A 57,671-nucleotide genomic window follows, 5' to 3' on the forward strand; every position below is an offset into this window, starting at 1 on the left:
CTTGATGATGCCCATGACGTGGGAGATGAGCATCAAAAAGCTCTACCACCCCCATTCGTTTGAGAAGGCCAATCAGCAGGACAAAATCATCAATTCTTTCGGTTAAAACTTTTGGTATAGTAGTCATCTCGGCAGTTAATCAAAAAAAGGAATAAATTGAAATAATTTTACGCGAATGGTGAGTATATGCTTATCCACTTGTTGTGAACATTCAGTTTTGGCGCTGGCAGCAGCAGGATTGATTTTTTATTCTTAACACCTTATTATTCTGCTCTTAAATCCTTCAGGCACCGATGAAAATTCCCCACCCTTATTGATTTTCAGATATCCATGCACCTGGTGGTTTTTTTTGACGGCTGCACGGGGGGACTCTTGAAGAATTGTTCTCTGCCCGCTTCTTTGCTCTGCTCCAGAAATGATAGAGTTGTGTGAACATTCTGCCCCCCTCTCACTTTCAGAGTACCTTGAAGAGCCTTGTATTTCGTTTATATTCGAGGTACAGAAGGAAATTTACCGCAGGTACTTATACCGGCTTACCGTTCATCACCGGTATAACTTTGATCACGGAGTCTGGCGCTTACCTGGAGTCTGGCGCTTACCTGGAGTCTGCCGTTCACCTCGACGTCTCGTTCCTCGCTTTGTCGGAGGATAATTTTTTGACTATAACGGAGAAGATGAACGAAAAACTGATTAGGTTCCCATTATTCGATGTTCCTCCCAGTTAGAATTTCTTCACTCCCCCACACAGGCAACCACAGTTCTCCCACAGGAGAATCCCGCACTCTGCTTGAAGGAAGGTATAAAATTGACAACAGATAAAACAGCAGTAGAAAAAGAGCTCGAGCGACGTATTCTCATTCTTGATGGTGCCATGGGCACCATGATTCAACGATATAAACTCACTGAAGAAGATTTCCGTGGTGATCGCTTTGCAGATTCCGAGATTGACCTCAAGGGAGACAATGATCTTCTCTCAATAACCCGTCCGGAGGTGATCACTGAAATCCACGAAGCGTATCTCGCCGCCGGAGCGGATATAATAGAAACAAACACGTTCAATGCAACCACCACCGCACAGCAGGATTACGCATTGGACTCTCTCGCTGAAGAACTGAATCGGGCCAGTGCCGCTCTGGCACGCGCCGCCGCCGATCGCTGGACAACAGCGGAGAAACCCCGTTTTGTCGCCGGAATTGTCGGTCCGACAAACCGAACCTGTTCCATCTCCCCGGATGTCAACGACCCTGCATTCCGCAACATCACCTTCGCAGAGATGGTAGAGGCATACAGCCTCTCCGTAACCGGTCTCATGGATGGAGGTGCTGATATTATTCTCGTTGAGACGATCTTTGATACCCTCAACGCCAAAGCGGCCCTTTATGCTATCGACGAAGTTTTTGAAACGCGCGGAGAAAGGCTCCCCGTGATGATCTCCGGGACCATTACCGATGCTTCCGGCCGGACACTTTCCGGCCAGACGGTGGAAGCCTTTTATAACTCCCTGCGTCATGCAAAACCCATGAGTTTCGGGTTGAACTGTTCCCTCGGCCCGGCAGAGCTCCGTCAATACGTCTCAGAACTCTCCCGGATCTGTGAGTGTCCTGTCTCTTCCCACCCGAACGCCGGTCTGCCTAATGCCTATGGCGAATATGACATGACCCCTGAAGATATGGTCAAGCACGTCAAAGAGTGGGCTGAAAGTGGTTTCCTCAATATTATTGGCGGCTGTTGCGGAACAAACCCCGACCACATAAAGGCAGTCGCGGAAGCAATGACAGACATTCCCCCGCGGCCTCTGCCAAAAATTGCCCCGGCCTGCCGACTCTCCGGTCTGGAACCATTGACTATTACAAAAGAGAGTCTGTTTATCAACGTCGGAGAACGAACAAATGTAACCGGGTCGGCGAAATTCAAACGTCTGATCAAGGAAGAGAAATACGACGAGGCCCTGCAGGTCGCAACCGACCAGGTGGAAAACGGTGCCCAGATTATTGATGTCAATATGGACGAGGCCATGCTCGACTCAGAGCAGTGCATGGTCCATTTCCTCAACCTGATCGCCGCTGAACCTGATGTGGCACGGGTCCCGATCATGATCGATTCCTCGAAATGGTCTGTCATACAAGCCGGATTGCAGACCCTTCAGGGAAAAGGAGTGGTTAACTCCATCTCCCTGAAAGAGGGGGAGGAGATCTTCCTTGACCGCGCCCGGACAATTCGTCGCTTTGGTGCCGCAGTCATCGTCATGGCTTTCGATGAAAAAGGACAGGCCGACACGGAAAACCGCAAGGTAGAAATCTGTGGCCGTGCCTGGCACCTCCTGGTGGATAAGGCGGGATTTTCCCCCGAAGATATCATTTTTGACCCCAACATCTTCGCCATCGCCACCGGTATTGAAGAACACAATAACTACGGGGTCGATTTTATTCAGGCGACCGCACGCATCAAAAAAGATTTTCCAGGTTCGCTCATCTCCGGAGGTGTTTCCAATATATCGTTCTCCTTTAGAGGTAATAATCCCGTGCGGGAAGCCATTCATGCCGTTTTTCTTTATCATGCAGTGCAGGCCGGAATGGATATGGGGATAGTCAATGCCGGACAGCTCGCCATCTACGATGATCTGGACCCGGAACTGCGTGCCGCCGTTGAAGACGCCGTCCTCAATCGCCGCCCGGATGCAACGGAACGCCTGCTTGATATCGCCGAAAAATACCGCGACCAGGATAAGGAAGAAGACATTAAAGTCGCGGAATGGAGGGAGTGGCCGGTCGCTGAACGCCTCGCCCATGCCCTCGTAAAAGGGATCACCACCTTTATCAATGAAGATACCGAAGAGGCTCGACTGCAGTATGACAAACCTCTCGATGTAATCGAAGGCCCCCTCATGGCCGGGATGGACAGGGTTGGCGATCTCTTTGGCGCGGGAAAGATGTTTCTGCCCCAGGTGGTGAAGTCGGCACGGGTCATGAAGCAGGCGGTGACCTATCTTGATCCCTTTATCAATTCAGCAAAAAAAGAGGGGACATCTCAGGGAAAAATGGTTATCGCGACCGTCAAGGGAGATGTCCACGACATTGGCAAGAATATTGTTTCTGTTATTCTGCAGTGCAATAATTTTGAAGTCATAGATCTCGGTGTCATGGTGTCGTGTGAGACCATTATAGAAACTGCTCTTCGAGAAAAAGCTGACATCATCGGCCTGAGCGGCCTGATTACGCCCTCCCTGGAGGAGATGGAGCATATTCTCTCTGAACTTTCCCGTCAGAAAGTAACTCTCCCCGTCCTCATCAGCGGAGCAACTACATCAAAAGAACACACAGCCGTTAAACTGACCCGGCATTATGACTCTCCGGTCGTCTATGTTACCAATGCCTCCCGCGCAGTGGGAATTTGCCGCGCCCTTCTCAACGAGACCGGCAAATCAGAATTCTGGGCAGAGACACAACAGCAGTATGCCAGAATACGAGAAGCATTTGCAAACCGAAAAAGGAAACCCGCCCTCACCCTGGAACAGGCCCGGGCCAGATCCTTTGACGCCTTTTCCGGAGAGTGGGCCGAGTATCGTCCTGTCAAACCACTGCAACCGGGTGTCCATCTCTACACATCTGTTCCATTCAAAATATTACGTAAATTCATTAACTGGTATCCGTTCTTCAGGGTGTGGTCTCTCCCCGGAATGTATCCTGATTTTGACGATACCGTAAAGGGAGTGGAAGCACGTAAAGTCTGGGAAGATGCCAATGCCCTGCTGGACGTCATCGCTGAAAACGACTCGCTTCATCCTGGTGGAATTCTCGGGATTTTTCCTGCTCAGACCTCAGGAGATGATATTCAGATATTTACGGATGAGTCGCGCACCGGGTTACGAGGAACTGCACATTGTCTGCGTCAGCAGAAGATACGCGAAGACAGCCCGGGCTGTCGGGCATTGAGCGATTTTATCGCCCCGGCGGAAAAGTATCCTGACTGGCTGGGAGTCTTTGCTGCCACTGCGGGGATTGAAGAAACAGCCATGGTGAATGCCTGTAAGGAAGCCGGAGATGATTATAATGCGATCCTCCTGCAGGCGACATGCGATCGCCTCGCTGAAGCGATGGTGGAATATATGCATCTGGAGCTGCGAACACGCCTCTGGGGATATGCACCGGACGAGAATCTGGACCTCAGCACCTTACTTCAAGAGAGATTTGTTGGAATTCGCCCGGCCCCCGGCTATCCCTCCTGTCCGGACCACTCCGAAAAAAGAGTAATATGGGATCTCCTCGATGTGGAGAAAAAACTTGGCATGAAATTGACAGAAAACTGCGCCATGTTGCCCGCTTCCTCTGTGTCAGGGTGGTATTTCAGCCACCCTGCAGGCAAATATTTTGTCCTGGGAAAGATTCAGCCTGATCAGGCGAAAGATTATGCACAACGGAAGGGATGGAATGCCGCGCAGATGCGTAAATGGCTTGCTGTTTCCATGGAAGAGTGATATTTCCAAACCTGAAAAATAGAGAAAGGAGACAGGAGACAGGAGACAGGAAAAAGCAAAAGCAAAAGGAACCACGAATGGACACGAATAAACACGAATAAGTATTCATTCGTAATCGCCAAAAAAGGCAAAAAAGGAAACGGGAGGCAGGGAAAAGCGAAAGGCGGAACAGCGAAAAACTCTTTGCCAACGAATAACTGCTCTAATCATGCGAATAAAAGCGAAAAAGATTTAAGAACAAAGATTTTGTTTAATTAAAGCGGGCAGGACGGGAGGCAGGAGACAGGAGAAAAACAAAAGACGGAACAGCGAAAAGATTTTAAAACTAAACAGGGCTGGCTTTGCTGTTGTTGTTCTATCTTTACTCTTCGCGTTCTTCGCGGTGAAATTCTTTGTCTTTATATATAAAATGCCTTTATTCGTGTGATTCGAGCTTTCCTTTGGCAAAAAAATCTTTTCGCTGTTCCGCCTGAATGTTTCTGCTTTTCTTCGTGTCCTTCGCGGTAAAAATTGTTTTTCGCTTTTTGCCTTTTTAAATGATTAATAATTCGTGTTTATTCGTGTCCATTCGTGGTTCCTTTTGTTTCTGCCTTTCCTTTTTTCCTGTCTCTCTTTTTGTCTTTGCCTTTATTCGCATTATTAGAGCCTTTATTCGTTGGCAAAAAAAATCTTTTCGCTGTTCCGTTTTTCTTCGCGTTCTTCGTGTCCTTCGCGGTGAAAGCCTTTGTTCTCATCTTTTATGAATTTTTGTGGCCTTCGCGGTAAAATTCTTTGTCTTGTTTCATAACTTTTTGAGAAGTGACGTTATATATATATAAGCCACCCTTTTTCGTGTGACCTGCGTATTTTCGCGTAGTTAACCTGAACCTGCAATCTATTATGAACCCACGCTCCCTCTCCGTCGTTATCCTTGCCGCCGGCAAGGGTACCCGTATGAAATCCACCAGAGCCAAAGTGCTGCATGAAGTTTTCTACCAGCCCATGGCCGCCCATATCATCGCCGTCGCGCAGAGCTTGAACCCTCTGCAGGTCCTCACCGTCACCGGCCACCAGAGGGAAGCCGTGGAAGCGGCTCTTGCTCCCTGGAATTGCGATTTTATCGAGCAAAAGGAACAACTCGGAACAGGACATGCCGTCCTCATCAGCGAAACCTCCATTCCTGCCGCCGCCGAAACCGTTCTCATCCTCTGTGGCGATACACCGCTGATTCTCCCTGAAACCCTCAAAGAACTTTGTGACTTCCACTGCACATCCTCCAGCGACGTCACCCTGCTCACGACCACACTTGCCAACCCCTTTGGCTATGGCCGGATTTTGTCCGATGCCGAGGGTAATCTGCAGGCCATTGTCGAGGAGAAGGATGCCAGTGACGTGCAGCGCCAAATCACTGAAGTCAATGCAGGTATTTACTGTGTGCAGAAGTCTTTCCTTTTTGAGGCGCTGAAAAAAATCGGCACTGACAACACCCAGAAAGAGATGTATCTTACCGATATCATTGACATTGGCACAAAAGAGGGACGACGCGTGAAACGCTTTAACGTCTCCAATCCGGTTGAAGTCCTGGGTGTAAACTCACGCCGCCAACTTTCCGAGGCGGAGAGGGAACTGCAGATGCGTCACAACTTTACCCTCATGGCCGCCGGCGTTTCCATGATCATGCCGGAAACTATCCGCATCCAGCCCACTACCACCATCGCCTTCGACACAGTGATCGAGCCCTCTGTTCATATCTGCGGCAGCACCACCATAGAGTCAGATTGTCATATCGAACAGGGCTGCGTTCTGAAAGACTGCACCATCGCTTCCGGCTGTGTTATCGGCGCAGGTTCGCATCTCGACGGCATCACCTGTCCTGAAAACAGCATCATCCAACCTCACACCTGCAAGGTTCATGCCTGCAAATAATGATTAAGGAGCTCCCATGAGTGATTTAAAGAAGATGTATTCCACTATCCTCGGCGATAATTTTCCGCCCGAAATGACTATCACCTTTGGTGACCAGAAACTGGTGTACCACAAGAGAACCTGGGGCATTCCAAAGGAGGACGGCACCGTGGATGAACGCGGTTTGCGCTACGGTGAAAACCCTGATCAACAGGCAGCGCTCTATGAACTGATCAACGGCAACCTCACCCTCGGCGATTGTCACTTCATTGAGCCGGGTAACGGCCTGGTCTCCGCCATCGGGATTGAAGACATGCTGCGAGTGGGTAAACATCCCGGCAAGATCAACCTCACCGATGTGGATAACGGCCTCAACATCATCAAATACCTGATGAAGCGCCCCGCCGCAGTCATCCTCAAACACAACAACCCCTGCGGTGCAGCCTGGGACAACGACCTCGCCACCGCCTTCACCCGCGCTCTTCGCTGTGACCGCATTGCCGCCTTCGGTGGCGCAGTGATACTCAATCGTCCCTGTGATAAAGAGACAGCCACTCTGCTGGCAACTAATTATCTCGAAGTCGTCTGCGCACCGGATTTTGAGGAGGGAGCCGTTGAGATTCTCGCCGCCCGGAAAAACCTGCGCATCATCCGCATTGCCGGCATCAACCGCCTCGCCGATTTTGAGAAATACCGCTTTGTCGATTTCAAAAGCCTTGTTGACGGCGGGCTCATTGTACAGCAGTCAGCAGTCAACTCGATTCGCTCTATCAACGACATGAAACCGGCCGTCACCACAAGAAAAGGTGTGGAATACAGATGCGAACGCCAACCCACGGCACAAGAGATTGACGATATGATCTTTGGCTGGGCCATTGAACACGGCGTGACCTCCAATTCTGTTCTCTATGTGAAAAACGGCTGCACTACAGGTGTGGGCACCGGCGAACAGGATCGCGTCGGCGTCGCGGAGAGTGCCGTGCACAAGGCATATATCAAATATGCCGACATCCTGGCATGGGACAAATATGGTATTGGTTACGCTGAACTGGCCATGGCCATTGAACGGGGCGAACACACCCTTGCTGAAAAGAATGCCATTGATGAACAAACCCGCGCCGACCGCGCTGGCCTGCCTGGATCAGTGATGATCTCCGACGCCTTCTTCCCCTTCCGGGACGGCGCTGATGTGGGAATCACCCAGGGAATCTCCGCTATTCTTCAGGCGGGCGGCTCTTTGCGGGACTTTGAAACGATTGAGGCCTGCAATGAGGCCGATCCACAGGTGGCGATGATGTTCACCGGCCAGCGTTCTTTCAAGCACTGATCCCAGGAGAAAAGAAGGAGACAGGAGACGGGAGAAGGGAAAAGCAAAAGACGGAACAGCGAAAGACTTTTTGCCAACGAATAAAAGCTCTAATCATGCGAATAAAGGCGAAAAAGATTTAGGGACAAAGATTTTTTGAATTAAAGCGGGAAGGACGGGAGGCAGGAGAAAGGGAAAGGCGACAAGCATTTGAGAATAAGATTGGCTACCACGGAAAACACGGAAGGACACGGAAAACATCAATTATTTTAAAGTAACAAATTTAAAACCAGGAGTATTAATCAACTTTGGGAGTTATCCAAAAGTCGGGGGTGAGCGTTTTGCTCTCTAATATTCCGTGCTTTCCGTGTCTTCCGTGGTTCCTTTCCTTTTTGCCTTTATCTTTTTTTTATAGTTTATTTAAGAAGTTACGCTTTTATAAAAAATGCCTTTATTCGCGTGATTCGAGCAGTTATTCGTTGGCAAAAATCTTTTTGCTTTTCGTTTTTCTTCGCGTTCCTTAGCGTTCTTCGCGGTAAAAATTGCCTTTCCGTTGTTTGCTTTTTCCCGTCTCCCGTCTCCCGTCTCCCTTTATCCTTCCGTCTTTCACCCCTGCAAAAACACCACATAGCCAAGGGAAAAGAGCGTAATTCCAAGCAAAAAGAGAAGGCTCACGCTCAGCAGTAACACGCCGAGGTGAGCCTTTATCCACCCTGTAACCACACCTTTCTTTCCCGCTTTCCCGCTTCGTTTTTTTCCCTGCGCAGTTTTTTTACTTTTGCCTGTTGATCTGCTGCGGGAGGGGCTTTTTTTCGCAACGGCCACCCTACTTCTCCCGATGAAGTACAAACTGCCCCAGCGCCGCCAGCCGAGCCCGCGCATCTGACACCTCAGGTGCAGAGAAGAGATCCAGCGCGGAAATCCCCCGTGACATGGTTTTCTCCGCCTCCTCGCGGGCGGCGGTAAAACCACCACACTTCTCAATCAAGTCCTTTACTTCCACGAAACTCCCCGCCTGCTGCCGCAATTCCACATTGCTGATAATCTCCAGCAAACGCTCCCGTACAGCACCGGTTCCCTGCTGCACGGCGAGAAGCAGGGGCAGAGTCATCTTCCCTTCCTGCAGATCATTCCCTACGGCCTTGCCGGTTTTGCTGGTATCTCCAAGGTAATCAAGCTGATCATCAACAATCTGAAAAGCACGTCCCAGATTCTCTCCATAGCAACGCAGAGCGGCAACCTCCTCTTCACTGCCTCCGGCAAACAGGCCTCCCACTTCACAGGCTCCGGCAATGAGAAGGCTGGTCTTGCGCATCACGGCCTCATCGTAATCCCCTGTCTCCAGACTGATGGTATCGGCATTACGCTGCTGGTAGAACTCACCGTCCACCATACCCTTCGTTGCCAGATTAAAGGACTTCAACCCTCTCTGCCCGGTATACTCCCCAACAATCTCCATGGAATGGGTCAGGAGGAAATCTCCGGCGAGAATCGCCGCCACCATGCCAAATTTTGAGTGTACAGCAGGTTGCCCCCGACGAAGTGCAGACTGGTCAATAATATCGTCGTGAAAGAGCGTTGCTGCATGCAGATATTCAAAAGCAATGGCCAGCGCATCACACTCCGACCCTCTGCGGCCGCAGAGGGTCGCTGCGGTGAGCAGCAGAAATGGCCGAACACGCTTGCCACCTCCCAGCAATCCGTAACGCAACACCTCTATAAGCAGCGGCTCATGGCGTTTACTCAGTTGGAAAAGGTCTTCCTCAATGACCGCATTGATACGTGCGGCCTCCGTTGTCAACAGCGTGCGCAGGTCCATATTATTTATTGTCTGCCGCAAAGAAATCATCAACATCATCAAGCGAGCTGCAGCGGGGGGACGGTGGCAGACTCCGTAGAAATGTTTTGCCGTACCCCTTCGTCAACAGTCGCACATCCAAAATTGCCACCACACCACGATCTCCCGCAGTGCGCATTAACCGACCAACACCCTGGCGCAGAGTAAGCACCGCACGCGGCACCAGAAAACCAAAAAAAGCATTTCCTCCCTCCTCTTCCACTCGATGGCTGCGAGCCTCAATAACCGGGTCGTTGGGTACCTCAAAGGGGAGTTTGTCGATGACCACACAGCTCAGGGCCTCACCGGCCACGTCCACTCCCTCCCAGAAACTGGCTACCGCCACCAGCACAGAGTGGGTCTCCTCTCGAAAGCGGGCAAGCAGTGCAGCCTTCGACTCCATTCCCTGCACCAGCACAGGATAATCAAGCTGCTCCTCCAGCACATCGGCCAGCATTTCCATCCCGCGATAACTGGTGCAGAGCACCAGAGCCCGCCCCCGGCTGGAGTAGAGCAGCTCTACCACCCGGGCACTCACGGCACTGCGAAAATCCTTTGCCCCGGGATCAGGAAAGGTTCGTTCCGGCAGATAGAGCAGGGTACGTTCCTTATAGTCAAAGGGAGAAGCATATTTAAGATACTGCACCTCATCGCCAAGACCGAGCCGTTTCTGCAGATAGGAAAAAGATCCGCCCGTAGAAAGTGTCGCAGAAGTCATTACACAGGCAGAGACCCCGGTGTACAGGCTCTTTGCCAGTTCGGGCGCAATATCCACGGGAGTGGCCGAAAGCAGCAGCGAACGTTCCCCCCGGTCATACCAGCGGACAAAAGCTCCCTCTGTTTCACCCTTCGCCTCCCCGGCCACGCCACGCAGAGAATCGCGAAGCCCCTCCGCCCGTTTGGCATACCCCCTCCACATCTCCCCCAGCGGTGCCCAGCGGGTGAGACGGTCGGCAAGGCGACCGAGGCCGAACGCGAGCAGTTCCACCTCCTGGTGCCACTCCTCCTCACCGAAATTCTTCACAAACTGTACAAGGGGAAAGTGTCCTGGTTTCACCGGAAAAATTGCGGAAAAATTGTCGGTACGTTTTCGCAGCGCAGTGATATCACTTTTGAGAAGTTCAAGATGATCTGGAGGCAGCTCAAGGGCACCCTGTTTTTCCAGGTCTCCCAGCAGATCAACCACCTGATACTGACTCCAGCTCTCACCAAAAAAAAGGCTGGCCACGTTCTCAATATGATGCGCCTCGTCAAAAATCACCGCCTCACAGCGTGGCAACAACTCTCCATGACCACTCTGCCGCAGGGCAAGGTCAGAAAAGAAGAGATAGTGATTAACCACAAGAATCTGCGCACTGCCCGCCTGTTTTCGCAACCGGGTAATAAAGCATTCGTTATACTCCGGGCAGTCTCCACCCAGACACTGAGAGGAATTTGCCGAGAGCTTCGACCACAGCGGGGTGCGATCCCCCAGCCAGGTCAATTCGGCCCGGTCGCCCAGTGTAGTGGTTTTGACCCAGGCATCAATTTTCGCCAGATGCGGATCATCAACCAGTCGTCTCTGCGGATTGGCGCGATATTGAAACCAGCGGTAGAGACAGAGATAATTTTCCCGTCCCTTCAGAATCAAAGCCTCAATCGGCCGTCCGAGAATCGTCTCCACCAGCGGGATATCTTTATCACGAATCTGGTCCTGCAGATTGAGCGTCGCGGTGGAAATCACCACCCGTTTCCCGGAAAGCACAGCGGGGATGAGGTATGCAAGGGTCTTCCCGATTCCCGTCTCTGCCTCCACGACCAGCACCCGCGCCTGCACCGCCTCTTCTTCGAGAAATTCCGTGACCTCTTCCTCGGGCGGACCAGCCAGCACAGCGGCTACAGCCGCAGCCATCTCCTCCTGCCCCTGCCGTCGCTCAAAGCGTGGAAAACGGGCAGCAAGAAGGCCGTTTTCTCCAAAAATTTCATCTATTTCCATCGTATTCAGGTCATTTCTCAAAAAGTTGTGGAAAAAGAGAAAAAGAAAAAGGGAGACAGGAGACAGGAGACGGGAGACGGGAGAAAGGAAAAAGCAGGACAACAGAACCGCAACGTCCTGGTTAATTAAAAAAATCTTTTCGCTGTTCCCTCTAAATGTTTCTGCCTTTCTTCGTGTCCTTCGCGTTCTTCGCGGTGAAAAATGCCGTACCGCCTTTCGCTGTTCCCTTTCTCCCGTCTCCCTTTTTGCCTTTGCTTTTATTCGCCTTATTCGAGCTTTTATTCGTTGGCAAAAAGTTTTTCGCTGTTCGGCTGTTTGCTTTTCCCTGCCTCCCATCTCCCTTTTTGTCTTTTTAGGCGATTACAAATGATTAATTATTCGTGTTTATTCGTGTCCATTCGTGGTTCCTTTTGTTTCTGCCTTTCCCTTTTTCCTGTCTCTCTTTTTGCCTTTGCTTTTATTCGCCTTATTCGAGCTTTTATTCGTTGGCAAAAAGTCTTTCGCTGTTCCGTCTTTTGCTTTTGCTGTTCCCTTTCTCCCGTCTCCCGTCTCCCGTCTCCTGTCTCCCCTTTTCCCATTCTCAAATGTTTTACTCTTTCTGACACTTTTACGAAAGGCACAGAAGAGGAAAAACAAGGCAGCAGGAACGGAAAAGGCCCCGGTGGTTATAACCACCGGGGCCTTACTGTTGCATTGTGCAGTCGAAACTGCTTTCTCTCAGCTCAGATTAGAATTTAAGGGAGAGTTGCACACCAGCTTCAGTAACATCTTCTTCAACAACGTCGCCTGCGAAGAGATAGGCAACAACGAGGTCAGCGGTGAGATTATCAAAGATGCTGTAGGTCAATTTAGCATCAAGCTCAGTCCCGATGTAGCTGTCTCCTGCAGAATTTTCTTCTGCAAGGCATGCATACCATACGTCACCGGAGAGGGTCATTTTAGGCATGGGGTTGAAGGTTACACCTGCATTCACAGCAATGAGGTCAGAGATCTCATCTGCGCCTATACTAACACCCTCACCAACAGAACGGCTATCCAGCGGAGAGGCGTAATCAAACACGCCGTAACCAAGGATTTCAGACCAGTAGAAAGAAGTACCAGCAGTCGGAACAAATGCGTTCATGTCACCGTCACTGTCGTCATCATCACCAGTCGAATAAACAAAAGAACCGTGAGCTACACCAGCCTCAAGACCGAAGGCACCAAGAAACGCGCTGACGTCGATATCGTTATATTCACCGCCGTTGTAGATGAAAGTAGACCAGAGAGACATGGCATCGGTTTGCACATCAAAGTCAACACCAAGGTAATAGAGGTCTACATCACCCAGGACAGCCGGGGTGGTAACGTTATCGCCATCAATTACTTCATCAGCAAGAGTAACATCAGTTCCCTGGCTGTAGATGACATAGGGGGTAACAGCAAGAGTATCGCTCGGTTTAAGACTCAATTGTGCAAGGGCGATGCCATTATTGCTGCCCGGATCATCTGCACTGTCGCCAAGATCACTGTTACTGATGGAGATATAACCAAGGGTCAGAGCATTATCACCGAAGGTCGGTGTAACGAGGACACCGGAGAAGTCATCATCAAAGATGAAACCACGGCCAATGGTTGTACCCATGATACCTATTTTGGTATTTACATTGCCGAGAGTGAAGTCTGCATAGGAGTTTTTCAGCTCGAAGTTGTGACCGTCAGCACCGATATCACCAGCGTCATTATCACCCCAGGAACTGTCGAACTCAAACTTGTTGACGAACTTGAAATTTTCACTGAATTTAGCAGTGTAGTAAAGACGGGTACGGTTTGACATGATGAACTGGCTATCGTCATCCTGATTCATTTGATCTGCAGAATAAGCCCATGTACGCCAATATCCGCCGAATTGATTTTCAACTGCGAAAGCTGTGGTAGCAACTCCGCCAACCATGGCCAGGCCAAGTGCACTTGCAATAATTTTTTTCATTTCCAATTCTCCTGAAATATTTTTTGACCCGCCGGGTCCTTTCCAGCTCTTAGGCAGCTGCCAAACTCACTGTTTCAACGCAAAATATACGCCTTTAGAGCTGATGTCAAGTTTTTTTTACCCTTAAAGTACAATTTTTTTTACCCCGCCGCCCTCTTCATATCCAGTTGTTATTCCTTCACTTTGTACCTTGGAAAATTTGTACTTCCGCCCTGTTCCTCACTGCGGAAGGAAAGGAAACAGGAGACAGGAGACAGGAGACGGGAGACAGGAGAAAGGAGACAGGAGACAGGAGACGGGAGGCAGGAGGCAGGGAGAAAGGGAAAAGCGAAAGGCGGAACAGCGAAAAACTTTTTGCCAACGAATAACTGCTCGAATAAGGCGAATAAAGGCGAAAAAGATTTAAGGACAAAGATTTTGTTTAATTAAGGCGGGCAGGACGGGAGACGGGGGAAAGGAAAAGGTGAAAAGTGAAAGGCGGAAAGGCGGAAAGGCGGAAAAGCAATTTTCACCGCGAAGGACGCGAAGGAACGCGAAGAAAGGCAGAAACATTGAGGCGGAACAGCGAAAAGCAACAAACGGATGGCCAACGAAACACACGAAAGAAGGCAAAAAAAATTGAGAGATTGGCTACCACGGAAAACACGGAAGGACACGGAAAACATCAATTATTTTAAAGTAACAAATTTAAAACCAGGAGTATTAATCAACTTTGGGAGTTATCCAAAAGTCGGGGTTGAGCGTTTTGCTCTCTAATATTCCGTGCTTTCCGTGTCTTCCGTGGTTCCTTTCCTTTTTGCCTTTATCTTTTTTTATAGCTTCTTTAAGAAGTTACACTTTTATAAAAAATGCTTTTATTCGCGTGATTCGAGCTTTTATTCGTTGGCAAAAATCTTTTTGCTTTTCGTTTTTCTTCGCCTTCCTTCGCGTCCTTCGCGTCCTTCGCGGTAAAAATTGCCTTTCCGCTTTTTACCTTTTTAAATGATTAATAATTCGTGTTTATTCGTGTCCATTCGTGGTTCCTTTTGTTTCTGCCTTTCGCTGTTCCCTTTCTCCCGTCTCCCGTCTCCTTTCTCCCTCCTTACTTCTCCTCACTCTCCGCTTCAGTGGAAAAGTCAATTCGCCCGACGGTAAGGGTAGACTCTTTCGTTCCCGGCAGCAAAGAGAGCAACGTCCCACTGGAGGGCAGATTAGAGACGTAAAGAGTGCCAATCTGTGTTTTCCCCTTCCCTTTCCGCAGAGTCATGCCGAAATCAGAAAGGTAACCGCGAAAACTACCAGTCTCCCAAAAAGGAATAAAACTTTCTCCGTTCCAGGTCAGCCCGGTAATTGTTCCGGAATTGAAAAGCCGCAGACGGGTGAGAAACCCCAGCGATGGCATGCTGCTCTGCGCAACCACAATTTCTTTATGGCCATCCCCGTTAAAATCGACCACAAGGATACGTCCCGGCATATAGAGGAGCTCACGATCGGCATCCTCCTCTATGGAAAATGAGGAGCGACTCTGTTTGGCGGTGGCCTCTCCCTGAGTTGGGCCGATATAGAGCCTGCTGCCACCATAGAGTTTTTCACTCACAAAGAGCAACTCATTGGCACCACTGAAAACCTTGAGGTGATTATGTCTGCCGATAACGACCAATTCGGCGGTGTTGTCCCCATCAAGATCAGCATATTCAAAATCAAAGAGATTCACCGATTTCGGCAGCGACAGTCGTTGCTCCATTTTCACGTCCCCTTTGCTGTCAAAGGAGGAGATAAACACCCCGGGGCGACGCAGCGCAATTTTCGCCAGTCCGCGGCGCTGGACCAGCAACGTCATACCTCGGCCGGGCAGAAGAACGGGACGGATATAAAAGGGAATATTTTTCTTCTTCCAGGCAAAACCCTTCTGTTTCGACCAGGAGAGCACACCCGAGTCAGGCTTCAGACCTCTGGTGGCACTGAGGTAGAGACTTTGCATGCCATCCCTGTTGAGGTCAGCAAAGTTCCAGGCATGTACCCGCAGGCCGGAGGGCAGAGAGCAGGCATCTACCGGACGCAGACGATGATCGACGAGTTGTTGCACCTCAATCCGATAGGAGAAGAAGAGGAAAATATCCGAGATCCCGTCTCCATCGGCATCAACCACCTGTAAGCCGAGAAGTTTGTCCTCAAAATCAAAGCGACTGCGAGCGCCGACATTCTTTGCACTGAACCCCTTACTGCCCGTGATAGCGGCAAGACTGGAGTATTGTCCGCGTTTCCAGGCCTTTTCCGGGTGCCGTGTGACAAAGGCTCCCATGCCGTTCTTCTCTCCCTCGCCCATAACTGAACGCTGCTCTTCAAAGGCCCCGGCGTTGATCTTCCGTGCCAGCTCGGCCATATCAGAGATAAGACTGTCGTTCCTGCCGGACTGGGCCGAAAAACTCAAGGGCGGCGCGTTGTGATCGAGACCACCGTTGATAATGGGAATAAGGTTAACCTGAACCTTCACTTCTTTCTTAATCTGAAAAAGAGAACCGGTAACAAGATAGACATCAGTATTCTTCTTGTTGAGCCCCTTGAATTGTTTGCCACTGCCAAGCTGCTCAAGCTGCACCGCCGACATGCCATTATCAAGAACATTTACCCCGGCATGCGAGGCGAGGCGACTGATGAGCATCGTCTGGATACTGTCACGCATATCGCTGTATTGACCGCCATCCGAGACATCAAAAGGAACAATGAGCAGATTAATATTTTTAGCCTCTGCTGTAAGAGGCAGGAAAAAGACCGCCAGCAGCAACAGGAGTTTCAAACAAACTTTTTTCATGGTTTCAACCTCAGGTAATAAGGGTCAGAAACGCCTCGAACCTTTGTACGGGCGCTCAAAAGAATTAAAAATCAGCTGCGAACCACAAGCCCCATTTTTCTGGCAAGTAACTTCAGGTCATCCCAGGCTGCCCGCTTGAGACTCAGGTCGGCAAGCAGTGTCGTCGGATGCCAGGTGACCATCATGGGAATCGGGTTCCCCTCCCTGAGATTGTACGGGTAGAAACGCCCCCGGACCTGTGACACCTGATAGTCGGAATTGAGCACAGAACGTACAGGGACAACACCCATCAGGCAGATAAATTCAGGACGTACAGCGGCAATTTCGGAGGCAATGTGGACAAGACAGCTCTTCGCGTGTTTTGGGGCGGGGTGTTTCTCTTTCGCAGGAGCACACTTGATGGCATTGCTGACATAGACCGACTCCAGCGGCAGATGAAGGGCCTGCATCATGCGAATCAGCATCTCATCTTCGCGGCCACCAAAGAGGTGTCCATCCTCTGATTGCGGCCAGGTGCCGACCACCATCAGTTTTACCGGCCCCCCGCCCTCTGCCAGCCTCTTCCCGAGGGGACGCACGATGCATCCTTCCTGGAGTTCGCAGAAGGTACAGGTGGCAACTGCCGCATTGATTTTCGCAAGAGACGCTGCCATGGTATCCGTATCCCTGCGCTGCTGCACGGGACGGGAATGCAGAGGGGCAGTATGGACAACCTGCGGCCCCCCCCGCGCCACTCCGACCAGCGGGCCCGTTCTCTCCTCTCTCTCAACCCCGGGGGGAAGGGGAGGTTGAACAGCAAAAAACTCCTCAAGCGCCGCACTTTTCGGCCAGGGATCAATACCGAGTTGACGATGATAGCAGATGATTCCCCGCAGAGCGTCCATCAGTTCAAGACCCGAATACTCCGTGCATCTTCCCGCTGCTTCCGTCATTTCTGCGTCCCTTTCTCAAAAGGATAGGTAAAGAGCTCACAGCTGCCGTTATTATCTCTGCGCTCACTCTGAAACACCCCCTTCGCACTGAAAGCAAAAGCCTTTGTGCCTGGCGGGATATTCCCTGACTTTTTCACCTCGAACGGCTTGTCCACCGACTGCAGATAAATGTAGAACGGCGTAATGTCCTCCGAACTGAGAACCGTGCCCTCTTTATCTGCAAAACTGACAAGGAGGCGGAAGGAGGCAACATTGGGAAAGGTATTATAGAGAGACGGCAGCAGAGCAACCTTCCCTTTGAGGGTAAAATCATCCCCGTTGCAGGAAAGTTCCCAGGCAAGGGAAAAATCATCTCCCGCGAAGAGTCCTTTCTGCGTTGATTCACCCTGCCCCGTTGATTCCTCCAGGTTTATGCGACTCTCCGCCTTCACCGTCATCCCCGGAGCAGGCGGTAACGTCATCATCTGCCCCGCACAACCGGAGAAAAGAAAAGCCAGCACGACAACAGTAAAAACACTCATTTTCATTGAGCCACTCCTCAGTCAGGATTTTGAGACAGCTTTTTCCACAGAGACCCATCTTGCGGTCATCCCGTTGACACAGGGGATATCAAAGGGACATTCTCCACTCTCTTTGTACCATAGCAACATGCAATAATGAAGAGAACCAACGACAAAAAGGGAGACAGGAGACGGGAGACAGGAGACAGGAAAAAGCAAACAGCGATAAGACAATTTTTTTACCGCGAAGAACGCGAAGGAACACGAAGAAAGGCGAAAAGCAAAAAGATTTTTGCCAACGAATAACTGCTCGAATAAGGCGAATAAAGACTTTTTAGACAAAAGCATAACTTCTTAAAAAGCTATGAAAAAGATAAAGAATTTCACCGCGAAGGACACGAAGAACGCAAAGAGTAAAGATAGAACACCAACAGCAAATTCCTGTTTAGTTTTAAAATCTTTTTTTAAAGTTTTTCGCCTTTATTCGCGTGATTAGAGCAGTTATTCGTTGGCAAAAGTTTTTCGCTGTTTCGCTTTTCCCTTTCCCTGCCTCCCGTCTCCTTTTTTGCCTTCTTTGGCGATTACAAATGATTAATTATTCGTGTTTATTCGTGTCCATTCGTGGTTCCTTTTGTTTCTGCCTTTCCCTTTTTCCTGTCTCTCTTTTTGTCTTTGCCTTTATTCGCATGATTCGAGCAGTTATTCGTTGGCAAAAAGTCTTTTCGCTGTTCGCCTTCTTTCGTTTTCGCCTTTCTTCGCGTCCCTTCGCGTTCTTCGCGGTAAAAAATGCCCTACCGCTTTTCGCCTTTCGCCTTTCGCTTTTCCCTTTCTCCCGTCTCCCGTCTCCCGTCTCCTGTCTCCCTGTTTTCCGTTCCTTTCAACCACCGACTTGATGATCAGCTAAAGACTGTATATCATGTCACTGTTGATTCATGTCACTGTTGATTTCCGGAGTCAGTAGATGTTCCCATAACAAAAAAGGAGTAAAAAATGCCACTTTATGAGTACAAATGTAATGCGTGTAACAAAGAGTTTGAATACCTCACCACTTCAATAAAAGCTGCAGAGGAGGTAAAATGCCCTTCCTGCGGCAGCAGTGATGTAAAAAAACTCATCTCGTCAGGAGTTGTCCGCCCGGGCGCCCTCTCCGGACTGAAAACAGCTGGCAGCAGCTGCGGCGGCGGCGGAGGGTTTACCTGAGCTGGAAAATAATGGCTCCGTGAGAGCCATATTTATTCAGATCACTTTTTTTTGGAGAAATCAAAAACCCGTTCGTTTTTCTTGAGCATTTCCCCATCTTCCCGGGCATGATGCTCAAGAAAAACCGGATCCTTTTGCAGGTCTTCAATATCACTCTGCAGCCTGACATTTTGTTGTTCAATGCGGGCCATCTGCGCTTCGAACTGGTGTTGTTCCATTTTTTTGCGTACCAGAGAAACCACTCCAGCACCCGGCGCAAAGATAACCCACAGTAACGCCAGGACGACAAAAACAGCCAGCACCCGGCCAAAACGCCGACGAGAATCGACGCGATTCGTCATTCTCTGTCGATTATAAGAAAATTTCTGCATAATTTATACCTCCTGTGAAAACTCTCCTCGTCAGTGCCTGCATGGTCGGGCTGAATACTCGTTACAACGGTAAACTCAAATGTAATCCATCCTGCTCTGCCGCACTGAAAGATGGAGACGAAACGTTGCGCTGGATTCCCGTCTGCCCCGAACAGCTCGGCGGCCTGGCCACCCCCCGGGAGGCTGCAGATATTGTCGGCGGCACCGGCGACGACGTGCTTGACGGCAATGCCAGAGTAGTGACGCAAAGCGGAATTGATGTTACAGAGCATTTTATTCGAGGGGCGGAACAGGTCCTGCACATTGCCCAAATGACCGGTGCGGAAGAAGCCTGGTTGAAAGCCCGCAGTCCCTCCTGCGCGGTACAGGGCACCACCGGAGTAGCAGCCGCCCTTCTCGCGCGCAATGGCATCAGGCTGGTGGAGTATTAACCATTTTCTTCTGCAGCAGAACCGTGGCAGCAATTCCCGCCTCATACAGAAGGTAGAGAGGACCGCCCATCAGTGCCATATTCACCACATCCGGCGTTGGTGTGAGCATAGCCGCAAGAATGGCGATGGCCAACACGGCGTAACGGCGGTTTTTTCGATAGAAATCGAGGGTGAAAATCTTTACCCTGACGAGAAAAACCATAAAAACAGGTAATTCGAACACCCCCGCAAAACCGAGCAGGAACAGTGTCACGAAGTTGATACAGCGTCCTACCGAGATCACCGGCTTCAATTCCTCCGAGCCAAAACCAAGCAGAAACTGAATCCCGAATGGCAGGGTAATAAAATAGCAGAAGAGTGCACCGCTGTAGAAGAGAAAACAGGTGCAGAAAAGAAAGCTGCGGAGCTGCCGTTTTTCCATCTTGAATGTCTTGCCGAGCAGACGCCAAAACAGCGCCATGAACCACGGTGCAAGAAGGAAAAAAGCCGCAAAGAGCGCGAGTTTGGCATGGGCGAGAAAGGGACCGGCCACGGAGAAGAAATAGAGCGTACCGCCAAGGTGACGCTGCACCGCCTCAAGTATCCCGGGGGAGAGCAAAAATATTCCCAGCGCGAGTAAACCAAAGGTAAGGAGAAAATTTCGAATTGCACGACGCGCCCCTGAAAGGGCCTGGATAAAGCTGTGTAACAGCGGATGGACGGTTTCAGTAGTCATGTTCTGCGTTGAGGTATGCTGGTTCATAGTCGAGGTAGAGGAGAAAGGAGACAGAAAAAAGCAAACAGCGGAAAGGCAATTTTCACCGCGAAGGACGCGAAGGAACGCGAAGGAACGCGAAGGAACGCGAAAAGCAAAAAGATTTTTGCCAACGAATAACTGCTCGAATAAGGCGAATAAAGACTTTTTAGACAAAAGCATAACTTCTTAAAAAGCTATGAAAAAGATAAAGAATTTCACAGCGAAGAACGCGAAGAGTAAAGACAGAACAACAGCAATTCTCTGTTTAATTTTAAAATCTTTTTCTCAAATTTTTTTGCCTTCTTTCGCGTGTTTAGCGTATTTCTCTGGCTATCCAGTCTTTTGATTCCCGCTTTTCCCTTTATCCTGTCTTCCGTCTCCTTCTTCTGCCTTTCTTCGTGTCCTTCCGTGTTTTCCGTGGTAAAAAATTGTCTTTTGCCCTATTCGTATTATTCGAGCTTTTATTCGTTGGCAAAAAGTCTTTTCGCTGTTCCGCTTTTCCCTGTTTCCCGTCCTGCCCGCTTTAATTCAAAAAAATCTTTGTTCTGCTTTTGCCTTCCTTCGCGTTCCTTAGCGTCCTTCGCGGTAAAAAATGCCTTACCGCTGTTCCGCCTTTCGCTGTTCAGTCTTTTGCTTTTCCCTTTCTCCCGTCTCCCGTCTCCTGTCTCCTTCCTTTGCCTTCCCGTCTCCCTTCTATGCCGGAATGGTATCAGAGAGACCGCAAAAGAGCAATTTGATAATGGGTTGCTTGCAGTGAGAAGGGCGTCGTGATAAAATGCAGCGCGTTATAATTCACCTTATGGGGACCTTGAAGAACCTTGTATTGCGTTCATATTCGAGGTTCCCTTTATACTTTTTTATCCCTCCGAAAACTCCGCTGGAGAACAAACCATGCTTGAACTGCGATTTATCCGTGAAAATATAGACCTTGTTAAAGAACGTTGCGCCCGACGCGGCATGGAACCAACCCTGGTAGAGGACTTCGAGGCAACCGACATGGTGCGACTTGAACTGCTCAGAGAGGTCGAGACCCTGAAGGCGAAACGCAACAATGTCTCCGCCGAGATTGCCACGTTGAAAAAAGGCAGTGCAGAAGATAAAGAGAAAGCGGAACCGAAGATTCTTGAAATGCGCGCAACATCGCAGAACATCAAAGTGCTGGATGGCAGACTCAACGAGGTGGAAGAAAAGTTGAAGTCCATCGTCATGGCTATCCCCAACCTTGCCCATGACTCGGTACCCGTCGGGCTGGATGACAGCGATAATGAAGAGGTCAGAACCTGGGGGGAAAAACCTTCCTTCGATTTCCAGCCGAAAAACCACTGGGAACTCGGCGAAGCCGACGGCAGTCTCGACTTTGAACGAGCCGCCAAACTCTCCGGAGCCCGTTTCGCGGTCTTAAAGGGTTTTACCTCCAAACTGGAGCGAACCCTGATCAACTTCTTCCTTGATCTGCACACTGAAAAACACGGCTACACTGAGATTCTGCCACCCTTCCTGGTGAACACCGCCACCATGACCGCCACCGGTCAGCTGCCCAAGTTTGAGGAAGATCTCTTCAAGATCAAAGACTGTGATCTCTATCTTATCCCCACCGCAGAGGTACCGATTACCAACCTGCACCGTGATGAGACTCTGGCCGAGAAAGATCTGCCAGTCAAATACACCGCCTACACTCCGTGCTTCCGCTCTGAGGCAGGAAGTTACGGCCGGGATACCCGCGGGCTCATTCGTCAGCATCAGTTTGACAAGGTGGAGCTGGTGAAATTCACCACACCGGAAACCTCCACACAGGAGCTGGAGAGTCTGCTCAACGACGCTGAAGAAGTGCTGCAGCTGCTCGGCCTGCACTACCGCGTGGTCACCCTGTGCAGTGGTGATCTCGGCTTCTCCGCGACCAAAACCTACGACATTGAGGTCTGGCTGCCCGGTTCAAACACCTATCGTGAAATATCTTCCTGTTCCAACTTCCTCGACTTCCAGGCCCGCCGGGGAGGAATTCGCTACCGTCCCGATGGACAAAAGAAATCCCGCCTCGTACACACCCTTAACGGCTCTGGCCTTGCGGTTGGCCGCACCCTGCTGGCAATCATGGAAAACTACCAGCAGGCAGACGGCTCCATCGCCCTGCCTGATGTGTTGAAACCCTATTTTGCACGAAAATTCTGATCTAACTGTTACCACACCTGGTGATAATGGTGGAATTTTATCACCAGGGGTGAAAATCACCACAACACACGTCACCCACAATACACAACGCTTTTGTAGAGACAAGGTATGCCTTGTCTACACGGTGACAGACAACCGTAGCGATGACAGCAATCATAACAGTGACAGCAATCGCAACGGTGACAAAAATCGTAACAGGAACAGCAACCGTTCCCAATAAACCACGAAAGGATACAACGCTGAAATCACATCACCATGGGTGGAAATCACCACAACACACGCCACCCGCAATACGCAACGCTTTTGTAGAGACAAGGTATGCCTTGTCTACACGGTGACAGACAACCGTAGCGATAACAGCAATCATAACAGTGACAGCAATCGCAACGATGACAAAAATCGTAACAGGAACAGCAACCGTTCCCAATAAACCACGAAGGGATACAACGCTGAAATCACATCACCATGAGCAGAAATCACCACAACACAAGCCACCCGCAATACGCAATGCTTTTGTAGAGACAAGGCATGCCTTGTCTACACGGTGACAGACAACCGTAGCGATGACAGCAATCATAACAGTGACAGCAATCGCAACGATGACAAAAATCGTAACAGGAACAGCAACCGTTCCCAATAAACCACGAAGGGATACAACGCTGAAATCACATCACCATGGGTGAAAATCACCACAACACACGCCACCCACAATACGCAACGCCGTTGTAGAGACAAGGTATGCCTTGTCTACACGGTGACAGACAACCGTAGCGATGACAGCAATCATAACAGTGACAGCAATCGCAACGATGACAAAAATCGTAACAGGAACAGCAACCGTTCCCAATAAACCACGAAAGGATACAACGCTGAAATCACATCATTTTGTAGAGACAAGGTATGCCTTGTCTACAAGGTGACAGTAATGTGACGGTGACGGGAACCGTAGCCAAATATGTAACGATGATACAACAGGCTGGCAGTTGGCCGTAGTGGTAACGACGGGATTGACGATATTGCATCTCCGTTTATGGGAAATCAGCACCGCGCGATGGTACCAGCGTTGGTGTGTAGACAAGGCATGCCTTGTCTCTACGGTGACGGATAGATAACGGTAATGGTAATTATACCCGAATATGAAATAACAAAAAATCATGGTGAAATCTCAAATTAAATACAAAACGCAATCAACACGTTTGTCCAATTGGAATTATGGTTGGGATGGTTCGTATTTTATCACCATTTGCACACATCATCATTTGTCACATTTCGGTAACATTCAGAATGACCGTATGTGTTTGTCAAATACAGGAATTATTGTCGATATTTTATGGCACGAGATACCACACCATGCCCGGAATATTCGTTTGTCAAAATTTATTGTCATGCCAAATCATATTCATGGAATTTTGATACTGGATGGCGGGAATTGCGATAACACTGGGATTGTAGAAAATAATACAACGCCCCCGGCAATCAGTTCGGACAGGTTTCAAAACCAGGGAAAGAATACAATTTCATCCATTGTGGGATCGTATAAATCTGCGGTTACCATGCACGCCAATCGATTGGGATTCAATTTCAAATGGCAAACAAATTTCTGGGAACATATTATTCGCAATGAAGATGAATTCGGTCGTATTTCAGAATATATCGCAACCAATCCTGCCAAATGGCAACAAGACAAATTGAATAATGGCCCCGGCAACAGTGTATTGAAATCATGTCCACCGTATAATGAGGAAATATGGATGGTGTAAATATATGGAAAATCCCCACAACACATACCACCCGCAATACGCAACGCCGTTGTAGAGACAAGGCATGCCTTGTCTACACGGTGACGGTAATGTGACGGTGACGGGAACCGTAGTCAAATATGTAACGATGATACAACAGGCTGGCAGTTGGCCGTAGTGGTAACGACGGGATTGGCGAGATTGTATCTCCGTTTATGGGAAAGAGCACCGCGCGATAGTACCAGCGTTGGTGTGTAGACAAGGCATACCTTGTCTCTACGGTGATGGCAGCAATCGTAATGGTGACAATAATCGCCCGTTACTACCACGGGGTGATAACGCTGAAATCACATCACCATGGGTGAAAATCACCACAACACAAGCCATCCGCAATACGCAATGCTTTTGTAGAGACAAGGTATGCCTTGTCTACACGGTGACAGACAACCGTAGCGATGACAGCAATCATAACAGTGACAGCAATCGCAACGATAACAAAAATCGTAACAGGAACAGCAACCGTTCCCAATAAACCACGAAAGGATACAACGCTGAAATCACATCACCATGAGCAGAAATCACCACAACACAAGCCACCCGCAATACGCAATGCTTTTGTAGAGACAAGGCATGCCTTGTCTACACGGTGACGGTAATGTGACGGTGACGGGAACCGTAGCCAAATATGTAACGATGATACAACAGGCTGGCAGTTAGCCGTAGTGATAACGACGGGATTGGCGAGATTGCATCTCCGTTTATGGGAAATCAGCACCGCGCGATAGTACCAGCGTTGGTGTGTAGACAAGGCATGCCTTGTCTCTACGGTGATGGCAGCAATCGTAATGGTGATAGTAATCGCCCGTTACTACCACGGGGTGATAACGCTGAAATCACATCACCATGGGTAGAAATCAGCACAACACAAGCCACCCGCAATACGCAATGCTTTTGTAGAGACAAGGTATGCCTTGTCTACACGGTGACGGTAATGTGACGGTGACGGGAACCGTAGCCAAATATGTAACGATGATACAACAGGCTGGCAGTTGGCCGTAGTGGTAACGACGGGATTGGCGAGATTGTATCTCCGTTTATGGGAAATCAGCACCGCTCGATGGTACCGTACCGGCGTTGGTGTGTAGACAAGGCATACCTTGTCTCTACGGTGGTAACACCAACCGCAGCGGTAACGCCAATCATAACGGTAACAGCCACCGTAATCGATAATCCGTAAAAAAATACACCAGCGAAATTTCATACCCTTGATGAAAATCGCCACGACGCGCGTCACCCACAATGTTGTGTAGACAAGGCATACCTTGTCTCTACGGTGATGGCAGCAATCGTAATGGTGACAATAATCGCCCGTTACCGCCACGGGGTGATAACGCTGAAATCACATCACCATGGGTGAAAATCACCACAACACAAGCCACCCACAATACGCAACGCCGTTGTAGAGACAAGGTATGCCTTGTCTACACGGTGACAGACAACCGTAGCGATGACAGCAATCATAACAGTGACAGCAATCGCAACGATGACAAAAATCGTAACAGGAACAGCAACCGTTCCCAATAAACCACGAAAGGATACAACGCTGAAATCACATCACCATGAGCAGAAATCACCACAACACACGCCACCCGCAATACGCAACGCTTTTGTAGAGACAAGGCATGCCTTGTCTACACGGTGACAGTAATGTGACGGTGACGGGAACCGTAGCCAAATATGTAACGATGATACAACAGGCTGGCAGTTGGCCGTAGTGATAACGACGGGATTGGCGATATTGCATCTCCGTTTATGGGAAATCAGCACCGCGCGATAGTACCAGCGTTGGTGTGTAGACAAGGCATACCTTGTCTCTACGGTGGTAACGCCAACCGCAGCGGTAACGCCAATCATAACGGTAACAGCCACCGTAATCGATAATCCGCAAAAGAATACACCAGCGAAATTTCATACCCTTGATAAAAATCGTCACGACGCGCGTCACCCACAATGTTGTGTAGACAAGGCATGCCTTGTCTCTACGGTGATGGCAGCAATCGTAATGGTGATAGTAATCGCCCGTTACTACCACGGGGTGATAACACTGAAATCACATCACCATGGGTAGAAATCACCACAACACACGCCACCCGCAATACGCAACGCTTTTGTAGAGACAAGGCATGCCTTGTCTACACGGTGACGGTAATGTGACGGTGACGGGAACCGTAGCCAAATATGTAACGATGATACAACAGGCTGGCAGTTGGCCGTAGTGATAACGACGGGATTGGCGAGATTGCATCTCCGTTTATGGGAAATCAGTACCGCGCGATAGTACCAGCGTTGGTGTGTAGACAAGGCATACCTTGTCTCTACGGTGGTAACGCCAACCGCAGCGGTAACGCCAATCATAACGGTAACAGCCACCGTAATCGATAATCCGCAAAAAAATACACCAGCGAAATTTCATACCCTTGATAAAAATCGCCACGACGCGCGTTGCCCACAATGTTGTTAGACAAGGCATGCCTTGTCTCTACGGTGGTAACACCAGCCGCAGCGGTAACGCCAATCATAACGGTAACAGCCACCGTAATCGATAATCCGCAAAAAAATACACCAGGGAAATTTCATACCCTTGATGAAAATCGCCACGACGCGCGTTGCCCACAATGTTGTTAGACAAGGCATGCCTTGTCTCTACGGTGGTAACACCAGCCGCAGCGATAACAGCAAACGCAGCGATCTTCCTATTCCTTCGCGTTCTTCGCGGTAAAAATTGCCTTACCGCTGTTTGCTTTTCGCTGTTCCGTCTTTTGCTTTTTCCCGTCTCCCGTCTCCCCTCTCCCCCGTCTCCTATCTCCCTTTTTGCTCTTCAATAAAATCAGCAATCCCCTCCACATCCTCCACAGAAAAAGCCCGCTCACCACACAAAGAGACCGCTCCAACAACCGCCGCCACCCCCGTCACCTTTCCGGCAAGACGCTCTCCTCCCCGGCAAACCTCTATCTTCACAACGTCACGCTCCTCCTTGAACCCCTCCCCCACGACCAGTTCCATGTCATTGAAATAGCGTGAGGCCAATTGCCGTAACGTCAGTTTGGCCATCGGCTGCTGAAGAAAGATCTCCTCCGGCGCAGCAAGCAGCACCGGCGCACCCGTTGCGCGGAAAATACCGCTGTCGGTGTCCGCAGAATCGAAGGTAATACCCCGCTCTTTGGTCGACTTCACCACCGCAACCCGACGCCCCCGGCGCAGCATTTCCACAACCACCCGGCTGGCGAGGGTCGTCTTGCCGCTGTCGTGCCAGCCGATAAAGGTAACAATCACCGGAGAGGAGGACATGGGCTACTCCTCCAGTCCCAGAGCAATCAGCCGTTCAAGCAGCTGCGCAAAGGACATCCCTGCTGTTCGCGCCGCCCTCGGCAGCAGACTGGTTTCCGTCATGCCGGGAATGGTGTTGGTTTCAAGCAGATACACGGCACCGGCTTCTGTGACGATAAAATCGGTGCGGGAACAGCCCCGCAGCAAAAGCACGCGGTGAGCCTCCAGAGCATACCGCTGTACAGTGTCGCGCAGGGTGTCGGCAATGGGTGCCGGACAGATCTCTTCACTGGCTCCGGGTTGATATTTCGCTTTGTAGTCAAAATACTCATACCCCTCACCCGGCAGGATGGCGATGACCGGCAGGGCCTCCACCTCACGGTTGCCGAGAACCCCCACAGTCAGTTCTGTCCCTTTTATATATTGCTCGACGATCACGGCGGTGTCATGTTTCAGTCCCAGGACAATCCCGGCGGCCAGTGCTTCAGCATTCCGCGCAATGGTCATACCAAGACTGGACCCCTCCCGCACCGGCTTAACCACCACGGGAAAACCAAAGCGGGCGGCCAGGGCCTCAATATCCGGCGTCTTCCCGCGCTCCACCACTATCCAGTCAGCCACGGGAAGACCGGCACTGCGATAGAGCTCTTTGGAGAAATGTTTGTTGATCGCCACCGCACTGCCGAGCACTCCAGAGCCCTGATAGGGAATCTTCAACAGATCAAGAAACCCCTGCATTGTGCCATCTTCTCCGCCAATCCCGTGCAGGAGAATAAAGGCAAAATCAATCTCTGCAGCGTCGGCGATAATTTTCCCCAGATCGACAGCCGGATCGTAGCGACGCACATTGAATGTATCCCTGTCCAGCGCCTTCTCCACAGCGATTGCTCCACTCAAAGAAACATCCCGCTCGCTTGACGTTCCTCCCGCAATCAGCGCGACGTTCATCTTTTTCTTCATCGTATCCTCCACAAAATTTACTCTTCGCGTTCTTCGCGGTGCAAAAATTGCCTTTCCGCTGTTTGCTTTTTCCCGTCTCCCGCCTCCTGCCTCCTGCCTCCCGTTATGAACAAAATTGGCTACCACGGAAAACACGGAAGGACACGGAAAACATCAATTATTTTAAAGTAACAAATTAATACTTTACTCCCTTTTTGCCGTTGTCTTTATTCGCCTTATTCGAGCAGTTATTCGTTGGCAAAAATCTTTTTGCTTTTCGTCTTTCTTCGTCTTTCTTCGCGTTCCTTCGCGTTCCTTCGCGTCCTTCGCGGTGAAAATTGCCTTTCCGCTGTTCGCTGTTCGCTTTTTCCCGTCTCCCGTCTCCCGTCTCCCGTCTCCTTTCTCCCTTTTCCCTCTACTTTCAAGGGATTCCCACCATTTCCATAACCATACCACTATACCACAGACAGAGCCAAAATGGAGGCATCCACAGCATCTCGTGGCGAAAAAAGCTATTGACAAAGGAACCGTCTTTCCAGTATATATCCCAAATTCTTCTCTTGACACCGGGAAGCGTCTTCCCGCAGGAGAAAAAACAGGATAAACCTGCAAAGAAACAGTAAAAATATCATTCTGAACACAAACGGAGTCAACAACATGATTGAAGTTGAAGTACGAGGAGATCTCGAATATGCCATTCGCCAGTTAAAGAAAAAGCTGCAAATTGACGGTATTAAAAGAGAACTCAAACGTCGTGAGTACTACGAGAAGCCCAGCGTGAAAAAACGCCGCAAAGCCGCAGAAGCACGCCGCAAACTCCGTAAGTTTAACAGAATGAGAAAATCAATGTAAGAATACCTGCATAGAGGTGTTTTCTGTTCCTTTCGGGGAGCGCTGGTGCCTCATCAGGATTTCTATTTTTGATTTTATAAAGAGGGTAGTTGTCTCTGTTCTACCCTCTTAGCTTTTTTCTCCTATGCCCTTTTCCCGTACACCTTCCTCTCTGCCACCTCTCTTCAAGGAACTGCTCGGACTTTTTTCCACCTATCTGATTGCCGAGCGTCGTTTTGCCCTTAATTCCGTCGAGGCCTACACCTCGGATGTCACCCTCTTTCTCTCGTATCTCCACTTGCGGGGAAAAGACTCTCTTGACCAGTTGACTCTTGCTGAAATCTACGATTTCCTTGAGCATTGCTCCGAGAACAAAAAGCCCGCAAAAAGTACCGCCTCCCGCCGTATCTCCGCGTTGAAATCCTTCTTCGACTACCTGTTCCGCGAAAAACGTATCAGCAGTAACCCCTTTCTGGCCGTCGACCTGCCCAAAGGTTCCCACAATCTGCCCAAAGCCCTCTCCGAAAAGGAGGTGCAGCGCCTGCTCACCCCGCCGCAGAAGGCCACGCTGATTGCCGTACGCGATCACACCATGCTCACCCTGCTCTACGCCACCGGCCTGCGGGTAAGCGAACTGGTGACACTGCCGCTTGCGGCGATCAACCTGGATGCCGGTTTTATCCGCGTCCTCGGCAAGGGGAATAAAGAGCGACTCATCCCCTTTGGCGATGTCGCCCGAGACCTGGTGAAGGAGTATGTTGCCGGCAGTCGCCGCCTGCTGCTCAAAGGGAAAAACAGCAAGTATCTTTTCATCAGCAATCGTGGAACCTGCATGACCCGCCTGCGTTTCTGGCAGATTACCCGCAACACTGCACTGGCGGCAGGCATCACCAAAAACATTTCACCGCACATCATCCGCCATAGTTTCGCCACCCACCTGCTTAATCACGGGGCCGATCTGCGCGCCGTACAGATGATGCTTGGCCACACCGACATCACCACCACCCAGATCTACACCCATGTCGACAATAAACGGCTCAAGGAAATTCATCGCAACTTCCATCCCCGAGGCTGAACCCCTCGCCACACTCCGAAAACTTTGGTATTGTAGAGGGTGGTTTTTAGGACGGGAAAAGCAAAAGCTGGAACAGCGGAAAGACTTTTTGCCAACGAATAAAAGCTCGAATAAGGCGAATAAAGACGAAAAAGATTTAAGGGCACAGATTTTGTTTAATTAAGGCGGGCAGGACAGAGGAAGGGGAGATGGGCGACAGGCAAAGGAAAAAGACGGAACAGCGAAAAACTTTTTGCCAACGAATAAAAGCTCGAATAAGGCGAATAAAGACGAAAAAGATTTAAGGGCACAGATTTTTTTTAATTAAGGCGGGTAGGATAGAGGAAGGGGAAAAGAAGACAAAGGAAAGCGAAAAGTATTTGAGAAGTTACGCTTTTATAAAAAATGCCTTTATTCGTATAATTCGAGCAGTTATTCGTTGGCAAAAAAATCTTTTCGCTGTTCCGTTTTTTATCTATAAACTGCCATTTTTCAAATATTTAGCGTCTTTATTTGGCAAAAAAAATCTTTACCGGGTACCAAAAATTATATGTTAATCCACCCAGACGAGAGCTATGAAATAATAGGGGCATGCTTTGATGTGTACAACGCCATGGGGGCTGGATTCTTGGAATCTGTCTATCAAGAATGCCTGGCTCTGGAATTAGGTCGCCGGGGGGTTCCCTTTGTCCAGCAGAAACGAATCCTTCTCTCCTACCGGGGCACACCTCTCAAACAGGAATATCTGGCTGATTTTGTCTGTCACGACAAAATCATCGTTGAAATAAAGGCTGTCTCAACCATCCTGTCCGAACACCGTGCCCAGGTGTTGAACTATCTGCATGCCACCGGGTATGAACTGGGCTTGTTAATTAACTTCGGCCACTATCCCAAGGTGGAGACAGAAAGAATCGTCAAACACCAACGAACAACCGAAGACGGAATGGCCAGCGAAATACACTAAACACACGCAATCTTCTCTCTATAAAATGCCCTTTTCGCTGTTCCGTCTTTCTTCATGCCCTTCGCAGTAAAAAAGTCTTACCGTTTTTCGCCCTTATTCGCCTTATTCGAGCTTTTATTCGTTGGCAAAAAATCTTTTCGCTGTTCCGTCTTTTATATATTAAGAGTATTTCGTTAGCAAAAAATCTTTTTTCAACCGGGCCTGCACAATGCATATTGTAACCACCCATACCGAAGCAGACCTCGACGGCCTGGCCTCCATACTGGCCGCAGTCCGGCTCTTTCCCGATGCCGTAGCCGCCTTTTCAGGTTCCTGCGATCACAACGTGCACGACTTCCTCGGCTCCGGCTACCTGAACCTGAAAGTACTCTCCCCACAGGAAGTTGACCGGGAGAAGGTGACCACCCTCACCCTCGTTGACACCCGCATCGCGTCCCGGATAAACCGCTTCAGCACCTGCCTCAACAACCCCGGACTCACCCTCAATATCTTCGACCACCATCCAGACACCCCAAGTGATCTGCACGGTAACTTCGAGATCATCCGTGAATGCGGGGCCACCACCACCCTGCTCACCGAACTGCTGCACAAACGCGGCGTCTCCCTCTCTGTGGAGGATGCAACCACCCTCACCCTCGGCATCTATAAAGACACCGGCGGCCTCCGCAACCGTTCGACCACCCCCGCCGACCTGCGTGCCGCGGCCTGGCTGCTCGAACAGGGAGCTCAGCTCGACGTGGTCAGCCACTACCTCAGCCACGAACTGAACAGCGCGCAGGTGAAGATCCTTCACGAACTGCTCAGTAATGCCCGCCGCTACACCATTCAGAATGTACCGGTGGTGATTGCCACCAGTGCCTGTGATTATTATGTAGACAACTGCTCCCTTGTCGTCCGCCGTCTGCTGGAGATGGAGAACCTCAACGCCATCTTCGCCCTGATCTCCATGGCAGGACGCATCCACCTCATCGCCCGTAGCCGCACCCCGGACATCAACACCGCCGAGGTTGCGGCAGATTTCGGCGGCGGTGGACACGCCATGGCGGCTTCCGCCACCATCAGCGATATTACCCTCATCCAGGCCCAGGAAAAACTGGTCCGCGTTCTCCACGCCCATATCCGCCCGGCGGCGGTGGCTGAGGAGATGATGACCAGCCCGGCGATCACCGTCTCCCCGAATGACACCATCGACACCGCCCAGAGAATTCTGGTGCGCTATAACATCACGGCTGCTCCCGTACTCTCCGGCCAGGAGACCGTGGGCATCATCACCCGGCAGATCCTCGAACGGGCCAGCCAGCACCACCTCGGGGGCCGTCCGGTGAGTGACTACATGAGCAGCGAGTTCGCCACGCTCGGCATCAACGCCACCCTCGGCGATATTCAGGGTCTCATCATCGAGAACCGCCAGCGCATCATCCCCATTCTCAACAACGGGAAAGGACTGCTCGGCATCATCACCCGTACCGACCTGCTCAACCGCCTCGTCGATAATCCAGCCCTCTCACCAAAGAAACTGCATGGCCCGGAATCAAACAACGCCCTTGAAGGTAACCTCCGCAACCTCAACGAGATAATCATCGGCGGTCTCAGCCGGTCGATGATCAGGCTGCTGCTCGACATCGGGGAGCTTGCCGATACACTCAAATGCCGGGCCTACGCCGTGGGCGGCTTCGTCCGCGACCTGCTGCTGCACAGCCCCAACTTCGACCTCGACATTGTGGTGGAAGGCGACGGTATCGAGTTCGCCCACCAGCTTTCTTTGCGTACCGGCGGCCGCTGCAGCATCCATGAACGCTTCAAAACCGCCGTCGTTCTCCTGCCGCCGAAAATGTCCCAAAATCTGCCGGGAACCCACAAAGATGGCAGTTTCAAGGTGGATATCGCCACCGCCCGCCTGGAGTATTACGATTCTCCCGCTGCCATGCCGACGGTGGAACTCTCCTCTATCAAGCTGGACCTCTACCGTCGTGACTTCACCATCAACGCCATGGCTCTTCAGCTCAATCCGGCCCGCTTTGGCGAACTCATCGACTTTTTCCACAGCCAGAGCGACCTCAGGAAGAAGGCCATCAAGACCCTGCACAACCTCAGCTTTGTGGAAGATCCCAGCCGTATCTTTCGCGCCATCCGCTTTGAGAAACGCATGGACTTCACCATCTCACCTCACACCCGCCACCTGATTCGCAACGCCGTAGAGATGGGCTTTTTTGGCAAGACGAACGATACCCGCTACGCCACCGAGCTGAAGATTATCCTTGAAGAGGACAATCCGCTTCCGGCGCTGGAACGGCTCGGCGAGTTTGATCTCTACTGCTTCATCTGGCCTGATCTCAAGCCGTATTGCCGCATTGACCGACACTTCAGGCACATTCTCTGTATGGCCAGGGAAACCATCTCCTGGCACAGCCTGCTCTTTCGCAAAGAAGCCTGTTGCCGCTGGCAGGTGTATCTGCTGGTTATCATGAGCCGTTCACCGCTCCCCATTCTCGGCAGCTACTGCGACCGCTTCAGCGAGAGTCCGAAAAACCGCGAATTTCTCCTCACCCAAAAAGAGCTGATGGACAGTCGGGTCAACCGCCTGCGCGAGTGTCGTGATCTGAAAAACAGCGATATCGTCCGCATCCTTGACGGGATTGAAATCGAGGGATTGCTGGCAATGAGAGCGGTCACCCGCAAAAGCCGGGTCCTTGAGGCGATCAGCTTCTACATCCGAGACCTGCGCTGGGTGCGTCCACTGCTCAACGGGAATGATCTCATCGCCCTAGGCCTCAAACCCGGGCCCGGCTTCAAAAAGGTACTCGACACCCTGACCATTGCCCGCCTCGACGGCCTCACCTCTACCCCCAACGACGAGGAGGAGCTGGTGCGCAGACAATTCCTTCCCCCTCTTTCCTGATCCAATTCTCACATCTTGACGCATCGCCAGAGCGGTTTACCGTATTGCAGGAAAGAAAGGAGACAGGAGAAGGGAGAAAGGAGACAGGAAAAAGCAAAAGACGGAACAGCGAAAAACTTTTTGCCAACGAATAATACCATTTCCATTTTGTATTGACCAGGAATAACAAATGTATTATACATCTCTTATGACAATAACAAAATACAACCTGCAGGATTACGATTTTGTAGGCCTTTCCCACAGAGAAACTAAACCAAGGACTCGTATTCGTCTTTTGATTCTTGCTCATTTAAAAGACGGAAAAACACAAGAACAAACAGCCAATTCTTTGAAAACAAGTCCTTCCACTGTGAAGCTTACTTATAAAAGATTTAAAAAAAATGGCATCTCGGGATTAGATGACCTACCTAAAAAAGGAGCAAATTTTAAGCTTCCAAAAGATCAACATGAAAAATTCAAAAAGTACATACTTGAAAGACAAAAAAAACGTGAAGGTGGTCGCCTGACAGGCTACGAAATTCGGGATATTATTAAGGATAACTGGAACGTTACTTATAGTTTAGCTGGAGTATATCGACTCCTTCATTACCTTGGGTTGTCATGTATCAGCAGTCGCTCCAAACATCCCAAGCAAGACGAAGAGGCTCAAGAAAACTTTAAAAAAAAATTGTTGAGTTGATCAGTGAAGCTTTGCCTACCAGTGTTAATCTTTCCACTGTCGATATTTGGTTTCAAGATGAGACTCGAGTGGGGCAGCAAGGCGATATTACCAGGGTTTGGGCTCTAACAGGAAGTCGCCCTCGAGCTATTCGCCAACAACAATTCAAACATGCTTATATTTTTGGTGCCGTGTGTCCAAGTCGAGATCAAGCCGTAGGATTAGTTCTTCCTTGTGCTAATATGGTAGCGATGAAGCTCCATCTGGAAGAAATTTCAAAAAATGTACCTGAAGGTCACCACGCGTTGTTAATAGTAGATGGCGCTGGATGGCATCAGGAATATTTAAACCTTGATAATGTAACTCTGTTAAAGTTGCCTCCTTACTCACCAGAATTAAATCCAGTAGAACAAATTTGGCAATGGCTGAAACAAAAATGGTTATCTAATCGAGTCTATGATTCTTATGAACACATAGTCGATGCCTCTTGTGACGCATGGAATAAAATGGTAGCAATTCCCGGAATTATTAATAGCATCTGTAGCCGGGATTGGGCCTCCTTAAATAGGGTTAAAACTTAGTAGGAATGGTATAAAAGCTCGAATAAGGCGAATAAAGGCGAAAAATATTTAAGGACAAAGATTTTATTTAATTAAGGCGGGCAGGACAGGGAAAGGCAAAAGACAAGACAACAGATTTTTTTGCCAACGAATAAAAACTCGAATAATACGAATAGGGCAAAAGACAATTTTTTACCACGGAAAACACGGAAGGACACGGAAGACAGGAGAAAGGCAAAAGTATTTGAGAACAAAAATTTTTAAAACTCAACAGGGAATTGCTGTTGTTCTGTCTTTGCGTCCTTCGCGGTAAAATTCTTTATCTTTTTCATAGCTTTTTAAGAAGTTATGCTTTTGTCTAAAAAGTCTTTATTCGCCTTATTCGAGCAGTTATTCGTTGGCAAAAAAATCTTTTCGCTGTTCCGTTTTTCTTAGTGTCCTTCGCAGTAAAAAAGTCTTACCGTTTTTCGCCCTTATTCGCATGATTAGAGCTTTTATTCGTTGGCAAAAAATCTTTTCGCTGTTCCGTTTTTCTTTGCGTTCTTAGCGTCCTTCGCGGTAAAAATAGCCTTTCCGCTTTTCGCCTTTTTTTCGCTGTTCCATCTTTCACAAAACAACCAACAACCCCAGGTACAGGACATCACTAAAATATGAATTTTCCCTCTTTCGACATACAACAGCTCCTTATCAGCATTCCGCCGCTGCTCTTCGCCCTCACCCTGCATGAAGTAGCCCACGGCGTGGCAGCCCTGCATTTCGGTGATCCCACAGCGAAGAATGCCGGACGACTCTCCCTCAATCCACTGCGCCACCTTGATCCCCTTGGCACCCTCGCTCTACTTTTCGTCCATTTTGGCTGGGCCAAACCGGTCCCTGTCAATCCACGCTACTTCAAGGACCCGCTGAAAGATATGCTGTGGGTGGCTCTTGCCGGCCCCGTAACCAACCTGCTGCTGGCCATCATCAGCCTGATTCTCTTAAAATTTATGGTTGTCTTCAACGGCAGCATCCCGCAGAGCATCCTCATTCCCCTTGCGAGTATGCTCCAGATCAGCTTCATGATGAATGTCATGCTCTGCATCTTCAACTTTCTGCCAATTCCCCCACTCGACGGCAGTCGCATCCTTGCGGGAATCCTGCCGAGAGAGGCCGCAATGAAATATCTGCACTATGAACGGTATGGCATGCTCATCCTGCTGGCACTGATGATCACCGGTGTCTTCGGCGTCATACTCCAGCCCATCCTCATTGCCGCGCAAAACATGCTCATTTTCGTCATCAACTTTTAACGACAGGAGACGGGAGAAAGGAAAAAGCAACAGCGAAAAACTTTTTGCCAACGAATAAAAGCTCGAATAATGCGAATAGGGCAAAAGACAATTTTTTACCACGGAAAACATGGAAGGACACGAAGAAGGAGACGGAAGACAGGAGAAAGGGAAAAGCATTTGAGAACAAAAATTTTTAAAACTCAACAAGGAATTGCTGTTGTTCTGTCTTTACTCTTCGTGTCCTTCGCGGTAAAATTCTTTATCTTTTTCATAGCTTTTTAAGAAGTTATGCTTTTGTCTAAAAAGTCTTTATTCGCCTTATTCGAGCAGTTATTCGTTGGCAAAAATCTTTTAGCTGTTCCGTCTTTCGCTTTTCCCCTGCCTCCTGCCTCCCTTTTTGCCTTTTTAGATGATTAATAATTCGTGTTTATTCGTGTCCATTCGTGGTTCCTTTTGTTTCTGCCTTTCGCTTTTCCCTTTCTCCCGTCTCCCTTTCTCCCGTCTCCCAGGCAGTTTCACCCCTGCTCTTCCCGACGCATAGTCATATCGTCGTAAAGGTAACGCTTAATCTTCATCGTAGCCGTCTTTATAAAGGGTTCGCTCTTTTCATAAATATGCACCAGGTGAGACGTTCTCGAAAGCTGCTCATTCACCTCACGACGAAGCGTTTCCAACCCCTTCTTCACCAAAGCACGCTGCTCCTCTCCACTCATCCCCGGATGCTCACTCTCAAGCTGCTCATAGTCCGGGAAGGCCCACGCCTCCAGCTGTCCCTCATGCTCCAACACAAGGACCTCCGCCACCAGTGAAAAGGTTTCAATCTTGTGCTCAATGGCCTCAGGATAGACATTTTCGCCGTTGGGCATAACAATCACATTCTTCAACCGGCCGGTAACATAGAGATTGCCTTTCTCGTCAAATCTTCCCACATCTCCAGTGCGAAGCCAGCCATCAGGCAACGCTTCTCTGCTGCTTTCAAGGTCATCGTAATACCCCTGCATCACGTTCTCCCCACGCGCCATGATTTCGCCAATGCCGGTCTGCGGGCTGGCATTCTCAATGCGCACCTCCACACCGGGAATGGGACGGCCGGTCGAGCCAACCCCGATGGCCGGATCAAAAAGTGGCCCACCCGCAATAAGTGGAGCGGCTTCGGTCATGCCATAACCGATCAGATAGGGAAAATTTGCCTCGTAGAAGAACTTCTCCACGTCCGGATTCATCTTCGCCCCTCCCACCCCCATGAAAACGAGTTTGCCGCCAAAAAAGGCAAGTATCTTTTTGCCGATCCTGCGGGAAATCATCCGTCGCAACATGCCGATGCTGCAGGCAAGGCGCATCAGCCCCTTCTCCATCTCCGGCTGCACCTTCTTTTTATAAATCTTTTCCAGTATCAGCGGTACGGCGAAGATCACCGTCGGCTTCTCATAACGGCAGAGCTTCTGCAACACCGCCGGGGTGGGCAGTTTATCGATATAGGCAACCCGCGCGCCAAAGATCATCGGCAGAAGAAAGCCGCAGGTAAACTCGTAGGTGTGTGACATCGGCAGGATGGAAAGCCAGGTAGAGCGCTCCGGCAGTATCGCAAGGCCCGAAGCCGAACAGGCATTCATGGTGAAATTGCGATGCGTGAGCATGACTGCCTTGGAATATCCCGAAGTGCCGGAGGTATAGATGATGGAGGCCACATCTTCCTCCTCCACCGGCGGGAAATCGGTCTTTTCCCCCTTGAACGTGGCGAGCGCCTCGCTGACATATTCAGAGAACGGGATAGTTTTCAGCGTCTCCAGCTTCTCCCGGAAATCATCGAAGGTAAAGACTGGCCCGTGCAGATTCTCGGCTATGGAGATCAGCTTGTCAAACTGCCGCCGGGTGGTGAACACCGCCTTCACCTTCATCTCCTGCAGGATATGCTGCACATCCCCTTCCGGCATCTCCGGCAGAACAGGTACGGCAATCGCCCCGAGCCGGACAATGGCCAGCCAGGCAAGCCCCCACGAGGGAGAGTTTTCAGCAAGAATGGCGAGACGGTCACCCTTCTTCACACCCTCCTGCTGCAGGCGTGAGGCCACCGCCATCACCCGCTGGTGCAGCTCTTCGTAGCTCCATGACGTCCCCATCGCCATTCCCAGCGACGGAGCCGTTTTGAACTTTGCGCAACAGGCGTCAAACAGTACGTTCAAGGTCTGCGCACCCTCTGAAAAGACTCTCATTGCTTCTCCATATATTTTTTGTTCTGGCAAAAAAGCCCCTCTTCGGAGCGTTTCGAAAAATATATTATACCTGACAGAAAAAATCTTTCATAATCAACTGGTTACTGAAAGGAAAAAAAGAAGAGAGACAGGAAAAGGCAAAAAACGGTAAAACATTTTTACCGCGAAGAACGCGAAGAAACGCGAAGAAAGGCAAAAGCATTTAATAACAAAGATTTTTTAAATTTAAAGCGGGAAAAACAGGAGAAGGGAGGCAGCAGAAAGGAAACAGCAAAAGGTCTTTGTAGAGACGACCAATTTGGGCGTCTTAAGCACAACGGGTGTCTGCAGCAATACAAGCGTTTCATACCACAACGAACATCATCAGGTTTTGTTGCCCTGCTTTTCGGAAAAAAGAAGAACAGAAAAAAGCCCTTATTCGCATAATTAGAGCTTTTATTCGTTGGCAAAAAAGTCCTTCCGCAGTCCAATCCTTTGCCCTTCCTGCTTTAATCCCAAAAATCTTTTTAGCCTTTCTTCGCGTCCCTTAGCGTTCTTCGCGGTAAAAATCGCCTTACCGCGAGTCCTGGGTCGCAGCGGCCTTGTATGCCGAATCCGATTCAAGTTTCCCGGATATGATAGAATGTTCTTGGGATCTTTTGCAATACATGCATGCCAAACCCGCCAGAGAAAGACTCATCAGTAGTAATTTTCCGTGTTTTTCCGTGTGTTCCGTGGGCAGATAGCCGTTAATCCTTTTTTCCGTTGAACAACAAAAAACATTTTTCCCACGGAACACACGGAACACACGGAACACACGGAAATGTAAAAGCATTTCAATCCTTTTTTCCGTACTCTTCCGTGTGTTCCGTTGGCAAAAAATCTTTCCGCAGTCCAGTCTTTTGCCTTTCCCGTTTTTCCGCTTCAATTCAAAAAAAATCTTTTAAGCCTTCCTTCGCGTCCCTTCGCGTCCTTCGCGGTAAAAATCGCCTTACCGCGAGTCCTGGGTCGCAGCGGCCTTGTATGCCGAATCCGATTAAAGTTTCCCGGATATGATAGAAGGTTTAAACATCGTTGGGATCAACCCTATGCCGGGTTTGTGCCGGGAGACAAAGGGCCTGTTGGGAAATGTTCTTGTAAGATTACGCAGGATATTGCAGAATTGGCCTTGAATGAAGGAATTCCTCTTCCGGTGGATAAGGCCCGGGGGGAGACATTCCCCAAAAAAATTTATTGCGTGCATGCAGGGGTTATTTATGAGGCCGTACCGACGATGCCGGGGGTCTCGTATCATGGATACCCCTGGCGTGGTGATCTCAAGGGCAGGGCCTCGATTCCGCGCAGGATTATGCGAGAGCTGCGGGAACTGGCTGAGAAACAAGGATTTTTAGAGGAATTCAGGTCATGGGAAAAGAAATACGCACGATAATCGGTGGTCCTGAAGGATTACAGTTCGAGTTTGAACGTGCGGGCCATAAATTCCGGGAAGGCCTGGCCTGGGGTAAAGGCAGATTTCTGATTCAGGGGGAGCCGGTGTGGGTGACGGAAGATAATGCCGGCAATGAGCGGTCCGTGGAATGGAGTTGGCTGGATCTGCTGGAATTTCTGGCTGAAAACTGGCCGTGGCTGATGATTGAGGAGAACTATCCCATCCCCATCAATCCCGCAGATATGAATACTCTGAAATCGTCGGCAAAGCGACGCTGGGAAGGATTGAATGAGACCATTGTCGATGATGAGGACGAGGAGTTGGTCCGATTCCTTAATCGCCATGATCTGGCACTGGCACTGAAAGGAATCTATCTGCCTTCAATACTGCTGTTGCGACAGGGGCGTCTTTTTCAGGTGGGTGTTCCGGATTGGGATCAGGTCTTTTTTTTGCCTTTTGCCCGGGTGAAAAAGGTGTTGGAGGAGCTTGGAGCATGGATTGCCGGAGAGGTCGAAGGATGTGAAGATCCCCGGGCCGAAAGGGCTGTTTCCCTCTGGTTGCAACGAAAGGATCGGGTGCGGGAATGGGGACTCCGTCTTTGTACTGGTATGTGCACTGAGGAATTGGAAAAACTTCTGAACGGGCAGTCGGCCGAAGATTTTTTTGAAATGACGGGTGGTGATTCCGAGAACGGCAGTGAGCTTTCTCTTGCTGCCCGGATGGCCCCGGGCGGTCTGGGAGTTGAAGGAAAGAAACAGGTTATCGAGGCGGTTCGGGGACTTCCTCTCCGGAAAACTCCTGAACTGGACGAGTTGAGCCGGAAGGCGTTGATCATGGCGCTTGATGGCGGAAGCCGTTCTTTTGAACAAGGGTATGCTCTGGCGGGGTGGCTTCGCAGTCAGCTGGGATATGTCGGAGATGCTGTTCCCGATCCGGAAGGGATACTGACGTCGTGGGGTGTCTTGCTCAGAGACGTAACCCTGGCCCGGGCAACAGAAAAACTTGAGGCCATCGCAGCCTGGGGACCCCTGCACGGACCGGCGGTGCTCCTCAATGCAAATCCTGGCGGCCGTGGTGTACATGAACACCGCAGACGCACTTCTCTTGCCCATGAAATCTGTCATCTGCTCGTGGACCGCAGTGGTGGGCTTCCTTTACTTGAGGTACTGGGAGGTCGAACTCCCGAAATAATGGAACAACGGGCCCGGGCCTTTGCCGCTGAATTTCTCCTTCCCCGCAGTGTAGCCGCCGATGCCGTGCGGTCCGGCAGCGATATGAAAGACGTGGTTTCCCGGCTCTCGGAAAAATATAATCTCAGTTGTGAACTCGTTGCCTGGCAAATCACCAATTCCGAAGCCTACTGCATGTTGACCGGCGAAGAAAAAGGGATTCTGGAGGCGGCGAGGACCGTTTCGATGTAGGCGATATCGCTTACTTTAAGGGAGCAGGCTCCACGGCTTTCCTTTCAGTGACTCAGAGAATAATTAATATTTTCCCCACGGAACAGGCCTGCCCTGGTCCAGGGAACAACAAAAAAATTACCCACGGAACACACGGAACACACGGAAATGTAAAAGCATTTCAATCCTTTTTTTCCGTGCTCTTCCGTGTGTTCCGTGGGCAAAAAAGTCCTTTCGCAGTTCAATCTTTTGCCTTACCCGCTTTAATCCCAAAAAATCTTTTTAGCCTTTCTTCGCGTTCCTTAGCGTTCTTCGCGGTAAAAAATGCCTTACCGTCTTTCGCTTTTCGCCCTTATTCGCATAATTAGAGCTTTTATTCGTTGGCAAAAAAGTCCTTTCGCAGTTCAATCCTTTGCCCTTCCTGCTTTAATCCAAAAAAATCTTTTTAGCCTTTCTTCGCGTCCCTTAGCGTTCTTCGCGGTAAAAATTGCCTTACCGTCTTTCGCCTTTCCCCTTCTCCCGTCTCCCTTTCTTACACCGTTCTCACGAAACGCCCAAACCCACCAGGAATAGACCCAGAACTCCAAAAAGCCCGTCCCTGTTTAAAATCAACAAACCAATACCCACCAGGTTTACGCGTAGCATTAACAAAAACAAAAGCCTCCATCTTATGAAAACAAGGGTGGAGATACAAACCCTTCATATTACGCTCCGGCTCCAAAAGTGACAAAGCCTCTTCCATTGAAGGCAGACGCCAATCAGAAAAACCAGCGAAAGCCTCTTTGTTCACCCTCTCAAGATTGAGACGCATGGTACGGATTGAGTGGATATCCTGCCCCTCCCGCTCCCACATCAAACCAGTACGCAGATCCACAGCAACCTCAGGACTCTCTCCGGCAACAAACAGGTTTTCAAAACGCCCTTCAGGGTTGAGTTCACGATCAAAGAAGTTTCCCTTACGGATCACTCCGGCGATATCTTCATCGTTGATAATCTGCGCCGCTGAAGGCAGCGTAACCACCTCGCCCTGCAACTGGACAGAGGACGCATCCGGCAGAGGCGGTCCCATCTCCTCAATGTCCACCGTCTCAACTATCGGCTTGACCAGATCGCTCACGCCCTCTTCACTGAGAACGTTCTTGATCAACCAATCCTTCACTGCTTGATTAATAGTGAAGCTCTTCTCAAAGATCGCAACCTTCCCTTCACCGTCTACACAGTCCTGCAGGAGCTTTTGCGGTGCCTCAATTTCAGCGATAATACACGCGTGTTTCACCGCCCTTTCCATCAGACAGAGCTTCGGTTCATCACCCCAGCCGTCAATGAAAAAGTAGTAGACACACTCATTATTATCACGAACCCGCTCCCGGCCACCCCAGGACTCGTAGGTGCCGAATGAAAAGGAAGGATTCATTTCCCAGTCGATGGGGGAAATAACGCGGTTACCAACTGTAATTGTATCAAATTCTGCCATGGATACTCCTTTTTTTAGATTTTCCCTCTGATTTAAGGTATAATACCCTGCTCTGTCAGGCATCTGTACGACTGTTATCTGTACGACTGTTCTCCTGCACATGAGACAACATGATAATCGTTCCTATAACATTGACATGAATCAAAACTTTGCCACAAAAAAGGCCTTGGCTATGGGGTGTTTCTTTTGTTGATAGTGGCAGAGGACTCAACTTGATTGTTCAGTTACAGCGCCATGCTGCAGACAGGGGAAACGAAAGAGCATAAAGAGAACACTTGGGAAAGGAGCCGGAATTTGATTTAAAAACCTTTCCCTCTAATCTTTCTCATCTGTTCAATTGGCTTAAAGGAATCAGACCCTGCGGGTTCAAGAAGAGGACAACATGATCAAAACTCTATCGATAAAAGGCTTCAAGACCCTCCGGGATTTTTCCATTGACCTCGGTACTGTCAACGTGTTTATCGGTGCCAACGGAAGCGGAAAGAGCAATATTCTGGAAGCTCTCGGAGTGTTATCCGCTACTGCAGAATTTTGACCTTCTGATCCTGGCCATCGACGCTGATGTCGCGTCCAAGACCTACTCATCGGCAAATATCCAAGATTTTTTATTCGATGATTTACCCTGCGAGCAGCCGTGTCCTCCAGCTTTGGACACCACGGAAAAATTGAAAGAAGTGATTAAAGGCTGGCTGTCACCTGTTCAGATCGACTCCAGAACCGTACTGTGTATTCCTTCGAAATCCATTGAGTCCTGGGTCGCAGTGGCCTTATATGCCGAATCCGATTCTATAGTGCATAGCAGCTGAGTTGAGCCAGCATATACTGTTAACTTACCAATATATCGACAATTATAAATTCAAAAGAGTATCGCTTCACCAGCTAGGGACTATAGTTTCCCGGACATGATAGAATATTCTTGGGATGTTTTGCATTACATGCATGCCAAACCCGCCAAGGAAAAAATTATTGGCAAAAAAAAAGGATGATTGAGAAAGAGAAAAAACAAGTACAAGCTGGCTCAGCGGAGTATTGTTGAGAGATGGGGTACCGTTGAAAAATTCTGTTCCCAGGCGGTCACGTTCAGGACTTCTCTGGAAGGATGTGTGGAACATCTTTCTTGATGATAAGCATACTTGCATAATTACTTACCATTTGCGTAAACTGAAAACTATTCGAAATTATCCCCAAGCCAGAATAACTACTTGGGCCCAGCCCCAGATCTGGTAGTTCCAACATTCGCTATTTCTAATGGTGGTATTGTAGGAAAAATTGGTGATAGGTTTTTCCTCTATTGGATGCAATATGTTTTGTTAGGTATCGGAATAGCTCAAGGTTATTTAAAGAAACTTGATTTAAAATTTTTGTTGTTGTCGATATGTCTATTCGTAGCCTATTCTTTTGAAGTTATTGATACAAGCAGATCGCCGTATCTTGATGTTAAGGTGATAATTGGTTCGATATTTATTTTTTGGACCATAGCAAGTAATGAAAATATTATTGTGAATTTTTTAATGTCGAAAAAAAAACATTTGTTGTTTTTCTAATGAATGTCTTTTTTGTTAAGTTTCTAAAGAGTAATGATTTAATTAAATTTGATAATTTTACAGAAACTGTAGTTGTGATTTTGTTGAGTGTTCTTGTTGGAGTGGTCGTAGAAAATTCTAAATTGAGAGTGATTGTGAAAGGATGACTTTTGCCGAATGATATTTTATAGGAAATTTTGATGAAGAAACTTTCTTTAGTAGTTCCTTCTTTGATGAAAGGTGGCGGTGTACCATCTGTTGCTCGTTTTGTAAGAGACACTGCTCTTAACTCAGGGAAATATGATCTCAATATAATTTCTCTTTGCATGTCCAGCAGGGAAGATACTAGTCTTCAAATAACTAATCCGCGAACGTGGATACGAGGGGCTGCCAAGAAAACTGGTGAATGGGAAGGATTACCCTATACTCATGTTGGTGCAAATTTGGGTGAGTTAGAATTTCAGCGCTATAGGAAGCGTAATGTGCTAACGGATGCTCTTCGAGGAAGTGATATTATTCAAGTTGTTTGTGGTTCACCCGCATGGGCTAATGCTGTAGTCGGATTGGATATACCAGTTGCATTGCAAGTTGCGACCCGCGCAAAAGTAGAGCGTCGAATGCGGGATGCCAATCCAAAAAGTGTCATTCATTGGTTCAGAAAATTAATGACTGAAATTACTGATAGATTAGATGCTCAGGCACTTTGTTCCGTGGATGCAATCCAAGTAGAAAATCAATGGATGTTTGAATATGCAAAGAAGTTGAATGAATATCGACAAATCGATTTACGTTATGCACCTCCAGGCGTGGATGGAGATATATTTCATCCCTTGAAAACGCGTGACCTTGCTAAATGTTCTTATATCTTATGCGTAGGAAGACTTAGCGATCCAAGAAAGAATGTCACGTTGTTGTTGCATGCATACGCACGACTTTCTCACAAACTTCGCGATCATGTTCATCTTGTACTTGCTGGTTCTTCGGCTCCGGATGTTTCCTTTTGGAAAAAAGTTGAAACTATGGGGTTTCGTGATCATATTAAGTTTGTTGAAAAACCTTCTCTTGATGAATTGGTAAGCCTGTATCAGAATGCGAGTGTGTTTGTTTTGCCTTCAGATGAAGAAGGCCTTGGGGTCGTGATTCTTGAGGCCATGGCTTGTGCTGTTCCTGTAGTCTCAACAAAAAGTGGCGGACCGGATGGAATTATTCTTGATGGTGAGAATGGATATCTTGTTCCACTGAATACCCCTGAAAAGATGGCGGACCGGATCAGCTTTTTGCTTGAAAATTATTCCTTGAATATTGAGATGGGCTGGAAGGCACGCAAATCAATCGAAAAACGATACGATAAGCGAATTGCTGGTGATGTGTTTGTAGAAATGTGGGATCGTCTGGTTTTTTAGGTGTTTTTTTATGAGTTATCGCTGAACAAAGTAAATGCAGGGAATGGTGATATGGGATTTTATCTGGATCAGACCCCGCAACTGTAAATCCCTGTCCTTAGCAGGGTTAGACCCGAATGGCACTTACTTAAAGAATTAGTTTTGAGATAATAGTTGATTACGATATCCCCAATTCGACGGAAAATGTTCGGGGAGTAGCCCGGCGCCGGGAAACGCGTATTAAAATCAGAGGCCTTCAGGCGAATGCATCTAGGGATGATTCTAACCTGTTGATTTTTCATCGATTCGGCTTAATTAAGCACCATTCGGGTTAGACCCCGCAGCCGTTACAGGTACAAATAAATTACATGTCGACTAAACGAAAAATCATTATTTTTGCATTCCTTCAGTATGCCCAGCTCGCACTGACAATGATTTACGGTGTTTTCCTTTTACCCGTATATATTAAGTATCTAAATGTTGATATGTATGGCGCATGGTTGGCATCCGGCAATATTGTGAGCTGGTTACAAGTTATTGTTCCAGATTGTGGGCAAGTGCTTATGCAACGCCTGGGGGATGCGTATGCACGCAAGGATATTTCTCGTTTCTCTGGGATAGCGGTAACAGGAAATCTAGTAACATTGACTCTCGGACTGGTTGTCATCCTGCTGGGCCTGGGTGTGTCTATGCACTTGGATGTTTTATTAAACCTGTCCGATTCAGTTGATGTTCAAGCGCTTGGGACGGCTTTTGTCATGACAGCCGCAGGGACGGGGTTGGTGATTTATACGCAGGCCTATAGCTCTGCCAATCTGGCTTTGCAGGCGACAGGATATTATGGGATGATTAACCTTGCAGCATCTCTTGTTCGGATTATCGTCGTATTATATGGCATTTTTGTTGCAAAACAGGGGGTGGTTGCCCTGGGAATGGGAAATTTTATCTACGGGATATGTTTATTATTGGGACACTCGGGAATATATTTCAAAGTTTGTTTTTATGAAAAAATTCCAGTTCTTTCAAAGCCTTCAGCGCTGCAGGAAATATCTACTCTTTTTTCATTTTCTGCATTTGCCCGTATAGGTGAAACGTTTGCTCGCAATATTGATTACTTTTTAGTTGCACGATTTTTAGGCCCAGAGTTTACGACTTCGCTTAAACTCATTAAAGCTGTACCAGAAGCGATTTTACCATTTATCCGCACAACAACTTACTCAATTATACCGTCTTTGATTCAACAAATAGCAAACGGCAGAATCAAGGAAAACAAATCTCTTCTAATGAATTTCACTGGAAAGTTGATCATGTTTTGCGTTTTTGTTCTAGGTGGAATTACGGCTTTGAATGAAGCATTTGTAGGGCTATGGATTCCTGGTTCTACGTACTTGTCTGGTTATATCCCTTTATTTATTATAGCGGGACTTGTTCTGGCCGCTATTTCTGATGTTTTTCGAAAATACGTGATGGCTATCGGCTGCATTAAAGATGTTACTCTTATTATTGGGGTATCTTCATTTCTGCAGGCGTTGTGCTTGTTTTTTATGACCAAACAATATGGGCTCATTGGGATCGCAACTGTTCCTTTATGTGTTTATACAATCACTCTTGCTCTCTTCATCCTCCGATTTAAAAGAGAACTGCAGTTGGAATGGTTTGATTTTAAAAAAGTTGCGGCAGATATGATTCTTGGTTCTTTTTTAGCACTACTCGCAGGTGTATCTATATTTAATATGCAAACGGACTCCTGGGGGGAATTTTTGTTATCAGGAATGACCTATATTAGCGTATTTTTATTATTGGGACTTGTTCTATCAAGGAATTTGCGGTGTATATTAATCCAATTATGGCGCAAACCAACTTCGGTATGTAATAAAATATGAATGAGTGATAGTTATGTCTTTATCCATTGAGAACGAAGCTAATATAATTACGAGCTATGAAGCTCGAATTGCATCAAGAAGCAATGTACATTTTTTTATTGGGCTGTACCCCAGAATAAAGAATCATATTAAATATATGATCATCAGGGCTATAGCAAGACTTCGAGGCGCGACTATCGGAAAATGTACAGTGCTGCCTTATGCCTTGGCGAAAAAAGCCAATGCGAACTTAATCGTTGGAGAACATTGTTGTATATCTTCATCGAATTTGGATCTTAGAGCCCCGCTGGTTATCGGAAACTATGTAGCTATCAGCAAAAATGTACAAATTATTAATGCATCGCATAATGTGCATAGCCCACATTTTGAGACGATATTAAACTCATTGGAGATACAAGACTACTGCTGGTTGGCAGGCTGTAAAGTTATCCCTGGAGTATCTGTCATCAAGCGAGGCGCTGTTTGTGGAATGGGGGCGGTCATTGTCAGAAATGTTTCCCAATTGGCAATTATGGGCGGGAATCCTGCATCGCAGATCGGGCAACGAAAAATGGTTCACAGTTCTTATTTTCCAGAAGCATTACTAGGCGGAGATCTTGTCGTCTATGTTAAATGTTGGCGAAAGAGCAGGCAAAAATTATGAAAGAAAAAAGCTTACGAGGCCGTTGGGGTAACAGACCCTGTATTGGTTGCGGTGTATGTGCGGGTGTTTGCCCTAAAGGTTGTTTGAAAATGGTTCCCTCTATTGAGGGGGGCTATGTGGTTGAGGAAGGTGAGGGCTGTATCAACTGTGGTCTCTGTGTCAAGGTTTGCCCATTTGATGTTGATGGAACGCATTCATGCCCGCCTTCTGCTGATAAAAAACCGATTGTTCAGTTGGCGGGGAATTATACAGAATCGCTTATTGGATGGGTAGCTGATACTAATGACCGCATGAAATCTGCTTCAGGGGGCCTTTTGACATGGGTTTTGAAACGGTTACTCTCAGAGGGAACAATTCAAGGTGTTGTCTGTGCTGTCCAAACCGCGGGTTCAGGCCACCCCTTCTTTGAGATTCAGATTTGTCGTACTCTAGAGGAAATTGATCAATCTTCTGGTTCTGTATATTACCCAACTCATTACAGCGATGTCCTTCGTGAAGTAATTGGAAGTAATGAGCGCTTTGCGTTTGTCGGGGTTCCTTGCGTCTGTACCGCATTGCGGCGTGCCTTAGAGCATGTTCCTGCTTTGCGCAAAAACAGACACCTTATTTTAGGACTGACCTGTGGCGGGATGAGAAGTCGTTATTATACCGATTTTATAGCTGCAGAATGTGGCTTGTCTGCCTCAGAGGTTCATAGTGTTGTTTATCGGTCTTCTGATTCCAATAAACCAGCATATGTGTATCAAGAACAACTGATTGATGTCCAAGGGAATGAGTATAAACATCGTCATTTAACGGGAAAAAGTAAAATCGCTACTCGGTTCGGGAGTACTTTTCGCCTTGCTCCCTGTTTTTCTGCTTGCATGAGAAGCTTTCCGGTGCAGGCAGATGCTGCTTTTATGGATGCATGGCTGGAACCTTACAAAACAGATTGCTATGGTACCAATATGGTTTTGGGTTACACCGAATCCGATGAGATAAAAAGCCTGCTCACGAAGGGGCAATCAGAAGGAACTATTAATCTTCTTCCGGCAACCTCAAATGATATTTTGCAAGCTCACTCGGGACATTTAAAAGAGCGATTGTTGAATGTGCCTCGGCGTATGAAGCTGTATGGCCGAAATGCAAAAATGCTATATTTGGCAGAAGAAGAGTCCAGCTGTCTTGACAGATACCTTGCCAGAGCTGCAGACAAGTTCATTGCTTCTGGAAACAGAATTTGGCGGGTGAGTAATCATTTGCATCTATTTGCTTTGCGTATGTATTTGGAAAATTTGCCGTATTTTGTGCTGAAGGTGATAAGAAAGGTCGTAGGAACAAGGAGAAAATAATGAAGGTCGGGTTGTTAACTTTTTTTCAAGATGATTGTGCGGGACAATATTACCAGGCTCTTGCCACATTCAATACGCTACGAGAGGCCTTCCCTGAAGGACACGTCGAAATTGTGAACCTCCATCACAGTCGCCGTTGGCGTCCATGGGTCGGTGGTGGTTTGAGACGATTTGCATTGAGCATCGTTAAGCATTTTAAGTATCACCAGGCCAGAGCTAAGAATTTCGTGATTTCGTCTCCTGAATTAATTCCGGAGACGGAGGGAGTGGTTAATCACTATCTAGCCGCTCACGGATATGATTTATTAGTAGTCGGAAGTGACGTTTGTCTCAAGATCCAGAAGGATAAGGAGGGACGTTTGCCGAATTACTGGCTTTCTTCAGATATTGGAATCCCTCATCTTATGTTGTCTTCATCCAGTGAGTTCACTACCTGTAAAAGCATATCTGAGGCTCAAAGGATTGCAGCAAAAAAATCTTTTCAGCAATACTCATTTGCCGGTGTTCGGGACACAATGACTGTTAACTTCCTGAGTGAATTGGCTCCGGACTGTGTACAAAAGATATGTTTAATGCCTGATCCTACGATGTCTCTTTCTGTTGATCGGGACGCTGAAGTAGCCAAGTTGAAAAACCTGAAAAAAAAGGTCGGCAAGGAATTTTGCATGGTTAATTTGGTTGATACGCCACTTTGTCGAGAACTAGTCCATTTATTGTCTAAAGACTGCTATGTGGTAGAGGTTGGCCCTCGAGTACAGGGGAGTTCTACTTGTTTTGTTCCTGGGCCAGATGAATGGAATGATATGTTTAACCACTTCGATCTTGTGGTTACGACAAGCTTTCATGAAAGCATTTTTTCATTGAAACACCAAACCCCAGTTGTGGCAATTGATTGTAACTCTAGTCGTTTCGTATCTGTTAGTGGTAATTCTAAAACAAAATATCTTATGCATTCTTTAGGGTTGGAGAGGTGTCATATAAACCCTGACATTCAGAAAATGACTGCACAACAAGTATATGATCAAATTATACAGGTTCGTGATCAGTTTGATTGGTCTGAACTTGGTTCCAGGTTTGAAAAGATGGGGACACAATATAGAGCTACTGTCAGTGCAGCAATCGAACGCGTAAAAGCGGAGACAATTAATGAAGATAGCAATTGTTAGCCCTGGTCGATTCCACGTTTTGGATTTGGCTCGGGAGTTGGATGCGCTGGGCCATGATGTAACATTTTATTCGTATGTTCCCAAAGATCGTGCTGAAAAATTTGGACTGCCGAGAAGATGTTGCAATTCGACTCTCCTGTATTTATTGGCTCCGTTGCTTTTTATAGCAAGAAAGGGGTGGAACAAACCACTGAGAGATTGGGGTAATCGGCAGCTAACAAAAGCAATCGATTTCTGGATGCGATTTTTGTTAAAGAATTGTGATGTTTTTATCAGTATGTCAGGCATTTGTATCCGATCAGCTTTGTTTGCGCGGAAGAGGTATGGAGCAAAAATAATATATGAACGGGGCAGTCGTCATATTTTATCTCAGAAGCGGATTCTAGATGCGTTGACCTCACACTCCAACACAAAAGTGCCGCAGTTTAATGTATATAGGGAGCTACAAACCTATGAATTAGCAGATTATATTGCAATTCCCTCCGTCCATGTAGAAGGGAGTTTTGATGAGTTTGCACCGGAATTGAAACACAAACTATTTCGTAATCCCTATGGAACAAGTCTGGACATGTTTACTCCGGTTCATTCCGAAAAGGAATATGACGTAATCACTGCATGTGCATGGGGCTTACAGAAGGGATGTGACACCCTCTCGGCAACCTGTCGCAAATATGGGTTTAGCTTAGCTCATGTTGGTGGAATTGATGACTTGGACTTTCCAGATGAAAATTGGGCCAAAGATTTTGGGTTTATAGATCAGACCATGCTTAAAAATTATTATGCTCAGGCTAAAGTATTTGTCTTGGCATCAATCCAGGAGGGGTTATCTTTGGTTCAATCACAGGCTCTTTCATGTGGGTTGCCGCTTGTCTGTTCTGATCGCACTGGAGGAGCGGATTTAAAGCGTCTCCTGGGTAATGCGGAATATATTTATGTGGTTCCTCATGGCGATGTTGACGCCCTGGGAGGTGCCATACAAAAAGCGCTGGCCTATGCAGAAGCACATCAGGGGATAGATCTGCTCGGGGGAAAACGGGATGTGTTGAGCTGGGCAGCTTATGGAAAACGCTATAGCGATTTCCTTCGTAGCATTATGCAATAAGGTTAAGTGCGCTTTGAAAAAACTGAACATATTATATATTGGTTGGCTTTCTGCCGGTTCTACCAGTCTCCAGCGAATGAATGCCTTTAAGCGTTTGGGACATGACGTTATAGGTGTCAGTTGTGATCCGTTTATTCCAAGACCATTTTTTATTAATTGCATATTGCATCGAATTTTTCGTCTGGGATTAGCTGTTAAGCGCATCAATTTAGGACAGTTAAACAGGAAGATCATTTCTGTAGCAAAAGAGAAAACTTTTGATATTTTATGGATTGATAAAGGGTTGTCGGTTGATAGATTTACATTGATTTCAATAAAAGCCTCTGCCCCAAAAATTAAAATTTGTGGTTATTCTCCTGATGTAATGTCAGAGCGAGATAATCAGTCGAAACGTTTTTTAGAACATCTTGACTTATATGATCATTTTTTCACGACGAAAAGCTTTGATGTTGAAAATCTCAAGACTTTGGGGATGAAGTCTGTTTCCTTTGTGGAAAATAGTTTTGATGTGTCGGTTCACCGGCCAATCTCAAGTGATAATCCTGCATTTAAGAATAAGGTCGGCTTTATAGGTAGTTACGAAGATTTCAGAGAAAAGAGTATGTTGTATTTGGCTGAAAATGGAGTTCCTCTCACCGTATTTGGTGGGAGCACTAAGGGATGGTCAGTTGCGTTTAGAAGTCACCCTAATGTTAGGTTTTATGACTATGGCCTATATGGGGATGAATATGCCGAAGCATTATCTAATTTTGCAATAAATCTCTGTTTCTTGAAGCATTGGAATGGAGATCAGGTTACTACACGCAGTATAGAAATCCCGGCTTGTAAAGGCTTTATGTTGACAGAAAGAACAGATGCGCATTTAGCTTTATTTGTCGAAGGTGAAGACTGTGATTTTTTTGAAGATAATGATGAATTGCTTAATAAAGTGCAAGCTTACTTGATAGATGAAACAAAACGTATAAAGCTTTCTAGAAATGCATATTACAAAGTTTTGAAGTATCATGAGTTATGTATTAGAATGCGACGTTGTCTTTTAACTATTTCAGAAATTTCAAACCAATCTTTTAGTGGCTAGTACACTGTAGAACTTAATCCTTCGTATTTTCAGCGAAGTCTGCTATATTACAATAAAAAAAGCAAACACAATATCCAAACTTTCAGAGATTGATGATATCCAGAAAAGATTGTCCCGGTAAGGTCATCGAATCGTTTGCTACATTCTTCACTCTGATAGCGTTGTCTAGAGTTCTCGTTTTTATCAAAACCTGTGCGTATCGATATTACTCGTTTCGAGGCACAAAATGGACAGAATCGACCTTCGGGCCAGCGCAATTCACGTACAGTATCGTAAAGTGAATCATCGATCAAATCTTTTATATTTGTTTGCATCTGGAAATTTTTTCTTACCGATCAAGTTCTTGAAACACAACAAGAGCCATAATTTTATATCATGAAAAAAACAATATCGCGTGGATTAATTTTGATATGTTTCTGTTTCCTGTGGCATAGCATTGTACTCGGACTTTTGCCGGAAGGTTCTGGATTGCGCAGGATGTGTGTCCATGCTCCTGTTGGTGTAATTTTCTCTTTATCAATCTTAAAATTTTTGAAAACCCGTTTCATAGATGAGGTCTCTAAGAAAATTATTTTTATCCTTATGATTTTGGAGTTTTTTACATGTTTTTATCGGTCAGATATGTATCGAATTTTGGATTACTTAAGTTTTTATGGAGGAATGCTTGGCTTTTTATTTCTAGCAAAAAAAGCGCCGATATCTGTTCGTGATATTTTTAATGGAATTTTTTTCTTTGGGTTACCGATCTCTCTAATTGGCAGTATTTTAATTCCAAGATATGGTTTGCGGATTCCTTATTTGACTGAATATTCATATTTTTTAATCGGATCAGCTCACTATACAGGATTGTTATTTTCAATATTTTCTCTTGTTTCATTTATTTTATATCTTGCTTCAAAAAAGAAAAAATATGTGTTGGCTTTAATTTTTGGCAGTGTTGTTGTCGTTTTTTCATTAGGAAGAACTGAATTGTTCGCATTGTTTATCTCATGCGCTGCATATTTTTTCCTATTCAGGTATCAAAAAATTTTCCTAAATATGAAATGTATTGTTTTGAGTATTACTTTGTTCTCTATAATTTCGATTTTTTTTATCCCTCATATTTTATCTAATTATAAAGTTGATGGTTTTTTGGGAAACAGATTAAAAATATCACTCGAAGATCATGATGTGACCTCAGGTCGTTCATGGCTATGGAACTATCACCTGTACCTTTTCAAAAAAAATTTTTGGAGCGGATCATCAGAAGCCGAGCTATCATTTCTAGTCGGAGATTACATAGACGGAGAAAAGGCAAAGGCAGGGAGTGAATCTTTTTTTACCTATGTATTGGCGAGGGATGGAATTTTTAGTTTTGTAACCTTATTTTTTTTAATTTGGTTAGTATGGTTACCAATTAGAGAAAATAATATTATTGCATTCGTAATAATATTAATGGGATTGATTTTGACTTCAGGTCTTTCAACTCTAGGTTGTACTTATGATATTTTTGGTTTTTTGATATATTGGGCATATTTTTCAGTGCTATTCAATCCTCAGCAGTTCCCGGAGCGAAATGACCTAATATGCTCAAATCATTACTAAATACTCATCATTCGCGTAAAATTATTTCAATTAATTCCTTTTTCTGGTTAACTGCCGAGATGACTACTATACCAAAAGTTTTAACCGAAAGAATTGATGATTTTGTCCTGCTGATGGTCAAATAAGACCTAAAACGCAACATGAGCCAAAACATATTTCAAATTTATTTTTTCTACATGTAAAATCTTAACCGGACACTACTGAAAAAAAGTCCATATATAGGTTGATATTATGGACTTTTTCAAATAAACTCCCTGTTAGACCATAAAAAATGGAGCATGATCATGACAGATTGGAAAAAGCGTTTATACGATGGCTATATCTCGACAGGTCAGGCTAGTAACCCGAAACAAAACAATGACGGCAACCCCTATTATGAACGGCTTATAGCAGCTCATCTTCCAAAAGATACTAATGTATCGATCTTGGATTTGGCGTGTGGACATGGGGATTTAATAAATTCTCTCAAGAAAAACGGATACAAAAACGTTTTAGGTGTTGATATATCAGCTGAGCAAGTTGCTGCTGCGCATAAGCTGGATATCTGTGAAGTTGTACACGAAGACTTAAATGTATTTTTGGAAAGATCGAAAGAAAAAACGTATGACGTTGTGTTTCTAATGGATATTATCGAGCATTTTGAAAAACAAGAAATTTTAGATTTGTTTGACAAAGTAAACCAAATCCTAACTGACAAGGGGACTATAGTAATACATGTGCCAAACGGAGCTGGAATTTTTGGAATGAGAGTTCGTTATGGGGATTTCACACATCAAAATGCTTTCACATCAAAGTCAATGCAACAGATTCTACATGCGTGTCACTTTGTTAACGTAACTTCATTCGAAGACAAGCCACCCATACACGGCCTGAAGAGTTTCGGGAGACGTATACTTTGGCCGGTTCTTACATTCCCCCTGCGGCTATTGCTGACCGCTGAGAGTGGTACTACTACACACATCCTTTCTCAGAATATTTTGGTAACTGCGAAGAAAGCAGCTGGATTCAAGTAATAAGTGCAACACGTTTGCCAGTGATGACTTCCAGCGGGGTTAGCCCTTTTAAGACCTTTCTCGGTGTCAAATTCAACAACAGGACTCCGTTGTCTATTTCTTCTTGAGAAAGTGTTGCTATATCAAATTTTTTTGGCCAGAGTCTTCTGAGTCTGCCATTGGTATTTTCATTTGTTCCTCTCTGCCAGCTTGCGTATGGTTTTGCAAAAAAGACATCGATGGAATGGCGTTTATTGATTTTGGCGTGAGCCGTAAATTCGCTGCCATTGTCCAGAGTAAATGTTTCCTTACGACCCATAATTGTGTCGAAAAGGCCATTTATAACTGAGGCAACCTCATCCTTGTACTTCGTCTGTGTTCGGCCACAAAGCGTGAAACGACTGGTACGCTCCATAAGGATAACAAGGGACGTATTCTGCCCATAAACAGTATCTCCTTTCCAGTCTCCAATCCGCTTCCTCTCATTCACGATCTGAGGACGTTCTGCGATGTCTACGCGGTCAGGGATAAGAGAAACCCCGGCTCGTTTACGTTTCCCCCCTTTCCACCGACCTTTCCACCGACGTTTGCCATATCGTGGGAGATACGTGTGGAGTTTTCCCCCCTTTTGCCGATCTTTATAAATCCAGTCATAAATCGTTGTATGGCAAACATGTTCTTCCAGAGGTAATTCAACAGAAAATCGAGAGCTTATAGACTCTGGGGACCACCTAAGTCGGAGCCACTTTCGTACAATCTGCAATACTTCAGGGTTTTGTTTTGTGGCCTTCTCAGCAGATTTTCGTCTGGTCATCGCGATGACATGAGCAACACAGGGATCATAGCTCCCTTCAAAGGAATTGCGATTAATTTCACGTGAAATCGTACTCTTAGAACGATTCAATGTATCAGTAATATCAGTATGAGATCTTCCTATTTGAAGAAATGCACTAATCTGGTATCTTTCTAAAAGAGTGATCTGTTGGTAGTAAGGACTTGTACCTGTGCATGGTAACCTCCGGTTAAGTTGTCGTGACGTAACCATACCGGCAGCTCACTCTTTTTTATAGAACGCTGTTGCACTTATTGTACTAATCAAGCTTCCATCCTAAAAAAATTGTTCAAAGATATACGAATATCTACAGAGAATTAGTGGTAAAATAGTTGGGAAAAAGGAATATTTCGATGAAATCCTATGCTATTGCATCGCTGTGAACGCTTATTTTAATTTTTCCCGAGAAAAATAACAATATGAAAATATTATGTTTTATTGGCAGCTATCTCCCCGGCTACAAGGCAGGAGGACCCCTCCGTACTATTGTTAATATGGTGGAAAAGCTTGGTGACGAATTGGAATTTAAGCTTGTCACCTTGGATCGTGATTTAGGTGATACAAAGCCTTATTCTGGGTTCAAGGTTGATAGCTGGAATAAAGTCGGCAAAGCCGACGTTTTTTATATGTCACCTGCAATGATATCTTTCAGTGGGATTAAGAAGATTTTAAATTCTACTGAATACGATGTTATGTATCTTAATAGCTTTTTTGCACCATATTTTGCTATCAAGCCACTATTGTTACGGCGATTTTGTTTGATTCCTGACAAGCCATTGGTCCTCGCTCCCCGTGGGGAATTTTCAGTGGGTGCTCTTGGACTTAAAAAAGTAAAGAAACAAA

The 57,671-nt window shown here is 47.4% G+C and carries 57 protein-coding genes and 1 pseudogene (1 of these 58 running past the window's edge); 30 read left to right on the forward strand and 28 right to left on the reverse strand.

Annotated features, from left to right (window positions below; translation table 11 throughout):
- Nucleotides 1-799 precede the first annotated feature (799 nt).
- The 3 genes from metH to JWG39_RS11460 all read left to right on the forward strand — a co-directional run bounded on the left by metH (nucleotide 800) and on the right by JWG39_RS11460 (nucleotide 7,685).
- Complete coding sequence (metH, locus tag JWG39_RS11450) at nucleotides 800-4,474, forward strand: methionine synthase (protein ID WP_439099716.1); 3,675 nt, start codon at nucleotides 800-802, stop codon at nucleotides 4,472-4,474.
- A gap of 879 nt (nucleotides 4,475-5,353) precedes the next feature.
- Entirely contained in the window at nucleotides 5,354-6,379 is a 1,026-nt protein-coding gene (locus tag JWG39_RS11455) for a bifunctional UDP-N-acetylglucosamine diphosphorylase/glucosamine-1-phosphate N-acetyltransferase GlmU (RefSeq protein WP_205219545.1), read from the forward strand.
- A 16-nt stretch (nucleotides 6,380-6,395) separates the two neighbouring features.
- Nucleotides 6,396-7,685, forward strand: a complete 1,290-nt coding sequence (locus tag JWG39_RS11460) for an IMP cyclohydrolase (protein WP_205219546.1) — start codon at nucleotides 6,396-6,398, stop codon at nucleotides 7,683-7,685.
- A 585-nt stretch (nucleotides 7,686-8,270) separates the two neighbouring features.
- Here JWG39_RS11460 and JWG39_RS11465 read toward each other — a convergent pair.
- The 4 genes from JWG39_RS11465 to JWG39_RS11480 all read right to left on the reverse strand — a co-directional run bounded on the left by JWG39_RS11465 (nucleotide 8,271) and on the right by JWG39_RS11480 (nucleotide 13,445).
- Nucleotides 8,271-8,489, reverse strand: coding sequence for a hypothetical protein (locus JWG39_RS11465; protein ID WP_205219547.1), 219 nt, complete (start codon nucleotides 8,487-8,489; stop codon nucleotides 8,271-8,273).
- A gap of 1 nt (nucleotide 8,490) precedes the next feature.
- The gene (locus JWG39_RS11470) at nucleotides 8,491-9,522 is read right to left on the reverse strand and encodes a polyprenyl synthetase family protein (RefSeq protein WP_205219548.1); all 1,032 of its coding nucleotides are present in this window, start codon (nucleotides 9,520-9,522) and stop codon (nucleotides 8,491-8,493) included.
- The gene (gene yoaA / locus JWG39_RS11475) at nucleotides 9,485-11,476 is read right to left on the reverse strand and encodes a DNA repair helicase YoaA (RefSeq protein ID WP_240192109.1); all 1,992 of its coding nucleotides are present in this window, start codon (nucleotides 11,474-11,476) and stop codon (nucleotides 9,485-9,487) included. Before yoaA ends, JWG39_RS11470 begins: the two co-directional genes overlap by 38 nt.
- Before the next feature lie 727 nt (nucleotides 11,477-12,203).
- Entirely contained in the window at nucleotides 12,204-13,445 is a 1,242-nt protein-coding gene (locus JWG39_RS11480; RefSeq protein ID WP_205219549.1) for a hypothetical protein, read from the reverse strand.
- 582 nt (nucleotides 13,446-14,027) lie between these two features.
- On the opposite strand from JWG39_RS11480, the gene JWG39_RS17480 reads away from it, so the two are divergent.
- Complete coding sequence (locus JWG39_RS17480) at nucleotides 14,028-14,201, forward strand: GxxExxY protein (RefSeq protein ID WP_500683478.1); 174 nt, start codon at nucleotides 14,028-14,030, stop codon at nucleotides 14,199-14,201.
- A 325-nt stretch (nucleotides 14,202-14,526) separates the two neighbouring features.
- Here JWG39_RS17480 and JWG39_RS11485 read toward each other — a convergent pair whose 3' ends face one another.
- From JWG39_RS11485 to JWG39_RS11495, 3 genes are all read right to left on the reverse strand, one after another.
- A complete protein-coding gene (locus JWG39_RS11485; RefSeq protein ID WP_205219550.1) occupies nucleotides 14,527-16,236 on the reverse strand; it encodes an FG-GAP repeat domain-containing protein in 1,710 nt (569 codons plus the stop codon).
- A 71-nt stretch (nucleotides 16,237-16,307) separates the two neighbouring features.
- A complete protein-coding gene (locus JWG39_RS11490; protein WP_205219551.1) occupies nucleotides 16,308-17,168 on the reverse strand; it encodes a uracil-DNA glycosylase in 861 nt (286 codons plus the stop codon).
- Complete coding sequence (locus tag JWG39_RS11495) at nucleotides 17,165-17,695, reverse strand: hypothetical protein (RefSeq protein ID WP_205219552.1); 531 nt, start codon at nucleotides 17,693-17,695, stop codon at nucleotides 17,165-17,167. The genes JWG39_RS11490 and JWG39_RS11495 overlap by 4 nt, the downstream gene beginning before the upstream one ends.
- A 963-nt stretch (nucleotides 17,696-18,658) precedes the next feature.
- Here JWG39_RS11495 and JWG39_RS11500 point away from each other — a divergent pair.
- Nucleotides 18,659-18,868, forward strand: coding sequence for an FmdB family zinc ribbon protein (locus JWG39_RS11500; RefSeq protein ID WP_205219553.1), 210 nt, complete (start codon nucleotides 18,659-18,661; stop codon nucleotides 18,866-18,868).
- A 41-nt stretch (nucleotides 18,869-18,909) separates the two neighbouring features.
- On the opposite strand, the gene JWG39_RS11505 is transcribed toward JWG39_RS11500, so the two are convergent.
- Nucleotides 18,910-19,239 (reverse strand): FtsB family cell division protein, encoded by a 330-nt coding sequence (locus JWG39_RS11505; RefSeq protein ID WP_205219554.1) that lies wholly within the window; start codon nucleotides 19,237-19,239, stop codon nucleotides 18,910-18,912.
- Nucleotides 19,240-19,280: 41 nt separating this feature from the next.
- Between JWG39_RS11505 and JWG39_RS11510 the strand changes: the two genes are divergently transcribed.
- Complete coding sequence (locus tag JWG39_RS11510; protein WP_205219602.1) at nucleotides 19,281-19,670, forward strand: 2-thiouracil desulfurase family protein; 390 nt, start codon at nucleotides 19,281-19,283, stop codon at nucleotides 19,668-19,670.
- Here JWG39_RS11510 and tatC read toward each other — a convergent pair.
- Entirely contained in the window at nucleotides 19,651-20,385 is a 735-nt protein-coding gene (gene tatC / locus JWG39_RS11515; protein ID WP_205219555.1) for a twin-arginine translocase subunit TatC, read from the reverse strand. The two genes, JWG39_RS11510 and tatC, sit on opposite strands and share 20 nt — an antisense overlap.
- 912 nt (nucleotides 20,386-21,297) lie before the next feature.
- Here tatC and serS point away from each other — a divergent pair.
- Nucleotides 21,298-22,575 carry a serine--tRNA ligase gene (serS, locus tag JWG39_RS11520; protein ID WP_205219556.1) on the forward strand — a complete coding sequence of 426 codons (1,278 nt, stop codon included), beginning with the start codon at nucleotides 21,298-21,300 and terminating at the stop codon, nucleotides 22,573-22,575.
- 40 nt (nucleotides 22,576-22,615) lie between these two features.
- Here the strand turns inward: serS and JWG39_RS11525 are convergent, their stop codons facing one another.
- Genes JWG39_RS11525 through JWG39_RS11545 form a run of 5 tightly spaced genes read right to left on the reverse strand, consistent with a single transcriptional unit; the run spans nucleotide 22,616 to nucleotide 23,653 of the window.
- Nucleotides 22,616-22,792, reverse strand: coding sequence for a hypothetical protein (locus JWG39_RS11525; RefSeq protein ID WP_205219557.1), 177 nt, complete (start codon nucleotides 22,790-22,792; stop codon nucleotides 22,616-22,618).
- 33 nt (nucleotides 22,793-22,825) lie between these two features.
- A complete protein-coding gene (locus tag JWG39_RS11530; RefSeq protein WP_205219558.1) occupies nucleotides 22,826-23,002 on the reverse strand; it encodes a hypothetical protein in 177 nt (58 codons plus the stop codon).
- A gap of 33 nt (nucleotides 23,003-23,035) precedes the next feature.
- Entirely contained in the window at nucleotides 23,036-23,212 is a 177-nt protein-coding gene (locus JWG39_RS11535) for a hypothetical protein (protein ID WP_205219559.1), read from the reverse strand.
- A 33-nt stretch (nucleotides 23,213-23,245) separates the two neighbouring features.
- Nucleotides 23,246-23,422 carry a hypothetical protein gene (locus tag JWG39_RS11540; protein WP_205219560.1) on the reverse strand — a complete coding sequence of 59 codons (177 nt, stop codon included), beginning with the start codon at nucleotides 23,420-23,422 and terminating at the stop codon, nucleotides 23,246-23,248.
- 33 nt (nucleotides 23,423-23,455) lie between these two features.
- Nucleotides 23,456-23,653, reverse strand: a complete 198-nt coding sequence (locus tag JWG39_RS11545; RefSeq protein WP_205219561.1) for a hypothetical protein — start codon at nucleotides 23,651-23,653, stop codon at nucleotides 23,456-23,458.
- Nucleotides 23,654-23,729: 76 nt separating this feature from the next.
- Between JWG39_RS11545 and JWG39_RS11550 the strand changes: the two genes are divergently transcribed.
- Nucleotides 23,730-24,335 (forward strand): transposase, encoded by a 606-nt coding sequence (locus JWG39_RS11550; RefSeq protein ID WP_205219562.1) that lies wholly within the window; start codon nucleotides 23,730-23,732, stop codon nucleotides 24,333-24,335.
- 73 nt (nucleotides 24,336-24,408) lie between these two features.
- Here the strand turns inward: JWG39_RS11550 and JWG39_RS11555 are convergent, their stop codons facing one another.
- The 6 genes from JWG39_RS11555 to JWG39_RS11580 form a co-directional block, all read right to left on the reverse strand.
- Nucleotides 24,409-24,576 (reverse strand): hypothetical protein, encoded by a 168-nt coding sequence (locus JWG39_RS11555; protein ID WP_205219563.1) that lies wholly within the window; start codon nucleotides 24,574-24,576, stop codon nucleotides 24,409-24,411.
- 90 nt (nucleotides 24,577-24,666) lie between these two features.
- Nucleotides 24,667-24,843, reverse strand: coding sequence for a hypothetical protein (locus JWG39_RS11560; protein ID WP_205219564.1), 177 nt, complete (start codon nucleotides 24,841-24,843; stop codon nucleotides 24,667-24,669).
- A 33-nt stretch (nucleotides 24,844-24,876) separates the two neighbouring features.
- Nucleotides 24,877-25,122 (reverse strand): hypothetical protein, encoded by a 246-nt coding sequence (locus JWG39_RS11565; RefSeq protein WP_205219565.1) that lies wholly within the window; start codon nucleotides 25,120-25,122, stop codon nucleotides 24,877-24,879.
- A 90-nt stretch (nucleotides 25,123-25,212) separates the two neighbouring features.
- Nucleotides 25,213-25,695, reverse strand: coding sequence for a hypothetical protein (locus tag JWG39_RS11570; protein ID WP_205219566.1), 483 nt, complete (start codon nucleotides 25,693-25,695; stop codon nucleotides 25,213-25,215).
- A 23-nt stretch (nucleotides 25,696-25,718) separates the two neighbouring features.
- The gene (locus JWG39_RS11575; protein WP_205219567.1) at nucleotides 25,719-25,895 is read right to left on the reverse strand and encodes a hypothetical protein; all 177 of its coding nucleotides are present in this window, start codon (nucleotides 25,893-25,895) and stop codon (nucleotides 25,719-25,721) included.
- 33 nt (nucleotides 25,896-25,928) lie between these two features.
- Nucleotides 25,929-26,174, reverse strand: coding sequence for a hypothetical protein (locus JWG39_RS11580; protein ID WP_205219568.1), 246 nt, complete (start codon nucleotides 26,172-26,174; stop codon nucleotides 25,929-25,931).
- A 19-nt stretch (nucleotides 26,175-26,193) separates the two neighbouring features.
- Here JWG39_RS11580 and JWG39_RS11585 point away from each other — a divergent pair, with 19 nt between their 5' ends.
- Nucleotides 26,194-26,442: a hypothetical protein gene (locus JWG39_RS11585; protein ID WP_205219569.1), complete on the forward strand. Its 249-nt coding sequence runs from the start codon at nucleotides 26,194-26,196 to the stop codon at nucleotides 26,440-26,442.
- Here the strand turns inward: JWG39_RS11585 and JWG39_RS11590 are convergent.
- The 4 genes from JWG39_RS11590 to JWG39_RS11605 all read right to left on the reverse strand — a co-directional run bounded on the left by JWG39_RS11590 (nucleotide 26,430) and on the right by JWG39_RS11605 (nucleotide 28,601).
- Complete coding sequence (locus tag JWG39_RS11590) at nucleotides 26,430-26,744, reverse strand: hypothetical protein (RefSeq protein WP_205219570.1); 315 nt, start codon at nucleotides 26,742-26,744, stop codon at nucleotides 26,430-26,432. The genes JWG39_RS11585 and JWG39_RS11590 overlap by 13 nt on opposite strands.
- An 87-nt stretch (nucleotides 26,745-26,831) precedes the next feature.
- The gene (locus tag JWG39_RS11595; protein WP_205219571.1) at nucleotides 26,832-27,008 is read right to left on the reverse strand and encodes a hypothetical protein; all 177 of its coding nucleotides are present in this window, start codon (nucleotides 27,006-27,008) and stop codon (nucleotides 26,832-26,834) included.
- Between the two features lie 165 nt (nucleotides 27,009-27,173).
- Nucleotides 27,174-27,662 carry a molybdopterin-guanine dinucleotide biosynthesis protein B gene (locus JWG39_RS11600; RefSeq protein WP_205219572.1) on the reverse strand — a complete coding sequence of 163 codons (489 nt, stop codon included), beginning with the start codon at nucleotides 27,660-27,662 and terminating at the stop codon, nucleotides 27,174-27,176.
- A gap of 3 nt (nucleotides 27,663-27,665) precedes the next feature.
- Nucleotides 27,666-28,601, reverse strand: coding sequence for a D-alanine--D-alanine ligase family protein (locus JWG39_RS11605; RefSeq protein WP_205219573.1), 936 nt, complete (start codon nucleotides 28,599-28,601; stop codon nucleotides 27,666-27,668).
- A gap of 639 nt (nucleotides 28,602-29,240) precedes the next feature.
- Between JWG39_RS11605 and rpsU the strand changes: the two genes are divergently transcribed.
- The 7 genes from rpsU to JWG39_RS11640 all read left to right on the forward strand — a co-directional run bounded on the left by rpsU (nucleotide 29,241) and on the right by JWG39_RS11640 (nucleotide 36,835).
- Complete coding sequence (rpsU, locus tag JWG39_RS11610; RefSeq protein WP_369130612.1) at nucleotides 29,241-29,432, forward strand: 30S ribosomal protein S21; 192 nt, start codon at nucleotides 29,241-29,243, stop codon at nucleotides 29,430-29,432.
- A gap of 124 nt (nucleotides 29,433-29,556) precedes the next feature.
- Nucleotides 29,557-30,486: a site-specific tyrosine recombinase XerD gene (gene xerD, locus JWG39_RS11615; RefSeq protein ID WP_205219575.1), complete on the forward strand. Its 930-nt coding sequence runs from the start codon at nucleotides 29,557-29,559 to the stop codon at nucleotides 30,484-30,486.
- Between the two features lie 529 nt (nucleotides 30,487-31,015).
- A complete protein-coding gene (locus JWG39_RS11620; protein WP_205219576.1) occupies nucleotides 31,016-31,429 on the forward strand; it encodes a GxxExxY protein in 414 nt (137 codons plus the stop codon).
- A 208-nt stretch (nucleotides 31,430-31,637) separates the two neighbouring features.
- Nucleotides 31,638-34,328 (forward strand): CBS domain-containing protein, encoded by a 2,691-nt coding sequence (locus JWG39_RS11625; RefSeq protein ID WP_205219577.1) that lies wholly within the window; start codon nucleotides 31,638-31,640, stop codon nucleotides 34,326-34,328.
- Nucleotides 34,329-34,497: 169 nt separating this feature from the next.
- Nucleotides 34,498-35,007: a helix-turn-helix domain-containing protein gene (locus JWG39_RS11630; RefSeq protein WP_205219578.1), complete on the forward strand. Its 510-nt coding sequence runs from the start codon at nucleotides 34,498-34,500 to the stop codon at nucleotides 35,005-35,007.
- Complete coding sequence (locus JWG39_RS11635; protein WP_205219579.1) at nucleotides 35,004-35,567, forward strand: IS630 family transposase; 564 nt, start codon at nucleotides 35,004-35,006, stop codon at nucleotides 35,565-35,567. The genes JWG39_RS11630 and JWG39_RS11635 overlap by 4 nt, the downstream gene beginning before the upstream one ends.
- 629 nt (nucleotides 35,568-36,196) lie before the next feature.
- Nucleotides 36,197-36,835 carry a site-2 protease family protein gene (locus JWG39_RS11640; RefSeq protein ID WP_205219580.1) on the forward strand — a complete coding sequence of 213 codons (639 nt, stop codon included), beginning with the start codon at nucleotides 36,197-36,199 and terminating at the stop codon, nucleotides 36,833-36,835.
- A 497-nt stretch (nucleotides 36,836-37,332) separates the two neighbouring features.
- On the opposite strand, the gene JWG39_RS11645 is transcribed toward JWG39_RS11640, so the two are convergent.
- Entirely contained in the window at nucleotides 37,333-39,030 is a 1,698-nt protein-coding gene (locus tag JWG39_RS11645; protein WP_205219581.1) for an AMP-binding protein, read from the reverse strand.
- Nucleotides 39,031-39,880: 850 nt separating this feature from the next.
- Between JWG39_RS11645 and JWG39_RS11650 the strand changes: the two genes are divergently transcribed.
- Nucleotides 39,881-40,438, forward strand: a complete 558-nt coding sequence (locus tag JWG39_RS11650) for a hypothetical protein (RefSeq protein ID WP_240192110.1) — start codon at nucleotides 39,881-39,883, stop codon at nucleotides 40,436-40,438.
- Complete coding sequence (locus JWG39_RS11655) at nucleotides 40,414-41,859, forward strand: ImmA/IrrE family metallo-endopeptidase (protein WP_205219582.1); 1,446 nt, start codon at nucleotides 40,414-40,416, stop codon at nucleotides 41,857-41,859. Before JWG39_RS11650 ends, JWG39_RS11655 begins: the two co-directional genes overlap by 25 nt.
- A 511-nt stretch (nucleotides 41,860-42,370) precedes the next feature.
- On the opposite strand, the gene JWG39_RS11660 is transcribed toward JWG39_RS11655, so the two are convergent.
- Nucleotides 42,371-43,312: an Lcl C-terminal domain-containing protein gene (locus tag JWG39_RS11660; protein WP_205219583.1), complete on the reverse strand. Its 942-nt coding sequence runs from the start codon at nucleotides 43,310-43,312 to the stop codon at nucleotides 42,371-42,373.
- A 382-nt stretch (nucleotides 43,313-43,694) separates the two neighbouring features.
- Here JWG39_RS11660 and JWG39_RS11665 point away from each other — a divergent pair.
- The 9 genes and pseudogenes from JWG39_RS11665 to JWG39_RS11705 all read left to right on the forward strand — a co-directional run.
- Nucleotides 43,695-43,838, forward strand: a pseudogene (locus tag JWG39_RS11665) (AAA family ATPase); the annotation flags it as partial.
- Nucleotides 43,839-44,514: 676 nt separating this feature from the next.
- Nucleotides 44,515-44,856: a hypothetical protein gene (locus JWG39_RS11670; protein ID WP_205219585.1), complete on the forward strand. Its 342-nt coding sequence runs from the start codon at nucleotides 44,515-44,517 to the stop codon at nucleotides 44,854-44,856.
- 179 nt (nucleotides 44,857-45,035) lie between these two features.
- Nucleotides 45,036-46,238, forward strand: coding sequence for a glycosyltransferase family 4 protein (locus tag JWG39_RS11675; RefSeq protein WP_205219586.1), 1,203 nt, complete (start codon nucleotides 45,036-45,038; stop codon nucleotides 46,236-46,238).
- 347 nt (nucleotides 46,239-46,585) lie between these two features.
- The gene (locus JWG39_RS11680; protein WP_205219587.1) at nucleotides 46,586-48,100 is read left to right on the forward strand and encodes a lipopolysaccharide biosynthesis protein; all 1,515 of its coding nucleotides are present in this window, start codon (nucleotides 46,586-46,588) and stop codon (nucleotides 48,098-48,100) included.
- Nucleotides 48,101-48,113: 13 nt separating this feature from the next.
- Nucleotides 48,114-48,743, forward strand: coding sequence for an acyltransferase (locus JWG39_RS11685; protein WP_205219588.1), 630 nt, complete (start codon nucleotides 48,114-48,116; stop codon nucleotides 48,741-48,743).
- Complete coding sequence (locus JWG39_RS11690; protein ID WP_205219589.1) at nucleotides 48,740-50,074, forward strand: coenzyme F420 hydrogenase/dehydrogenase beta subunit N-terminal domain-containing protein; 1,335 nt, start codon at nucleotides 48,740-48,742, stop codon at nucleotides 50,072-50,074. The genes JWG39_RS11685 and JWG39_RS11690 overlap by 4 nt, the downstream gene beginning before the upstream one ends.
- Nucleotides 50,074-51,240: a polysaccharide pyruvyl transferase family protein gene (locus JWG39_RS11695; RefSeq protein ID WP_205219590.1), complete on the forward strand. Its 1,167-nt coding sequence runs from the start codon at nucleotides 50,074-50,076 to the stop codon at nucleotides 51,238-51,240. Before JWG39_RS11690 ends, JWG39_RS11695 begins: the two co-directional genes overlap by 1 nt.
- Nucleotides 51,221-52,342: a glycosyltransferase family 4 protein gene (locus JWG39_RS11700; RefSeq protein WP_205219591.1), complete on the forward strand. Its 1,122-nt coding sequence runs from the start codon at nucleotides 51,221-51,223 to the stop codon at nucleotides 52,340-52,342. The genes JWG39_RS11695 and JWG39_RS11700 overlap by 20 nt, the downstream gene beginning before the upstream one ends.
- Before the next feature lie 13 nt (nucleotides 52,343-52,355).
- The gene (locus JWG39_RS11705; protein WP_205219592.1) at nucleotides 52,356-53,420 is read left to right on the forward strand and encodes a CgeB family protein; all 1,065 of its coding nucleotides are present in this window, start codon (nucleotides 52,356-52,358) and stop codon (nucleotides 53,418-53,420) included.
- A 47-nt stretch (nucleotides 53,421-53,467) separates the two neighbouring features.
- Here the strand turns inward: JWG39_RS11705 and JWG39_RS17105 are convergent, their stop codons facing one another.
- The gene (locus JWG39_RS17105) at nucleotides 53,468-53,734 is read right to left on the reverse strand and encodes a transposase (RefSeq protein ID WP_205219593.1); all 267 of its coding nucleotides are present in this window, start codon (nucleotides 53,732-53,734) and stop codon (nucleotides 53,468-53,470) included.
- Between the two features lie 61 nt (nucleotides 53,735-53,795).
- Here JWG39_RS17105 and JWG39_RS11715 point away from each other — a divergent pair, with 61 nt between their 5' ends.
- Together JWG39_RS11715 and JWG39_RS11720 are read left to right on the forward strand one after the other, a co-directional pair.
- Nucleotides 53,796-55,004 (forward strand): O-antigen ligase family protein, encoded by a 1,209-nt coding sequence (locus JWG39_RS11715; RefSeq protein ID WP_205219594.1) that lies wholly within the window; start codon nucleotides 53,796-53,798, stop codon nucleotides 55,002-55,004.
- Nucleotides 55,005-55,288: 284 nt separating this feature from the next.
- Nucleotides 55,289-56,017, forward strand: a complete 729-nt coding sequence (locus tag JWG39_RS11720) for a class I SAM-dependent methyltransferase (protein WP_205219595.1) — start codon at nucleotides 55,289-55,291, stop codon at nucleotides 56,015-56,017.
- On the opposite strand, the gene JWG39_RS11725 is transcribed toward JWG39_RS11720, so the two are convergent.
- Nucleotides 56,010-57,041: an IS30 family transposase gene (locus JWG39_RS11725; protein ID WP_205219596.1), complete on the reverse strand. Its 1,032-nt coding sequence runs from the start codon at nucleotides 57,039-57,041 to the stop codon at nucleotides 56,010-56,012. The two genes, JWG39_RS11720 and JWG39_RS11725, sit on opposite strands and share 8 nt — an antisense overlap.
- A gap of 206 nt (nucleotides 57,042-57,247) precedes the next feature.
- Between JWG39_RS11725 and JWG39_RS11730 the strand changes: the two genes are divergently transcribed.
- Nucleotides 57,248-57,671, forward strand: the beginning of a protein-coding gene (locus tag JWG39_RS11730; RefSeq protein WP_205219597.1) for a glycosyltransferase. Its footprint extends 737 nt past the window's final position; only the first 424 of its 1,161 coding nucleotides appear in the window; it begins with the start codon at nucleotides 57,248-57,250; its stop codon lies beyond the right edge, outside the window.

It is taken from the genome of Desulforhopalus vacuolatus (genome assembly GCF_016918505.1).
Lineage (GTDB): Bacteria > Desulfobacterota > Desulfobulbia > Desulfobulbales > Desulfocapsaceae > Desulforhopalus > Desulforhopalus vacuolatus.

Coding starts and splice junctions, on each gene's coding strand:
- JWG39_RS11455 (WP_205219545.1), top strand. CDS start 5,354: ATGAACCCACGCTCCCTCTCCGTCGTTATCCTTGCCGCCGGCAAGGGT.
- JWG39_RS11460 (WP_205219546.1), top strand. CDS start 6,396: ATGAGTGATTTAAAGAAGATGTATTCCACTATCCTCGGCGATAATTTT.
- JWG39_RS11470 (WP_205219548.1), bottom strand. CDS start 9,522: ATGATGTTGATGATTTCTTTGCGGCAGACAATAAATAATATGGACCTG.
- yoaA (WP_240192109.1), bottom strand. CDS start 11,476: ATGGAAATAGATGAAATTTTTGGAGAAAACGGCCTTCTTGCTGCCCGT.
- JWG39_RS11480 (WP_205219549.1), bottom strand. CDS start 13,445: ATGAAAAAAATTATTGCAAGTGCACTTGGCCTGGCCATGGTTGGCGGA.
- JWG39_RS17480 (WP_500683478.1), top strand. CDS start 14,028: ATGGCCAACGAAACACACGAAAGAAGGCAAAAAAAATTGAGAGATTGG.
- JWG39_RS11485 (WP_205219550.1), bottom strand. CDS start 16,236: ATGAAAAAAGTTTGTTTGAAACTCCTGTTGCTGCTGGCGGTCTTTTTC.
- JWG39_RS11490 (WP_205219551.1), bottom strand. CDS start 17,168: ATGACGGAAGCAGCGGGAAGATGCACGGAGTATTCGGGTCTTGAACTG.
- JWG39_RS11495 (WP_205219552.1), bottom strand. CDS start 17,695: ATGAAAATGAGTGTTTTTACTGTTGTCGTGCTGGCTTTTCTTTTCTCC.
- JWG39_RS11500 (WP_205219553.1), top strand. CDS start 18,659: ATGCCACTTTATGAGTACAAATGTAATGCGTGTAACAAAGAGTTTGAA.
- JWG39_RS11505 (WP_205219554.1), bottom strand. CDS start 19,239: ATGCAGAAATTTTCTTATAATCGACAGAGAATGACGAATCGCGTCGAT.
- JWG39_RS11510 (WP_205219602.1), top strand. CDS start 19,281: ATGGTCGGGCTGAATACTCGTTACAACGGTAAACTCAAATGTAATCCA.
- tatC (WP_205219555.1), bottom strand. CDS start 20,385: ATGACTACTGAAACCGTCCATCCGCTGTTACACAGCTTTATCCAGGCC.
- serS (WP_205219556.1), top strand. CDS start 21,298: ATGCTTGAACTGCGATTTATCCGTGAAAATATAGACCTTGTTAAAGAA.
- JWG39_RS11550 (WP_205219562.1), top strand. CDS start 23,730: ATGGTGAAATCTCAAATTAAATACAAAACGCAATCAACACGTTTGTCC.
- JWG39_RS11595 (WP_205219571.1), bottom strand. CDS start 27,008: ATGCCTTGTCTAACAACATTGTGGGCAACGCGCGTCGTGGCGATTTTC.
- JWG39_RS11600 (WP_205219572.1), bottom strand. CDS start 27,662: ATGTCCTCCTCTCCGGTGATTGTTACCTTTATCGGCTGGCACGACAGC.
- JWG39_RS11605 (WP_205219573.1), bottom strand. CDS start 28,601: ATGAAGAAAAAGATGAACGTCGCGCTGATTGCGGGAGGAACGTCAAGC.
- xerD (WP_205219575.1), top strand. CDS start 29,557: ATGCCCTTTTCCCGTACACCTTCCTCTCTGCCACCTCTCTTCAAGGAA.
- JWG39_RS11620 (WP_205219576.1), top strand. CDS start 31,016: ATGTTAATCCACCCAGACGAGAGCTATGAAATAATAGGGGCATGCTTT.
- JWG39_RS11625 (WP_205219577.1), top strand. CDS start 31,638: ATGCATATTGTAACCACCCATACCGAAGCAGACCTCGACGGCCTGGCC.
- JWG39_RS11630 (WP_205219578.1), top strand. CDS start 34,498: ATGTATTATACATCTCTTATGACAATAACAAAATACAACCTGCAGGAT.
- JWG39_RS11640 (WP_205219580.1), top strand. CDS start 36,197: ATGAATTTTCCCTCTTTCGACATACAACAGCTCCTTATCAGCATTCCG.
- JWG39_RS11645 (WP_205219581.1), bottom strand. CDS start 39,030: ATGAGAGTCTTTTCAGAGGGTGCGCAGACCTTGAACGTACTGTTTGAC.
- JWG39_RS11655 (WP_205219582.1), top strand. CDS start 40,414: ATGGGAAAAGAAATACGCACGATAATCGGTGGTCCTGAAGGATTACAG.
- JWG39_RS11660 (WP_205219583.1), bottom strand. CDS start 43,312: ATGGCAGAATTTGATACAATTACAGTTGGTAACCGCGTTATTTCCCCC.
- JWG39_RS11675 (WP_205219586.1), top strand. CDS start 45,036: ATGAAGAAACTTTCTTTAGTAGTTCCTTCTTTGATGAAAGGTGGCGGT.
- JWG39_RS11680 (WP_205219587.1), top strand. CDS start 46,586: ATGTCGACTAAACGAAAAATCATTATTTTTGCATTCCTTCAGTATGCC.
- JWG39_RS11685 (WP_205219588.1), top strand. CDS start 48,114: ATGTCTTTATCCATTGAGAACGAAGCTAATATAATTACGAGCTATGAA.
- JWG39_RS11690 (WP_205219589.1), top strand. CDS start 48,740: ATGAAAGAAAAAAGCTTACGAGGCCGTTGGGGTAACAGACCCTGTATT.
- JWG39_RS11695 (WP_205219590.1), top strand. CDS start 50,074: ATGAAGGTCGGGTTGTTAACTTTTTTTCAAGATGATTGTGCGGGACAA.
- JWG39_RS11700 (WP_205219591.1), top strand. CDS start 51,221: ATGAAGATAGCAATTGTTAGCCCTGGTCGATTCCACGTTTTGGATTTG.
- JWG39_RS17105 (WP_205219593.1), bottom strand. CDS start 53,734: ATGCAAACAAATATAAAAGATTTGATCGATGATTCACTTTACGATACT.
- JWG39_RS11715 (WP_205219594.1), top strand. CDS start 53,796: ATGAAAAAAACAATATCGCGTGGATTAATTTTGATATGTTTCTGTTTC.
- JWG39_RS11720 (WP_205219595.1), top strand. CDS start 55,289: ATGACAGATTGGAAAAAGCGTTTATACGATGGCTATATCTCGACAGGT.
- JWG39_RS11725 (WP_205219596.1), bottom strand. CDS start 57,041: ATGGTTACGTCACGACAACTTAACCGGAGGTTACCATGCACAGGTACA.